This window comes from Flavobacterium ustbae (genome assembly GCF_003946915.1).
Lineage (GTDB): Bacteria > Bacteroidota > Bacteroidia > Flavobacteriales > Flavobacteriaceae > Flavobacterium > Flavobacterium ustbae.
The window spans coordinates 173,015-230,685 of sequence record NZ_RPOC01000007.1 but is presented as its reverse complement, the minus strand read 5'-3'; the positions used below and the strand labels follow the sequence as shown (position 1 = coordinate 230,685).

Below are 57,671 nucleotides of genomic sequence, written 5' to 3'. Positions count from 1 at the left end.
CGAAAAAGGAAGATCAATGTTATTTTCAGGTTCACGCTGACGTTTATCAAAAGTGGTTAAATATTCACGAAGTTCCGCCAAAACTTCAGAATCTTTAAGATACATCATCGGTCTTGGACAGTAAATTTCGGTTCCGTTTTCAGCAGAACCAGCACCGCGAAGTACAAAATTACTTCTTTCGATATAGAGAATTTCGCTTAGAATAATTCGTCCTGCAGGCAATTGTAGGATAACATTTCCATCAACAGCATTTGCTGTTTTAAAAGCTTTTAAAAGCGCTTTCGAATCGTCTAATTCGTCATTGGCTTTTACGCCAAAATCTGTTGCATAGATAATTTTTCCATCTGATTCAGGAATGGGTTTTTCACCAAAATGATAACCCGCATAACTGAAATCGGGTAAATAGTTTGTTTTTTGAGATAGGATTTTAGGGATTTCCTGCGCTACTAAAGTATTCATGAAAAGACCGCAGGAGACAAGAATGGTTTGGCGAATCATGGTTTTGTGGTTTTTGTGGTTAGTAAGTTTTTTTGTTTTTTGCCGCTAAGACACGAAGGCTCTAAGATTTTTTGGTTCGCGCAATCCCGATAGTTATCGGGAGCAGAGACGCAAAGATTTTAAGTCTAGTTTGTCTTCCTGAGCGAAGTCGAAGGACGCATAAGTAGCTCCGCAAACAAAATCGACAATCTTTGTCGAGCTTCTAGCGTGTCCTTCGACTTCGCTCAGGAAGACAATAATGAGAATAAAAAATCTCCTTAATCTGCCAAATCTGCGAGAGAAAAAATCCTTTTAATCACTTTAATCAGTGGTAAAAAAAAACTTTGCGTCTCTGCTCCCGATAACTATCGGGATTGCGAGATTAGAAAAAAAACTTTGTGCCTTCGTGCCTTAGTGGCAAAACAAATTATAAAGATCGCTTTATTCCCAGTTCCAATCCACGCAATTCAGCAAGTCCTCTTAAACGCCCAATTGCAGAATAACCTGGATTGGTCTTTTTCTTCAAATCATCCAGCATTTGGTGTCCGTGATCGGGACGCATTGGCAATTGACTGTTGTTTCTTTTTTCTACTTCTAAAATCGCTTTTACCACTTCGTACATATCAACATCACCTTCTAGATGATTGGCTTCGTAAAAACTTCCTTCTTCGTCGCGTTGCGTGCTTCTCAAGTGAATGAAATTCATTTTATCGCCGTGACGTCTTACAATTCCCGGTAAATCATTATCAGCACGAACGCCGTAAGAACCTGTACACATTGTAAATCCGTTGGATGGAGAAGGAGCAGCATTCATTAATTCAACCAAATCCTCTTCTGTGCTTACCACTCTAGGCAAACCTAAAATTGGGTAAGGCGGATCGTCTGGGTGAATCGCCATCAGAACCCCTTTACTTTCTGCAACTGGAATAATTTCTTTCAAAAAGTGGAAAAGATTATTCTTTAAAGCCTGTCTGTCAATATGATTGTAAGCGCTTAATGTCACTAAGAAATCTTCAACCGTATACGCTTCTTCAGCACCCGGAAGTCCAGCCAAAATATTTCGTTGCAATTTTACTTTATCTTCTTCGTTCATTGCATCAAAATAGTCTCTCGCTTTCTGAATTTGTTCCAATGAATATTCTTTTTCTGCGCCAGGTCTTTTTAAAATAAACAGCTCAAAAGCAGCAAAAGCATTAATATCAAAACGTAACGCTTTTGAACCATCTTCAACCGTATACGATAAATCTGTTCTTGACCAGTCTAAAACCGGCATAAAGTTGTAGCAAACGCATGTTATGCCACACAGAGCCAAATTGCGAATACTTTCTTTGTAATTTTCAATATATTCCAGATAATTCCCAGTCTGTTTTTTAATGTCTTCGTGAACGGGAATACTTTCTACAACTGACCAAATCAAACCAGAAGCGCCTTTTTTAGGATCGCCATCTTCGTGTTCGATTTCTACTTTTCGTTTAATGATTTCTTCAATTGTCCAAACCTGTCCGTTCGGAATATGGTGTAAAGCCGTTACAATTCCGGTTGCTCCGGTTTGTTTAATATCTTGTAAAGAAACAGGATCATTTGGTCCGAACCATCTTAATGTTTGTTCCATTTTTTATATTTTTTTTGTCCTGCAAGGTTTTCGAAATCTTGTAGGTATAATTATTTATAAAGCTTTTTTGAGGAGCTATTTCCCGCTATCCGTTTCAATCTTTTTTATTTTTAAAGAAAAAATAAAAAAGGATTTCCACTTCTATCGGGGCTAGGGCACTCGTTTTCATAAGAATCATTTATTATTTTTCGAATCTTAGAACGTATATTTCATACCTACAAGGTTTCGAATATCTCGCAATATTGCAAAATGATTACTAGTGTTAATTAGTGAAATTCGTGTTTAAATCTAAACCTACAAGGTTTCGAAAACCTTGCAGGAGAGCACGCTAATTAAATACTCGTTGCAGCAAAACCGCCGTCTACTTTTAATATAGTTCCCGTTACGAATTTTGACATGTCGCTGCATAAAAATAAAAGTGCACCGTCAATATCTTCTGGAGTTCCAAAACGTCCCATTGGTGTGTGATCGATAATTTTTTCTCCTCTTGGCGTTAATTTCCCTTCTGGAGTCAGTAATAAAGCACGGTTTTGTTCTCCGATAAAAAATCCTGGAGAAATAGCGTTTACACGAATTCCTTCGCCGTATTTCTGAGCAAGTTCAACCGCCATCCATTGTGTGAAATTATCAATCGCCGCTTTTGAAGCTGAATAACCCACAACTCTTGTTAAAGGTCTTTGTGCAGATGCCGATGAAATGTTGATGATATTTCCTGATTTCTGTTTTGCAAAAAGATCCGCAAAAACCTGAGTCGGAAGCATAGTTCCAATAATATTCAAATCAATCACTTTTTGCAAATCATCGCTTTTCATATCGTAAACCGCTTGATCGGGCTGAATCGTAGCTCCAGGCATATTTCCGCCCGCAGCATTAATTAAGATATCAAGACGCCCGTATTTTTCAACGATAAAATCTTTTGCTTTTTCTACTTCTTCTTTGTTTAAAACATTCGCCTGAATAGCAAAACCTTTTCCGCCATTTGCTTCAATGTCTTTTACGGTATTTTCTGCTTTTTCAAGTGACTGCGAAACGATTCCCACAATTACGCCTTGTTGTGCCAAAACGTTAGCGAAACGGCTTCCTAAAACTCCTGCACCACCTGTAATTAAAGCTATTTTTTCTTTTAAATTAAATATTGAATCCATTAAATTTTTAATATTTCAATACTTTAAATTCCAAATTCCAAAGTTTTTTGGAAAATAAAGTATGTTTATGTGTTGTTAATTTATTATTTAAGTTTTGTTGGAATTTGGAATTTAAAAATTGGAATTTAAAATTAACCTTTCCTAAGATTCTCAATTATCTCCAAAACGTTTTTAGTTTCCTTTTCGATGGTATCGTATTCTTCATATTCCATTACTTTTTTGCTGATAAGTTTGCTTCCCATTCCAACTGCCGAAACTCCAGCGTTAAACCAGCTTTGAATACTCGTTTTTGTTGTGTCAACTCCGCCCGTTGGCATAAAAGTTAGATTTGGAAAAACATCTTTAATCCCACTCATGAAATCTGGGCCTAAAATATTTCCTGGGAAAAGCTTAATGAATTGTACTCCGGCGTTTTCTGCCGCAATAATTTCTGTCGGTGTCATGCATCCAGGAGCGTATAGAACTTCTTTAGAAATTAAAAAAGAAGCCACTTCAGGAACAAATCCCGGACTAATGAAAAAGTCAGCTCCAGCTAAATAGTACGTTTCTGCCTGCGCTAAATTTTTAATCGTTCCAATTCCCAAAAGCATATCTGGCATTTCGGCATTTCGAACTTCAATCATTTTTTTGAAATTGGACAATGCTTCAGGACCACGGCTTGTATATTCAACCGCTTTGATTCCGACCTTATAAAGTGATCTTAAAATTGCAATGGTTTTATTTTCGTCACTGTTAAAATAAAGTGGAAGTGTTCCTTGATTAACAATCGCGTCAATGGTATTTTGAATTTTGCTCATGATTTATATTTTTACCTTAATAACAACTTTTCGCAATAAACCTTCGCCAATCATAGCCGTATGAACGTCCTCTGGAAATAAAATCGCAAATTGTTTTTCCTGCAATTCAAAGAAAGTATCTGGAGCATCGTGAAAGAAACGAACATCTCTTTCATCACTATATTCTCCATTTGGGTTCACACATTTTTCTCTAGGTTTCCATGCAAAAGCTTCAGGGCCTTTTAGCGAAATCTGAATGTCGATGTTTTGGTCATGACATTCAAAACCTTTTACCGCTTCTTCGCGCGTGTTTCCCTGACCAGAAATGGTGATTAATTTTAAGCCTTCTCCAATTTCTATCGCGCCGTCTGGTAAATTGCTGATGTCGTTTTGATTTACATAATCGAATGCTTTTTTAAAATTGGGATGGAGTCCGTAATATTTTGCAGCATTTTGTAATGAATCTATTATCATTTTATTTTGGTTTTTTAATGTAATGTGTATATTTGCGTGTGCGTACACGGTGGTTTTACAAATGTATATAAAATGACATTTAAAACAAGCTGTTTTTTATAAAATAAATTAATTTCACCAAACTGCTTTTAATTTTTTAACTTAAAAAAAATCAATATCATAACAATTAAGAAAATCGCCGAATTAGCGAATACCTCTCCTGGAACAGTAGATAGGATTTTGCACAATCGTGGACAAGTGGCACAGGAAACTGTCGATAAGGTCAATGCGATAATTGAGCAGTTTGGCTATAAGCGAAATATTCTGGCGAGTAATCTGGCTTTGAATAAGAAGTTTCGTTTTGCCGTTTTTCTACCAAAATCTGAAACATTGGAATACTGGAAAAGTCAGGTTGACGGAATTGAAAAAGCGGCTTTGGAATTTAGTAAATTCGGAATTGTATTGGATTATTTTTTCTATGATTACAATCTAATTTCTTTTAGAGAAACTGTAAAAAAAGTGATGCAGTTTGAATGCGATGGTTTACTATTTGCACCAATTTTTTACGAAGATTCTGTTTTGTTTTTAAAAGAATATCAACAGAAAAAAATTCCCGTTGTGATGATCGATTCGAATGTTTCTGATAGTAACGAACATGCTTATGTTGGACAGGATGCTTTTCAGAGCGGTTATTTGGCTGGAAGATTAATCAGTTTTGCTGTTAAAAATGAAAGGCATGTTTTGATTTTTAAAATTACCCGCGAAATCGAAAGCACTTCTGTTTACTTACAGCGTATCAACGGATTTTATTCTTATTTTAAAGATCACGATGAATTGACCAATTTTAAATTTTCGGAAGTTACAATCAAAGATTCAGGAATTGACCAATTGAATGTGGAAATGTTTTCAGATGTAAACAGCGTTTTTGTACCCAATTCCCGAGCGTATATCGTTGCTCGATTTTTAGACGAAAACAATATAAAAGGTGTTCGAATTATCGGCTACGATTTATTAAATGAAAATATAGAATATCTCAACAAAGGCGTAATTGATTTCTTAATCAATCAAAGACCAGAACAACAAGGTTATATGGGAATCAATTATTTATACAAAAAACTGGTTCTTCAGGAATCGGTTGAGAAGACGCAATATATTCCGTTGGAGATTATTTTAAAAGAGAATTATTTTCCTGTTAAGCGACTGAGTTGAATTTGCCACGAAGACTCTAAGGCTCAAAGTTTTTATTCTCACTTTTTTCTCAATCAATATAAACATAGCCCAAGGTTTCAACCTTGGGAAACGTATTGTAATTACAATTGCTATTAACAACTATTGCGGATATTCGTAGCGTACCCACGGTTGAAACCGTGGGCTATGTTATGAGCTGTGTGTAGCATTTTTTTTAAAACTTCGTGCCTTAGTGGCAAAAAATCACTTTTTAACTTTCACAATCAGAGAATTATTAATCTTTGTAGCAAAATCACTCAAATATTTTTCCCATTCTTGTTTTGTTTGAAATGGACTTCCTTTTTTCCATCCAAAACCTACATAATAAATCGCTTTATTATTTTTAACAACAATATTTCCGTAAAGATTGCTAAGATCTTTTTCATCCGTAACATGATTATCAAAACTAGTTAAAGAACCTTTTGGAGCAACAAGTCCAGTTCCAATTTCCGAATCGTCGATCGGTTCCCAATAGCTTAACCAGCCTTCTTTTAAATTCGTTCCAATAGTTCCTTTTTTCTCGTGAAGCGTTAATCCAGCGGCGATTTCTTTTGTTCCTGTGATATTGATTTCAAAACGAGAAAGCTGACTTCCATAATCTAAACTGATTAATTTAGATTCGGTTATTTTGTTTCCCTTTGCATCCCAATCGGCGTAGGTTAAAATAAAACTCGTTCTGATTGGTCCGATTGTAATGGTTTTCCAACTGACGAAATTTTTAGAAAAATAATATTTTCCATCCACTTTTACGGCAATTCCGCCCACGCCACGGCTGTCACCTACGTGAAAATTATCCAAACCTTCGCCAGTATCTTTATGATAGGTTCCCGTTCCGTTTGTGGCTTTTTCGTACCATTTATTGATGATGGGATAATCAACTCTTTTTAGCCAGGCGTCAATTCCACTGGTTAAAGTGCCGCCCGGGATTTTATCTTCGACCATTTTTTGAGCAACAGGCCCGTAAGTTCTAAAAGCAACTTTGTTATTTTCCCAAGCATAATCGTCGGTACGTTCTGGAACAAAGCGGGAATAACAACTTATAACTTTTGAAGCCGACGGATTTGTTCCAACAAAAATCTCAAAATTTTGTTTTGATGAAGCTTTCATTTTAGGCTGAAAAAGAAGCACATCTGCAATTCCGTCGCCGTCATTGTCTACGGTTTGGGTTTCAAGAAAGGTATTATTTTCTTTAATAGCATAATCTTCAAGTTTTGCCGAAGCAGGCAAACCCAAAGATTTTTTCGTCAATTCGATGGTTTCAAATTCTCTTTCTACCTTTAAATTGTTGGTTATCGTGATTATTTTGTTTTGAGAAAAAGCAGCAAAATTGGCGGTCAGAAGGATTATGATAAGAAGATGTTTTTTCAAAATTCGCATGTTTAATAGTTTTTCATAAAAGTACAAATCAAATAGAAAATGAAAATACAGAATAGGAGTAATTCTGTACAAAACTCTTTTAATTAGATAATTTGTCAATTTGGATAATTAGATAATGATGTATACTCGTGAAAATGTTTTTTTTGCTATTCTATTAAATTATCGCATTACCCAATTATCTAATTATCTCAATTACCAAATTTTCTAATTTACTTTTTGTAAATTGAAATCTATTAAAAAACAACAGAAATGGTTAAATGTATAATTTTCGATTGTGACGGAGTTTTGGTCGATACAGAAAAAATTGGAAACGGAATATTGCTTGAAATGGCACAACAACACGGATTCGAAATGGAACTGGAAGATGCTTACCGCTATTTTAATGGCAGAAGTTTAAAAGATTGTTTTTGCCATATTGAAGAAGCGATTGGACAAAATCTTCCAGAAACATTTGAAAATGAATATCGTGCGAAAAGTTTTGAAGCCTTTAAAACTCAGGTAAAACCAATGGGAGGTATTGAAGATTTCATCAATAAACTTAAAATTCCGTATTGCGTCGCATCAAGCGGTCCGGTGGAGAAAATTCGTTTAAATCTCGAAGTTTCCGGTTTGCTGGATAAATTTGAAGGTAAAATTTTCAGTTCATATCAGATAGGCAGTTGGAAACCAGAGCCCGGAATATTTCTGCATGCGGCTAAAGAAATGGGTTTTGAGGTAAATGATTGTGTTGTTATTGAAGATAGTAAATCTGGTGTAAAAGCCGGAATTAGCGGAGGATTTAAAGTGTACGGTTTAGTAAATGGTTTTAATAACGAAGATTTAGACGAAGAAGGAGCCACGCTTTTTAGTTCTTATGATGAATTGGGTAGATTGTTGAAAATGTTTTGAACCATATAAGTGATATAAGTTTATTTAAAGAAGTACGCATTAAAAACGGCTTAGACTCCGCTCAGCCTGATATTAGGTTGTCTTCCTGAGCGGAGTCGAAGGATATGCGCAAAACTTTGACTAAGTTTACTAAATTGAATTTAGAGTTTTTAAATCTGGAAAAGGCTTTGACTCTGCTCAGCCTGACAACATCATGTTTTGGAATTTGGATTTTTAAAAATTGGAATTTAATAAGCTAATTGTCATTTTGACTAATTCTTAAATTATAATGTAATTTGTTGCGTTAAAATTAAATTTAATATATTTGAATTTAAACATTCGTTTTTTTAGTCTGTTTTTATGATGAAAATTATAATTGCTTATTAATAAAAACGTTTGGATTTTATTAAAGAATAACTTTCCCAAAGAGTTATTTTTTTAAGGTTGTGATTCCCAAAATCGCAGCACTAACCTACAGATAGAAAGAAAATGACGAAATTTAAAATTAGAATTTCAATTCTAGCCTTATTATTCATTTCCCCACTTGTAATTTCTCAAGTTAAAAAAATTGGAGTTCCGTTTATAACCAATTACAGTCCAAAAGCGTATAAGGCGGCAGCAGAAAATTGGGATGTTTTACAGGATTCTAACGGAATGATGTTTTTTGCCAATCATTTTGGAATCATGCGTTTTGACGGCGTGCGCTGGGGAATTGTCACGCAACCCGAAAACCGAAGCATGGTTCGCTCTATGGCAATTGATAAAAGCGATAAAATTTATGTTGGAGCTCAAGGTGATTTTGGCTACACGATTCAGCTTCCAAACGGGCAATATCAATATAATTCTTTGGTAAAACTACTTCCTAAATCGGCTCGAAATTTTGGAGATGTACTGCATACTGTAATCCGAAATAATGAAGTGATTTTTTTCTCTTACGAAAGGATTTTTATTTATAAAAAGAATAAAATCAAAGTCTTAGATGCTAAATCAAGTTTTGATGATTTTTTTGAAGTTGGACAGAAAATCTATATTTCAGACAATGACGAAGGTTTGTTACAGTTAGAAGGCGATAAATTAATTCCTGTTGAAAATGGCAAGAAGTTCACCGGAATGCAGATTAGAAAGATTTTTCAAGCGCAAAAAGGCCTTCTTTTATTCACTCAAAAAAATGGAATTTTTATTTATGCAGCAAATCAAATTAAGCCTTTTGTAACAGAAGTTGATCATTTATTGAAACAAAATCAGATTTCAGCAGGAATTCAGCTTTCAGACGGTTATTTCGGAATCGGAACTCGCCAATCGGGATTGATAGTTATAGATAGTGCGGGAAGATTGATTCAGCATATTGATAAACAAATTGGACTTCAAAACGAATATGTGACTAATTTTAAAATGGATAGAGAGGGCAATTTGTGGGTGACGCTGAAGGGCGGCATTTCACAGATTCAGATTTCATCTCCTCTTTCAAAAATTATAGACAGTTCCAATTCAGAAACCAAAATTTATTGCAGTCAGATTTACCAAAATAAATTATATATCGGTACCGACAACGGTTTGTTTTGGATAAATTGGGAAGCGTATAAAAGCGGAAAAAGAGAAAATGTAGTCTTTCAGCATATTTCAGGAATGTCTGAAAATGTCTGGAACGTTGGTGTTTTTGGGACCTCATTATTGGCTTTTGAAAAAAACGGAATTTTTGAAATTAGTGGAAATTCCGCGAAAGCGATAGCCAAAATTGATGGTGTATGGAAAGGAATTTCTATACCCAATCATCCAGATTTATTACTTGCAGGCGGTTATACAGGTTTGTATCTTTTAAAGAAAATAAATGGTTCTTGGGTTTTTCAGCATAAAATAAGAGGTTTTGAAGAAAGCAGCAGAATCATAGAAACCGACAAAGCAGGCAATATCTGGATCGCACACGGATACAAAGGAATTTACAAACTTAAATTTAATTCGAACTTTGATACTGTGACTGACCTTCAGTTTTATAATGATAAAAATGGTTTTCCGTCAAGTTTATTTTTGAATACATTTAAAATTAATAATCAAATTGTATTTGGAACAACTAAGGGAGTTTACAAGCAAGATGCGGTTTCAAAAAAAATGATTCCAGATCTGGATTTTAAAAAATATCTCGGCTTTGAAAATCATATTCGGCTATTAAAGCCAGATAATCAGCATAACATTTGGTACGTTTCTGGCGAAAATACCGGAAAAATGAGCAAACAAAAAAACGGAAATTTTAAAGTTGAGGAACTTCCTTTTAGAAAACTCCGCTATTTGTATGTTCCTGGTTTTGAAAATATTAAAACCACGCAAACAGGCGATGTTTTCTTTGGCACACAAGAAGGGTTGATTCATTACAGTCCTATTAAAAACAAAAAATATCAAACAAAATACAAAGCGGTTATTTCTGAAGTGAAATGTATTTTTCCTAAAGACAGTCTCTTGTTTTCCAGCCGATATGATGTGCTTCCGAATAAAAATGGATCGCACGAAAAATTGCCAACTACATTATCTTATTCTAATAATGCATTGCATTTTTCTTTTGCGTCGCTTTGTTTTGATGATGCAGAGGCTACTCAATACGAATATTGGCTGGAAGGTTTTGAACCTACTTGGTCAGATTACGGCCTTCAGACCGAAAAAGAATACACGAATCTGCCAGAGAATGAATACGTTTTTCATGTAAGGGCAAAAAATATTTATGATGTCGTAAGCGATGAAGCCGTTTTTCGTTTTGAAGTTTTACCGCCTTGGTATAGAACCGTTTGGGCTTATGTTTTGTATTTTGCACTTTATATTGTGGTTATTTATTTGATTATTAAATATCAGAAATCTGTTGCTAGACAGCAGCGTGAGCAATTGATTGAGAAGCAGGATAAAGAATTGCTTCGAAGCCGTGCCGAACTTAACGAACAAAGGTTGACATTTGAAAAGGAAAACATGGAGATCATGAAGGAGAATCTTCAAACGACGATTAATTTAAAAAATGCCAAAGTGGCTTCTAATACCGTCAACTTGATTCATTTAAATGAAATCCTGCTTTCTATAAAAGAACTGATCTCACAGATTGATAAAAAGAATGATCCAAACGTAAACTTTGCCATTTTGACCAAAATCAATAAACTGATTGATCACGAATTGCAAGGTGACAAACACTGGAACGAATTTGAAGAAATTTTCAATCAGCTGCACGATAATTTTATGCAAAGATTAAAAGCAACTTATCCCGAACTTACTCCGCGTGATATGCGTTTGTGTGCGTATCTGCGAATGAACTTTAATACAAAAGAAATTGCACCACTTTTAGGAATTTCTGTTCGCGGTGTGGAAGATACCAGATACCGTATCCGTAAAAAACTGCAGCTTCCGTCTGATACTAACATCACCGAATTTATTCTTAATTTTTAATAACGCGAGTTATTGCACGCGGATGACACAGATTCGCTATCGCGATCCCAATAGCTATCGGGAGCAGATTACACGGATTTTTTTATAAATCATAAATCCGATTTTTTCCGCGTCTTCGCGATAGCGAATCCGTGTCATCCGCGTCCTATCTTTTACGTTTTTTTAAGAGTACCGTAGTCAAACCGTACTCTTAAATGTAAGTCTAGCCTGATTTTTTAGTTAATATTGTGCTGTTATTGTCGGAAAATACAAACTCTTTCGTAAAGAAGTCTGTTTGGAAGAAATAACAATTACTAACTAAAACCTATTTAAAAAATGAATCAAAATGACTCTTTTTTCGGCCGACCACCGAAAAGCAATTCTTATTTATTTAAACAATTTTGTGTTGCCGTTTTATTCTTACTGCTGCCCATTTTTAAAACTCATGCCCAATGTAATACGCTCGTTTGGTCTGATGAATTTAATGGCACTACGGTAGATTTAACCAAATGGCAGAGCATTTCAGGAAACGGTTGTCCTTCGCTTTGCGGATTCGGAAATGCCGAAGCTCAACGTTACGATCCCGATCAGGCAACAATTGTAAAAGAGGGAACAAATAGTTATTTAAACATTGAGGCCAAATATGCGCCAAATGCGCAATTTCCGGACCAACCTTATGCTTCTTCAAAATTGACTACTGAAGGAAAGTATTCTCTAAAATACGGGAGAGTTGAAGCCCGTATGAAATTGTCTAACGGACAGGGAGCGTGGCCGGCATTCTGGATGCTCCCAATGAATGGAAACTGGCCGTACACGGGAGAAATTGACATTATGGAAGCCAAACACAGAAACCCGCAGTCGGTAGATGGGACGATTCATTATGATGGAGGTGGTTATCATTTTACAGGAAGAAGTTATTCTTCTCCGGTAGATCTATCGTCAGGTTTTCACGTTTATGCTGTAGAATGGGGACCAAATATCATTAAATGGTTTGTAGACGATGTCTTATTTCATACGGCAACGCCAAATACAACGGTAAACGGAGGCTGGCCTTTTAATGATAGTAATTTTTATATCATTTTGAATCTTGCTGTTGGAAGTGCAGGAACGCCTTACACAAGCGTAAATGGAGCGGGCGTACCACCAATTCCTGGGGATTTTCCTGCTAAAATGCAAGTAGATTATGTGCGTGTTTACGACGGAAGTTTTAAATATGCCGTAACGGGAGACAATAAAGTATATCAAAACGAAACTGCTAAAACGTATTCTGTAAATGCGATTACTGGGGCAACGTACAACTGGACAGTTCCGGCAGGCGCAACAATTGCTTCCGGACAAGGAACAAATACTATTACGGTAAACTGGGGAACAGCAGGCGGAGACGTTTCTGTAGTCGCCTCAGTTTCGGGATGTCCTGTAAATACGTATAAACTGGCGGTTACAACCGAACCAGCTTTACCAGTTGAAAAAATCCACGAAGATTTTCAGACCAATAGAAATGTATTGTATCCGATAAAAACAGGTGTTTTGACAGAAGCGGTTGCCAATCCTTCGGCAACAGGAATTAATACCTCGACTTTGGTTGGACGATACGTTCGTAATTCTTCTGAATTGTATGATGTTCTGAATATTAGAAACGTTACGATTACAAATGCCAATGATTATGTTTACGGAAGAAAAAGACTTTCGTTTGATATTTATACGTCGGCTCCGGTTGGAACCAAAATTTCGATGCAGTTAGAAAACAGTAATGTGACTACGGCAACCAATTATCCGTCGGGAAGACATAGCGGCTTTAAAGCGACAACAACTGTTCAAAATAAATGGGAAACGATTGAATTTGAATTCGAAAAAATCATCGATCCAAATACAAGTGCTTTGACAATCAATAATGTGGTGGTTCTTTTTGAATCGAATTCGAATTCGGGAGCGACTTATTATTTTGATAATCTGTTGACAAAAGCGGCACCGGAAAAACCAATTATTGCGACTGATGTTTTGCAAAACTACGACGGAATCAATAAAATTATAAAAGGAACAACAACGGGAACATATTCTGTTGTGGCAAATCCTGGAAGTAATTCGGTTAACGCTTCCGCGAATGTGGCGAGGTACGTTAGAAACGTGACCGAACAATATGACGTTTTATTTTTCAATACGCAAAGCACTATCGAAGATGCTGGTTTATTAAAAAATCAGACTAATAAAATTATGATCGATGTATATACTTCGGCACCAATTGGAACGGTTGTAAGTATGAATTTAGAAAACAGTGCAACATCGCTTCCTGCCAATTTTCCTACAGGAAGAAACAGTAATTATGTAGCGATTACAACCAAACAAAATCAATGGGAAACTCTAACTTTCTATTATAATTCAAGTCCAGATCCTGGAACTTCCAATCTTGCAATTAACCAAATGGTTTTATTGTTCAATTCGGGTTCTTACACAAGCGATACTTATTATTTTGATAATATTAGAATTGGTTCGACTAAACTTCCGGATACTTTTACGCCTGGAGTTGTTTACGAAGATTACCAAAACACGCATAATATCACGTTTAGAGATGCAATTGGAACCTATACGCCTAACACCGCAAATCCAAATGCAAGCGGAATCAATACCTCTAACAATGTTGGAAGATACGTTCGCAAGTCAACAGAATTGTATGATAATTTCTCTTTCAATACGACTTTGACCAATATCGGAGATTTCAAAGGAGGAACGAAAAAATTCGCGATGGATGTTTATACTTCTGCGCCGGTTGGATCGATTATTTCTTGGCAGGCAGAAAGCAGTGCTTCTATACCTTCTAATTACCCTGCGGGTAGACACAGTATTTATCAGGGAGTTGTAAAACAATCAAATGCTTGGCACACCGTAACTTTTACGTATGCAAGTTCTCCAGATGCCTCAACTTTAGACAGCGAAGTAAACCGTTTTGTTTTCTTGTTTGAACCAGGAACAAACTCTGGAAATACGTACTATTTTGATAATCTGAGAGCTTTAAATTTAGTTTCAACAGAAAATCCAGCGGGATTGCCTGCACCTTGGATCAGTACTGATTTAGGAGCGGTTACCCCGGCCGGATCAGCTTCGCATGCTAACGGAACTTTCACCATTAAAGGTTCAGGAACAGATATTTGGGAAACTAGCGATCAGTTTCAATATGTGTATAAGCCAATTACTGGCGATGCTGAAATTATTGCTAAGCTAAATTCGTTAACAAATACCAATACGTATGCAAAAGCAGGAGTAATGTTCCGTGAGACTTTGACAGCAACTTCTAGACACGCTATGACTACTTTGACTGCGGCGGCTGGAGCAGAGTTCTTGTCAAGAGATGCTGTTGGAGTTGCAACAATTCAGCAGGGAACAGCAGGAACAACTCCAAAATGGATTCGTACAGTAAGATCAGGAAATACTTTTACTTCTTTCATTTCAGATAATGGTACAACCTGGACTCAAGTGGGTACGGCCAGAACTATTGCTATGGCTAGTACAATTTATGTTGGAATGGCGGTTACGTCTCACAACAATGGAACTTTAACAACAGGAGTTTTCAGCGATGTGATCGTTAGAAATATTACGCCAAATCCGAATGTGAATCTGGCTTTAGGAAAAACGGCCACATCTTCAACAGACGAAAATCCGACACTTTCTGCATCAAAAGCAACAGACGGAGACAGCACAGTGACAAGATGGGCAAGTTCTTTTGCCAATGCAACCGAATGGATTTATGTTGATTTAGGAGCCAATTACAATCTTAACCGAGTGGTTTTGAAATGGGAAGCCGCTTACGCAACGCAATATAAGATTCAGCTTTCGGCAGATAATGTTTTCACAGAAAATGAAACCATCAATACACAAACAGCTTCTGACGGAGGAACAGACGATTTAGCAGTAAGCGGATCAGGAAGATACCTTAGAATTTTATGTACCGCAAAAGCTTTGGCTCCATATGGATATTCATTGTTTGAAATTGAAGCATACGGATCGTCGTCAACGGCTAGAATGGCTTTGAATGTTGCAGAAGAACCTCAGACAGAAGAAGTTGTTTTTGCGGTTTATCCAAATCCGACAACAAATTATGTTCAGGTTTCATCTCCTGAAAATTTAAACAATAAAGTCATTACAATTTATGACAATACAGGAAATTTGATTTTAGAAAATAAACCTCAAGGAAACGAAAGCGTAATTGACGTTAGTAAACTTAACAGAGGAATCTACATTCTAAACTTCAAATCAGATCAAAAAAGCTGGACAAAAAAGCTGATCAAAAAATAATTTAAAAATCCGTCGGGTGTCATTTGTTTTAAATAAATCCCCCAAAATATAAGCTGGAATTAAATTTAAAGGATAGCACCAAAATTTCACCTGACGGATTATTAAGTCATTACTGCGAAAATGACTTTGGTTTAAAATCTATTTACGTAACCCCAAAATTATTTAGATATGAAAAAAATTAGACTTCAAAGATTTTCCTTTTTGACGACACTGTTTTTAGTGTTTTCAAATTTAATGTACAGTCAGGGCGCCATACCGTTCACCGTAAGCAATAATTCACCGTTTGCCGACAGCGAATTATACGTTGCCATTGTCGGGATCGACTATACAACAGGAAACCATGTTTGGGTAAATGCCAAAACGAGTCAGGTTTTACCAATGAATGCTTCGTACAATACAGTTACCGGACCAACGTACGGCGGAAATACCGGACCGGGACAAAATTCTAAATACGCGGCTTGTTTTACCAAGCTGAGCGAAATTCCGAACAAAACCTTCACTTTGCCATTAATTGCAGGCTGTCGAGTTTTTATTTCCAAAGGATCACAATTGTATTTTTATTTCTTCGGAGCCAACGGCGCACCTTCGGGATATGCATCGCCTAATCCGCAGAATGCAACCGATCCAAATCAGGGAATTTTGTATGAAATGATTGAATTGACAAACAATCAGCACGGATTCTTCGGAAATCCGACTCGTGTAGATTCCTATAAATATCCAATGGGATTGGAATTATTTGGAGCAAACGGTTATCAGAAAAAAGTAGGAGATTTGAAAAAGCATGCCGATATTGTGGCCGCTTTTAAAGCGAATGTTCCGGCAGAATTTCAAGGCTGTGTAAACGATGCAACAGGAGAAATTACAGCGCCATCTAAAACGCCACCTTATTTAGGTTCAGGACCCTATGTAAACTATTTAAAATCGTATATCGATGCGATCTGGAACAAATATAAAAATGAAGATTTAATTTTTTATGCCGGAGACGCCGGAGTTTTTAAAGGAAGAGTTATCGGTGAGCAACTGGAAATGGTTGGGCAATCTGGTGCTTTTGTTGGAAGAACAGGACGCGTGCAGAATCGCCCAAGCACACAGGAAGCTTTGGAAGGAAAAGGTGTTTTGGATAGAAGATTGGTTGATGGAGATTTGGATCTTGTGATTCAGGCACAATTAACGGCTGCCATAAACCGTCATGTGGTCAATACGACAACCGCAAATCCGGGTCAGCAAAACTGGTACGATGCTTCAAAATATTATCAGGTAAATCCAACGAATCATTATTCAAAATTCTGGCATTTACCAGGAATCAATATTGATAATTTGGCTTATGGATTTGCTTATGATGACGTTGCCGATCAATCACCGTCGCTTCATTCGCCACAGCCAACAAAAGCTATCGCTACTTTTGGAGGATATTTTGGAATAGTTACACCTTCAGTTCCGTCAACAACAGATGTCATTACAGTTTACAAAGATTGCAACTACGCAGGTTTCTCTGGCGGATTAACAATAGGTGATTATAATCTGTCACGTTTAAATTCGCTTGGCGTTTTAAATGATGATATTTCTTCGCTAAAAGTTGCCCAAGGTTACAAAGCAATTTTATACATGGATGATAACTTTACAGGAACATCGACCACAATTACTTCTGATACTTCTTGTTTGAATACGACTTGGAATGATAAAGTAAGTTCTATCCGAATTCTTCCTAACGGAGTTACTACTTTAGGAAATCAGACTTTCTTCCTTCAAAACAGAAACAGTAATTTGTATATGGATGTTTGGACGGCAAGTATGGCAAACGGAGCAGGAATTAATCAAGGCGCATTGACTTCTGGAAACAACCAGAAATTTACGTTTACACATTTAGGAGACGGAATGTATAAAATTATTGCCAACCACAGCGGTATGTCTATGGATATTAATAATTTTAACAAAGCAAATGGCGCACGTGTAGAGCAATATCCATACAATGCGACTACCAATCAGCAGTTTATTTTGGTAGATGCAGGAAGCGGATTTTATAAAATTGTTGCCCGTCACAGCGGAAGAATTGTTGAGGTTGCCGGAGCAAGTACAGCTTCGGGAGCCATTGTACAGCAATGGGATAATAACAACCAAACTTGCGGACAATGGAAATTGGTTCCGGCAACAAGTTCTCAAACTTCGGTTTTAATTCAGGCAGAAGATTTTTCAGCAATGAACGGCATTCAGGTTGAAGCCACAACAGATACTGGAGGAGGTTCAAATGTTGGTTATACAGAAACAGGCGATTGGCTAGCGTATAACAGTATTAATTTCCCGACAACGGGTTCGTATTTAATTGAATATAGAGTAGCAAGTGCTTCTGGCGGTGTGCTTTCTTCAGATTTAAATGCTGGCGCTATTGTTTTAGGAAATGTTACGGTTCCAAATACTGGTGGATGGCAAAACTGGCAGACGGTTTCGCAAACGGTAAACGTAAATGCTGGAACGTATAATTTCGGTATCTATATTCAGACTACGGGAATGAACATCAACTGGATTAAAATTACTAAAGTTGGAGCTGGAGCGACAGCAAGAACAGCATCAGTTGAAACTTTAGATGAAGAACCTGCAACAGCTGAACTTACGGTATATCCAAGTCCGGCAGAAAGTACTCTTTTTGTTACAACGGCTGTATCCGGACAAAATGTAAACATTCTAGATCAGACAGGAACCGTAGTGTCACATCAGAAAATAAATAATAATAGTATTGATGTATCACGATTAAGAACCGGAATTTATTTTGTGGTTTTTCAAAAAGATGGCAAACAAATCGTTAAACGTTTTATTAAAAAATAATTTTAGATTGATTTGCTGTTAGTTGTAAAAAGCTTGAATTGGATTTAGTCCAATTCAAGCGAATCTAAAATAAATTTTAAACACATATAAACATAGTTCCGAAGCGTCGGAAGAAAGTCTATAAAGGCATTTCACTTGTTTAAATAAACATAGCGCTGTGTGCAGAAGCTTTATCTAAGTTTTAAAACTTTGACATAGTCTCTCTCAGCTATGTATTAGAAACGAGTTTCTTTCTAAAATTCTTTTCACAAAAAAAGGAAAATCTATGTTTCTATGTGTTTAAAATTTAAAAGTTTTACCCCAAAACTATTAATCCTTAAAACAAATTATTATGAAAAACAATTACAGAAGAATGTCGGCAAAATGGCTTCTCATTCTGGCATTAGGTGTTTTTAATTTGACAATAGCGCAGAAAAAGGTAATCGCTTACATTCCAAACTGGATCGATTTGAATTCATTTTCCAATACAATTCAATACAATAAATTAACACATATTAATATTGCTTTTGAAAATCCCGATGCCAATGGTTATCTATCTTTTAATTCGGGAAGCAATGCAATAATAAACGCAGCTCATGCTCAAAATGTGAAAGTTTTTGTTTCGCTTGGAGGTGGTTCTGTTTCAGAAGGCGGTGCGATTCGAGATAATTATTTCAATTTAATTACACCAGCCAACAGAACAGCTTTCGTACAAAAAATATACGATTATGTGGTAGCGCATAATTTTGACGGAGTCGATGTAGATTTGGAAGGTCCTGCCATTAACGGCGATTACGGCGGATTTGTGATTGCTCTGGCGAATAAACTTCATGCCAACGGAAAGTTGATTTCGGCAGCACTTTCAGAAGGATATGGTGGTGCCAATGTACCTTCGTCTGTTTTTTCGGCTTATGACTGGATCAATATCATGGCATACGATGCAACAGGACCTTGGGCACCAAACAATCCGGGACAGCATTCTCCGTACAGTATGGCGGTAAATCAGTTTAATTACTGGACAGGACGCGGATTACCGGCAAGTAAAGCCGTAATCGGACTTCCGTTTTATGGTTACGGATTTGGAGCTTCTGCTAATCAGGGAATTTCTTTTGCGAATATTGTAGCCCAATATCCGGGATCAGAAAATCAGGATCAGGTAGGAAATACGATTTATTATAACGGAATTCCGACTATTAAACAAAAAACAACTTTTGCCATTCAGAATGCGGCAGGAGTTATGATTTGGGAATTATCGCAGGATGCAACAGGTTCAAAATCACTGCTTACGGCTATTGATCAGGTGGTAAAAGGAAGCAATCCTCCAGGAACAGGAACTTTAATTCAGGCAGAAAATTATAATACCATGAGCGGCGTTCAGACAGAACCAACAACCGATACCGGCGGCGGATTAAACGTAGGTTATTGTGATACTGGAGATTGGATGGCGTATTATAACATCAACTTTCCAACTTCGGGTAATTATGTAATAGAATATCGTGTGGCAAGTGCTGTAAACGGAGCCAGAATTTCATCAGACTTAAATGCGGGAACGATTCAGCTTGGAACCGTAAATGTACCCAATACTGGTGGGTGGCAGAACTGGCAGACGGTGACACAAACAGTAAACGTAAATGCAGGAACATATAATTTCGGAATCTATATTCAGGCTTCTGGAGCGAATATTAACTGGTTTAGAATTACAAAATCGGCTTCTGGTTTGGCGGCAAAATCAGCTCCAGCAGATTCTATTGAAAATTTAAGCATTTACCCGAATCCGACAGAAACGCAACTTTTCTTTTCGGCTGAGGTTTCTGATGGAAATGTCAATATTATCAATACAGAAGACGGAGCAACGGTTTCTTCTCAAACGGTGAATAATAACAGTATTGATGTTTCAACTTTAAAAACAGGAATTTATCTAATTTCAGTAGAAAAAAACGGAATCAAAACGGTGAGACGTTTTGTTAAGAAATAATTTTTTTTCCGCAAATAGTATAGCCACAGATTAAAGGATTTTTTGGATTAAAATAGTAGCCACGACCCGAGCGATAGCGAATAGGCGAAGCAATTTCACGAATCTCCACGAATTTTTATTTAGGTGATTGTTGGAAATTTATTAATTGGAGATAAAAAAATCTATTTAATCTTTTAATCTGTGGCAAAAAAAATGTAAAAATTTGCACGCAAAAAATTAGAGAAATTAGTGGCAAACAAACAACAAACAGTTTACCTCATTAACCCCAAATTATATGAAAAACAACTACAAATTCCATTTTAGTATTTTACTGTTTCTCGTTTTCGGAAGCTTTGCTATAGCGCAGACTTCTCTAGGATCGAGTAAAACATTTATGAATAATTTAAAGAATAGACTTGCAACTTCGGCAACAGGAAAAAGTATCGAAAAAACCGTTTTACTTCAGGCAGAAAAAGCAACCTTTAACGGAAAAATAAACTACAAAGAATCCAATGAATCAAGCGAGTTTCTAATAGGAGAAATTAAAAACATAGCCGAATCTTCCTTTTATATCAAAGTAAAAGACAAATCGCTAGAAGGACATATTCTTCTAAAGAAAACTAGAGAAGCCTACAAATACTTTTCTGATGCAAAGGGAAACGCTTTTGTCGAAAAAGTGGACATCAACACTTTGGTTTGTATCGATTATAAAAATGTTCCAACAAAAGACAATACCACAAGTAAAACTGCTGCTGCGCCAGAAATTGCTCAAGCTTTATTAAACCTACAAAGTTTACCAGGAGCGGCAGGCTGTATAATGCTGGATTTTGACGGTTATTATATGCCGGCAGGAAATCTTTGGAACAACGGAAATGCCATCAATGCAGCGCCATCAGGCATGAACGACGCGGCGGTACAACAGCATTGGGAAGTAGTTTCAGAAGATTATCGTCCGTTTAACGTAAACGTTACTACAAACGAAGCCGTTTTTAATTCCTATCCGAGAAACCGAAGAATGCGTGTCGTAGTGACACCGACCAATACCGCAGCGCCAGGAGCGGGTGGAGTAGCGTATATAGGTTCTTTTAACTGGGATAATGATGTTCCTTGCTGGGTATTTATCACTTCTGGAAAATCGGGTGGAGACGCTTCTTCTCATGAAGTAGGGCATACTTTTGATTTAGGTCATGACGGACGCACCAATCCTGCTGAAGACTATTTCTTAGGTCTTGACGGAACTTCTTGGGCTCCGATTATGGGGGCAGGTTATTACAGACCTGTTGTACAATGGAGTAAAGGGCAGTACAATTATGCTAATAACTTGCAAGATGACGTTGCTATAATTGCCAGTGCCAAATTTGGCGTTGGATATCGTGGTGACGATTACGGAAATACTACGGCTTCTGCAGCTACTTTAGATTATAACACAAGTGGACAGATTAATCAGAAAAATGGAATTATTTCGAGTGAAGCCGATTATGATTTCTTTACGTTTACAACTGGAGGCGGAAATGTTTCTATTAACGTCAATACGGTTTCGAGAGACGGGAATCTTCATCTTTTAATTCGATTGTACAATTCGGCGGGAGCAGAAATGGGAACGTATTGGAATTCTGATCCGTTTGCTTTAAATGCTTCTATGAATGTCAATCTTCCGGCAGGAAAATATTTTATAGGAGTTGACGGAAACGGTGCAGGAAATGTTGGCGCAGGTGGTTATTCGGCTTATGGTTCTATCGGAAGTTATTCGATTACAGGAACTATTCCGCCGGGAGGAAATATAGCGTCTTCTACCGATGTAATTACCGTTTATAAAGATTGTAACTACACAGGATTTTCAGGAGGTTTAACAATTGGTGATTATAATCTGGCACGATTAAATTCTTTAGGAGTTTTAAATGATGATATTTCGTCGCTTCGAATTACTCAAGGATATCAGGCTATTTTATATCAAGACGATAATTTTGCAGGAGCTTCAACGGTTATAAATTCTGATAATTCTTGTTTAAATACCACTTGGAATGACAAAGTAAGTTCCATTAGAATTATTGCAAACGGAATTGCGACTTTAGGAAACCAGACCTTCTTTCTTCAAAACAGAAACAGCGGTTTGTATCTAGATGTATGGTCGGCAAGTATGGCAAACGGAGCAGGAATTAATCAAGGTGGTTTGACTTCTGGGAACAATCAGAAATTTACATTTACACATTTAGGAGACGGAATGTATAAAATCATTGCCAATCACAGCGGTCAGTCAATGGACGTAAATGGTTTTAATAAAGCAAATGGTACACGTGTTGAACAATATCCGTATAACGGAACTACAAATCAGCAGTTTATTCTGGTTTCTACAGGAGACGGTTTTTATAAAATTGTTGCCCGTCATAGCGGAAGAATTGTTGAGGTTGCTGGTGCAAGTACTGCTTCTGGCGCCATTGTACAGCAATGGGACAACAACAACCAAACTTGCGGACAGTGGAAACTGATTCCTACGACAACTTCTCAAACTTCAACTTTAATTCAGGCCGAAGATTACTCAGCAATGAGCGGTATCCAGGTCGAAGCTACGACAGACACCGGTGGAGGCTCTAATGTGGGTTATACCGAAACCGGTGACTGGCTGGCTTACAACAACATTAATTTTCCAACATCGGGTTCTTATTTAATTGAATATCGTGTTGCAAGTGGTGTTACTGGCGGAAGACTTTCTTCTGATTTGAATGGGGGAACTATTATTTTAGGTAACGTCGATATTCCGAACACGGGAGGCTGGCAAAATTGGCAGACCGTAACGCAAACGGTAAACATAAATGCAGGAACATACAATTTTGGAATTTACATTCAAAATACCGGAATGAATATCAACTGGATTAGAATTACAAAAGTGGGTAACGCAGCGCCAATCGCAGCGACTTCTGAAATGGCACAACAAGAAAATAATATACTAATTGTATATCCAAATCCTGTTGTAGATTTATTATCCTTCACAACAGATGTAATTGGTGGTAAAACGACAGTTGTCGATGCACTGGGAACAGTTGTTGCTTCTCAAAATATAAATGAAAATAGTTTGAATGTGAGTCAGTTAAGTCGAGGGATTTATTTCTTAATTCTCGAAAAAGACGGCAAAAAAACAATTAAACGTTTTATAAAGAAATAAAAAGAAACCCATTTGCCATAATGGTTTTAAACACGTTACATTTTTTGGTTTTAATGTAATGAAAGGCTGTCAGAGATGATGGCCTTTTTTTGCTTCTTACGTAATTTTTTAAACGTAGAGAGCGCAGAGGTTTTTTTGTAAACTTTGTGGTGAATTTTAACGCAGAGGGCGCAAAGGTTTTTCGCAGAGAGCGCAGAGTCTTTAGTAGATTTGATAAAATCAACTTAAATTAACTTTGCGAAAAACCTCCGCGTCCTTTGCGTTAAAAAAATCACCACAAGCTTTGCGCACTTAGATTTATAAAATCCGCTTAAAAAGCTATCTGCGCTCTCTGCGAAAAACCTTTGCGTGCTTTGCGTTAAAAATTATGCGGTTAAAAAACATTATAATAACAGTAACATAAACTCCTTTCATCATTAAATCAATAAAATTGCTGTGCATTAAAAGTCCCCAATTTATGAGCCTAAAATTTACTTTTCGATTATTTCTACTTTACCTGCTATTTATTAATTATACACTTTCTGCTCAAAAAACAAAAAATCTCAACGGAACACAAATCGCCTTTTTATCCGATGTGCATTTGCAAGATTTATTTGGAGGATTCTCAGATTCAGATTATAAAGGTGTGCTGAACCCAAAAACGAACCAATATGCTTTGGTAAGAACCATGTCGTCGCAATTGCATTCTACACGAATTTTCAATGAAAACTATTTTGCTTTTTTAGCTGCTTTAGAAGATATCGCAAAGCGAAAAATAAAGTATGTTGCATTGCCAGGCGATTATACAGACGACGGACAGCCGATTCATGTTCGCGGTTTAGCTAAAATTTTAGAGCAATATACTCAGAAATACGGAATAGAATTTTTTATTACCACAGGAAATCACGATCCAGTTGGACCTTTTGCACAAGAATCTGGTAAAGAAGATTTTTTAGGAAAAGAAGGGAAAAGCCAACCCATTTATAGCAAAGACGGTTTATATAAGCCCAATTTAAACATCGAACAGCCTGTTGTAGTCACAGCCGATATTGCTAAAATGGGTTATTTAGGAATTACGGATAATCTCAAAGATTTTGGTTTTCATCCAAATAAGATAAATAAATTTTGGGCAACTCCATTTTCGAATTATTCAAGTGAAAATTATTCGTTTGATAAAGCTTTAGAAAGTGCAAAATTAGCCAATCGTGTCTATGAAGTCGCACCAGGTTACGAAGTGCCAGATGTTAGTTATGTTGTAGAACCAATTGACGGACTTTGGTTAATGGCAATTGACGGAAACGTATATATTCCGAAGAAAACGGATGGTGATCCGAAAGATTCTAAAAGTTATTCAGAAGCAAGTACGGGATATAATAATGTGCTTTCAAACAAAAAACATTTGATTAAATGGGTTGAAACTATTTCGGCGGAAGCCAAAAAACGAGGAAAAACGCTGGTTGCTTTTAGCCATTTCCCGATGATTGACTTTAATGATGACGCTTCTGCAGAAATAAAAGAACTTCTTGGCCCAAATAAATGGCAGTTAAACCGAGTTCCGGTCGAAGAAGTGGCGCAGGTTTTTGCCGATGCAGGATTGAAGATTCATTTTGGAGGACACATGCATATTAACGATACTGGAGTTAGAACTTCACCAAAAGGAAATACTTTGGTAAATGTGCAAACACCATCGCTAGCGGCTTATATTCCAGCTTATAAATTACTGACTTTAAAGAAAGACAATGTTATAGATATTCAAACCATTACGATTGATAATGTTACGAGATACGACGAGCTTTTTGATTTGTATAAAATGGAATATCAATTTTTGGAAAGCCAGAACAATAAAGATATCTGGAACATTGCTATTTTAAAAACTAAAAATTACCACGATTTTACCGATTTTCATTTGAAGGAACTAGTTCGTCTTCGTTTCTTAAAAGACGATTGGCCTTCAGATTTTGCCAATTTCTTATTGAATGTTTCGGCGAAAGATTTATTGGTTTTAGCAAACATACAAGCAGATAAAGATTTTGATTTTATTTTGAAAAATAAAGAGCAGTTTCATAAAGAATGGAAAGAAGCGGAAACGAAATCTGAGCAGGTTTTAGTAAAAAACAAGATCAGAAAAACAGATTTTAATTGGTCAGGAAATGATCTTTTAATTGATTTTTACCGTTTTAGAAGTGCTGATGAATTGGCTCTTGCAGATGTTGGAATCGAAAGAGCAAAACAATATAGAGTTTTATCAGATTTGTTTTTAGAAGGTTCTAAAAGTGATCTTTCAAAAGACAATCTGATTCAAAAGAAAATGAAGTTGTTTTTAATAATCTTCAATAAATTTATGCGTGAAGTTCCCGCAGATTATTTTTCTGTTGATTTGAAAAATGGTGAGGTTAAGAGTTTGAAGTAGTTTTCCAATGCTTATTTTAACGCAGAGGGCGCAAAGTTTTTTACGCAAAGCTCGCAAAGAATTTTAATTTGAGGTATGCTCTAGAGCAAAGTTCGCAAAGCTTTATAATTTAGCTTTGCGAACTTATTTATTTATTTATTTATTAAATTTAGCTTAAAAACTTAGCGAGCTTTGCGTAAAAAACTTCGCGCCCTCTGCGTTAAAAAAATATGATAATAGCAGATGCACTGCAATGTTTCTCTACAAAAAAATCTTTATGGGTAATTTTTTCACAATAATATACAATCACAAACGATATCCGTAATCAAAAAAAACTTTGTTCCTCTGAACCTCTGTCCCTTTGTCCCTCTAAAAAAAACTTTAAAAAATATAATAAACGATTAGTTAAATGTAAGTAGTATCAAGTTGATAATGAGTATATTTGAGTAGATATTGACATATTAAAATGTTTAATATGAAATTTAAGTAAATAACTCAAAATATAAAAAATCATGATACATCAAATCGATACGACAGACAATATTGTTGCCTTTAGAGCATTGGCAGAAGTAACAAAAGAAGATTTTTTGACCACAGTGATTCCAGCCGTTGAGCATTTGGTAAAGCAGACCAACGAAATTAATTTTTTACTGGTTTTAGATACTGATATTAAGAATTTTACAGCAGGAGCGTGGCTAGAAGATGGACTATTGGGCCTTAAACATTTAGGAAAATGGAACAGAGCCGCAATTGTTACCGATACAGATGAAATTATCTCTTTCACAAACGGATTTAGCTATATTGTTCCAGGCGAATTTCGTGGTTATAAAAAAATAGATTTTAATAAAGCACTAAATTGGGTAGAAGGGAATATTAACTAAATCTCAGTAGATACAAAAAAGAGCGCTTATTAATGACATAAGCGCTCTTTTTTTATGGTAGGTATTTTAACCAATTAATGATTGTATTCGATACCGCTGCTTGAGATCGCATCGGTTTTTTCTTTTTTAATTTCGCAGTATTTTTTATAACCCGCTGATGCTAATATTGGTAATGCTAAACCGCCTACTACAGCTCCAATTTTTGGATTCCCGGTTTTCTTTAAAATAGCTGCAGCCAAAAGAGCACCAACTCCTGCGCATGCTAATTGCTTTACCGATAGATTTTTATTATTTAATGTCTCAGGTGTAATTCCGTGTAATAATGGGTCTATAAAATTCATATTCTCCATGATGTCAATTTATTTTAATTATACTTATTTTATTTTTTTAATTTATATTATTGTCGCTGTCAGTTTCGCTTTCAATTTTCTGAATCTCAACTTTTTCTTTCTTGATAGCTTGACGCAATAAAGCAAAAAGGCTCATGTATACGTTTGCTATAAAAACTAGAGAAAACCCTGCCAAAATATAGCCTCTCCAGTCATTTAACAAAAGTTTATAATCGCAAAGAATAAGAAAGGCAATTGTAACGTAATGACTAAAGCAGTATTCGCAAGTGAGCAGATAAAAGAACTTTCTAGATAATAGGTATCTGTCATTTTTAGAATGTCTGACACACCATTCGTGAGGTTCTCTAAAAATCTCTTCATGTGTTACCGTCCAGCTAATGCAGGCAATTGGAATTGCTAATACAAAGAGCCAGAAAAGTTGAACTCCTAAAGCCATAAACATATCTTTTACAATTTACAAATTTTATTATTCTCTAGGATGATTTTCTGGATAATGCTCAGCATCAAAATCGTCTAAATTTTCAGGTGTGTCCCTATCCTCGTCGATGTCGCTGTCTCTTCTGTTTTCTTGATCTAGATCAGGATCATAATCATCATTTAGATCGCGCTCTGTATCATCATTTGTGATGGCATCATCTTCATTTACAACTCTTTCTTCGTTCGGAATATTTTCTGATCTTACATTAGAATTTTTCTCAAAATCCTGTTCTGGATGAGATAGATCTTCAACAAATTCTTCTTGATATTGATAAGGATCTTCGTCTCTAGCATAATTATCATTATCTACCAATGTGTTTTGTTCGTAATGATCTGGATCGCTTTCACCAAATTCTTTATCATTTCTAGTTAATTCTTCTTTGTACTGGTCTTCATTTGCATAAGTTCCGTCTACAAGTGTATTTTGTTCGATATAATCAGGATCAAATTGACCATAATCATGGTTGTTTTGCTTTTCCATAATATTGTTTTTTGATTTGTTATTTTTAATTGACTTTTTAGTTTTTATAATCTTCTTTTGGCTTTTATTATTTAGAAGGCATATAGTTGATAAGCTTTGTTAAAAAGCTGCTTTTTACAAATTTACCATCTAAAGCGAAGGAATTCTTTATAAAAAAACTCATTATAATTGTATAATTAACAGTTACTTATAATGTAAATTTTGTAAGAAATTATGTAAATGTAATTTAAGTTAAGAATCTACATTTGAGATTAAAGTAAATGTGTAATTTAATCTAAATATATATGGCATCTGAGAAGGTCACGGCTTGCTGTCAGGCTTTAATTGAAAAAAACATGACTGTAGCATTTGCAGAAAGTGCTTCTGCAGGAAAAATGTGTTATGAATTTTCTACCGTTGTAAATTCTGGGAGAATTCTCATAGGAGGAATGGTCTGTTACCATTCTTCTATGAAAGAAGATTTATTACTCATTCCGTGGGGGACAATTGAACAATATAGTGCCGAATCTGCAGAAGTGACGAAGTTAATGGCACAAAATTTTTATCGGTATATTAATTCAGATATTTGTGTTGGTTTAACCGGATTAACGACTCCAGGCGGAAGCGAAAGTGAATCAAAACCAGTTGGGACAATTTTCATACATATTATTCTTGCCGAAAAACAAATCGCCAAACGTTACGAATTTAAAGGAACTCCAGAAAGTATTATCGACCAAGCCATAGATGTAGTAGCCGATTTGATTTTGAAAGAGATTTAGACAAAAAAAATAAATGCAAAAGCCGTAAAATTAAACTTTACGGCTTTTGCATTTTAGATTTATGCTTAAAGGGATTTTGTATTTTACTTTTTACTATAAAGAGAACCATTTTTAATTGTCTTTTTATCTAATAAACCTTCTTGATGCCATTGCTCTAAAATAGTTTTAGCCTCAGAAATTGATTTTTCTAAAATGACAGCATATTCTTTTGGCGTTAATGTTGGATAAATCTCGAATAAATCCAAAGGATTCTCGTTTTTAATATTTTTCTTCTTTGCTTCAGGGAACATTGCCAATAAAGCATTTTCATACGAAGTGTAAGGTTTAGAACCATAAACCGTCAGCTGATTGTTTGTCGCATCTGCAAAAAACAGCGTTGGAAAACCTCGTACTCCAAGACTTTTGCCTAAGTTTAAATCTTCTTGAAAAAGTTCTTCGGCATCATCATAATCGGCTTTTAGCTTTTCTACGTCCAAACCAGCAATTTTTGCAGCTTCTGCTATATTTTCCCATTTTGCTATATTCTTTTTATAGAGGTACAATTTTTCACGAAGAATACGCATAAAATAAACCGCTTTTTCTTTGCTCTGCATTTGAGCCGCTTTCATAGCAATACAAGAAGGATAAGAAGAATCCAGCGGATCCTCAATCCAAACATTACCATCAATTGGCATTTCGTAATATAAACTCGCTTCATCCCAATGATGGGCTACGTCAGAAGGTTTGCTAATTCCGCCACTGTTATAGCTCCAATCGGGCAATAAACCGCCCATTCTGTAATCAATTTCAAAATAGTCACCATATTCCAGTTTTAATTTTCTAAGCTGAGGTTCAATTCCCCAGCAAGAAGAGCAGATAGGATCAGTGTAATAAATTATTTTAACTGGTTTATTTTCTGTTGGAATTGCTACTTTTCCATTCGATTTATCGCCAACAGGCATCTCGCACATTCCACTTACAGGATCGCACAATAGCGGATTTGTTTTGTCTTGACTCATTTTTGAATTTGTTTGAGATTGGCAGCCTAAACTGCAAATCATGATTAGTAGTAGCGACAGTATTTTCATCATTTTTGTGTACTCTCGAAATTTATGTATCGCTCACAAAGTTGAGATGAATATCCTTGCGAGTCAATTAGTCAAAAAAAGATGACTATAAAAATTGTGTAGCTCTAAATCAATCGTTATTTTTATTAGGAAAGCAAAACCTTGATGAAAAAGTAATGATAAGCTTATATAAAAGCTGTATTTTAACATTTGATAATTAAAACAGAAGAAAATGATTAAAGAATTAGGACACGGTTATAAAATCATTGATAATAAATTTGTTCTTTATTATGAAAGCGAAGTCTTTAAAAAACTGTATAAAACTATTGATTTTGATAGCTTTCAAATCATTGCGACAAATGCAGAAACAGAAGATGATTATGCTTCTACGATTTATTTTGCAGATAAAAATCACATCTATTTGCAAAGTGCATTTTGCAGTTTTTGTATTGTAGAAAATGCTCTTCCCGAAGATTTTAAAGTTCTAGATATCAAAAAAGGATATACTTTCTCTAATGGAAATTATTATCGACATAGCGATAAAATGCCTTTTGATTATAGTAAAGCAAAGTATCTTAATGATTATTATGCAATTGCAGATGGAAAACTATATTTTGGAGATACCGTACTTGTCGAAAATGTAGAGCTGGAATCTTTCACAATTCCACATTCCGAATTAATTGGAAATCTTGCAAAAGATAAAAATCATGTGTTTTTTAAAGGCAAAATAATTCCCGACGCAAATCCAGAGACGTTTAAAATTCTGGAAACCTGTCTTGACGGAACGTATTATCTGGAATGCGATAATGCTTTTTATGCGAAAGATAATCAATACGCCTATTTTATCAGAACAATCAGTGATGAGGTAAAAGTCATAAAAACAAAAAGTTTAAACGATTTTCATTTCAAAGTAATCGAAGAAAGAGGTTACGCCTTCGATAAAGAATACAGTTATTATATGGGCAAACGAACTAAATTATAAAGAAATCACCATTTTAATATACACGAGAAGCCGAAATAGGTGATTTCAAAAATTATTAATATAAGCCAAAATATTTTTTTATGTCAAACAATACGAACCATCAAAAATTTGAAACCGAAACATTCTCTCTTTTAATTCCTTCTGTTTACACCGATATGCAAGTGGTTTGGGAAAGTATTCGCGCGGCTCACCAACAGTCTGACGATGATTATTTATCGTATGCTACTACAACACTTATTCCCGCAGCATTTTTTAATGAATTTCCTGGAGAAAATATTGTTTCGCGTTTTTGGGAATCTTGTAAACCAAAAGATCAAAATATAGAATTGCTAACAGAAAAAAATGTTTCCGTAGCTGGTCAAGACGTGCCGGTACAGCTGATGAAATCTGAAGATGATATTTTCTATTATTGTAGTATTATTCAGATCAATGATCAATTTTGTTATATTTTTAAAGGGGATTGTAAAATAGAACAGCGAAGTTTTTATGAGCCGCTGTTTGATGAAATTTGGCAAAGTTTGGAATACTTTGGAAATCCTCAGGAATCAATAGACAAACTTCCGTCATTTTTACTTGATTTTTATTATCATAGAAAATCAGAAAATAATTTAAGTTTTAGTGATGAGGAAGAGCAATCAGAAGAAAACAATATTCCTCTGGTTATAGAAGAATTTTCTATTCCAGAAGACGGCAAAGAATATTGGATAATTGATGATCTTGAATTACAATTTTTGCCCGAATGCAGTACATCGGTAAATGGAACTTTGTACGTTAATTTAGAAGGTAAAATTCCTGAATTTGATGAGAAAAAGCACGGTTACGTAATAGATTCCTATAATGGGGCAGTAGCATTAAATTTTTCTCTTGGTCAGATCTACAATCAAGGAATACCTACTGGTGTAATTCCGTTTGAAAAAGGCCGTGACGAAAGTCATAAACATTATTTATGGGATCGAGGCTTTAAGTATTCACTTGGTTTTACCGGAAATGTTACTTTAAAAGACGGATGGGTAGGATTGAATGGTTATTTGGAAGATAAATGGGAACCGAAAAGATATAAAGTCAGTTTAGCCAAAAAAATAGCTGTAGAAGAATTAGAATGGGAAAAATATGATTTTACGATGTTCCAAGAACTGGAAAGGACTTCACTCAAAATCGTACGTCATTTAAAGTTAAATAATCCTGATGCTTTCGAATTTAGAGAATCGGTACGCGATTTGGTTTATTTGGAAACGCTCACTATAGATTTTACAAAAGATGCTGCAGAAGCTGCCGACTTTATTGAGATTCCGTCTTTTGTAAAGCATTTTAAAGAGTTAAAGAAATTGTGGATCTCAGGCGCGACTTCTTTAACTAGATTACCGCAATGGATTGGAGATCTTCGAGAGTTAGAATCTATTTTGCTGACCAATAGTAAAGTAGAAGCAATTCATCCTTACACATTTAATTATCTTTCAAAATTAAAATACTGTTTCCTTCATAACAATGAGTTGTCAAGCACCCCTGATAGTCTGCCAGATAGCTTAGAGACATTAGATTTGCAAGGTAATAAAATCACAAGTGTTTCAGAATCAATTACTCGACTAAAAGGATTAAATCGACTGAATATTACCGACAACCCAATTTCGTGGCTTCCGCCTGGTTTAGAAAGTATTCCGAATCTTATTTTAGAATTGGAAAAGAAAATGACTTTACTGGATTATACTTATAAAGGTGCAGATAATAAGGGAATAATACCATATGACGATGAACTATTTTATGCCCGTAATGATTCGGATTTGAAATCCAATCTTGAAAAAGCCATTAACGAAATAAGTTTGCAGGAATATGAAAAGGGACTTTCTAAAATTGCGCATCATTCTGTAAATTTTGTGACTACCGATCCAGATTTGTACGATGAATTAGGAAACAATCGCTTTGGCGGTCTTCCTGATCTTCCTGTAGCAATAGAGTATCCTACAATTGCAATCGAAGAAGAAACAAAAGGATATCAGTTTATTGCTCAGATCAATTGCGAGTCTATTGCCGTTTTACAGGATTATTTGCCGCGCACTGGAATGCTTTATTTTTTTATTAGAGATCAGGAAGATTTGGATCCGAAAGTCATTTATTATGACGGGGAAATTGCCAATCTAAAATCAGCAAAAGAATTGAATATTGACGAAGAGTTTATTTATGATGAATCAGGTATTTACCCTCCATTTAAGACCAATTCGGCAAAATGTGTAAGCCTTCCTTCGTTTTATAGTGATGAGCATTATTATAAAGATATTGCGCCTGAGCTAAAGGAATTAGAAGAGAAATATGAGGAAGCAGAGGCACTCCAGGAATCTCTTCTGCCTTTTGGCACAAAATCTTCTCACGGAATTAATAGTTATGTTTTTAAACAGCATGATTCACCAGAAATAGAAGCAGTTAATGCAATGAAAGGAAAACCAGAAGAATGGATGGTTTTATTGCGAGTAAGCAGTGACAATAATCCAGGCTTTAATTTTTGGGATGCGGGAGAAATTTATTTTGTAATCCACAAAAGTGATCTTGCCAAAAAAGATTTTTCAAATCTATATTGCGGATTAGAATCAAGTTAGTATGCTGCATTAATCTTTCATTAACAAAAACTAATTTGACATTGGTTTATATTTGTAAGAAACAAATTAATTTTAAGATCAAAAAGTCTATGAAAAATAAACTTTTAAAAATCTCTTTTCTTCTGTTTTTATTTTTTTCTATAAAAGGATACAATCAGAATGTGAAGCTTTTAACTATTAATGAGCTCAACGAAAGAATTAGGAACGGAAAAGACAGCACTTATGTGGTTAACTTTTGGGCAACGTGGTGCGCGCCATGCATTAAAGAATTGCCACATTTTGAAAAATTAGCAGCAGAAAATAAATCAGAAAAGCTGGCTGTTTTACTGGTAAGTTTAGATTTTAAGTCGAAACTAGCTTCTAATGTAATTCCGTTTGTAAAAAGGAAAAATTTAAAAAATGAAGTTTTTCTTTTAAACGAAAGTAGTCCGCAAGAGTTTATTGACAGAATAGATCCGACTTGGTCAGGAAGTATTCCGGCAACGCTTTTTATAAAAAATGATAAAAGAAAATTTGTAGAAAGCGAGTTTACCTACGAACAATTATTAACTGAATATAAAAAACTTTAAACCATTATGAAAAAAATAATCTTATTACTAGCATTGGCATTTTCTGCTTTTCTATCTCAAGCACAAAATGCAGTAACCCTTAAAGCGGGCGACACGGCTCCAGATTTCAAACTGAAAAATGTAGACAACAAAGACGTTTCTTTTAGCACTTTTAAAGATGCAAAAGGCTATATTGTTGTTTTTACTTGTAATACTTGTCCGTATGCAATTGGATACGAACAGCGAATTATTGATTTGGATAAAAAATTCAAATCGCAAGGATATCCAGTAATTGCTATAAATCCGAACGATCCAGAAGCTTCTACGGCTGACACTTTTGCTAAGATGCAAGATTTGGCAAAAGACAAGAAATATTCTTTCCCTTATTTATTCGATCCAGGACAAAAAATTACAGACGAATATGGCGCAAAACGCACACCGCATATTTTTATCGTTTCTAAAACTGCAAAAGGAAATGTTGTAGAATACGTTGGTGCAATAGACAACGACCCAGAAGGAAACAATCCGCAGAAAATTAAATATGCAGAAGATGTAATTGCTTCTTTAAAAAGTGGCCAAAAACCAGCTGTAACACAAACTAAAGAAATTGGCTGTACAGTAAAAAGAAAAGCTAAAGCTTAAAGTTTTTTTGTTTCAGGTTTCAAGTTTCAAGTTTTAAGTTTTTATCGTTGTGTTAACTTGAAACTTTAAACCTGAAACAAAAAAACATAAAACATTAAACGCCCCATAATGGGGCGTTTTTTGGCATGTATAATGAACAAGTTTGCTTTTCTATTTTTTATCTATTTTATAAAGTCTTCCTTGATCGGTAACGGCGTATAATGCTTCATCTTTTCCTTGTATAATATCTCTAAATCTTTGTCCTTCACTGGCTAATAATCTTTCTTCTCCAGCTACTTTATTATCTTTAATAGCAAGACGTACAATATGCATACCACTTAAAGCACCAATAAAAAGATTATTTTGCCATTCTTTAACTCGATTTCCTGCGTAGAATGTCATTCCGCTTGGCGAAACAACAGGATCCCAATAGTAAACAGGTTGTTCCATTCCGGTTTGTTGTGTAATACCTTCACCAATTTTTGCACCACCATATTCTATTCCATATGTAATGGTAGGCCATCCATAATTGGCTCCAGGTGTAATTCTATTAATTTCATCACCGCCTCTTGGACCATGCTCACCTTGCCATAATTCACCTGTTGTTGGGTGAATGGCTAATCCTTGCGGATTTCTGTGTCCAATAGAATAAAGCTCTGCTAAAGCGCCCGACTGTGTAAATGATGGATTTCCAGAAGCAGCTTGTCCATTTGTTGTAATACGGACAATTTTACCCAAACTGCTAGTAACTGACTGCGCTAAAGGACGTGCATCTATATCAGATCTTTCGCCAATGCTGACCAATAAATTTCCAGTTTTGTCAAACAAAATGCGACTTCCGTAATGTTTTGCACTCTGATGAGGTGTATTTGAACGATAAATAACTGTTGCATTTTCAATTGCAGCATAGTTATCAGAAAGCCTTCCTTTTGCGACAGCGGTAATATTTCCTCCAGCGACAACTTCAGAGAATGTCCAGTAAATCATTCTATTGGTTTCAAAAGCCGGGTCAAGACAAATTCCTAATAAACCACCTTGCTCTGCAGGATTTACGGCAGGAACTCCTGTTATGGCATTACCCACAACTCCTGCTTGGGTAACAATTTTCATGTTACCTCCTTTTTCAGTAATTAAAAGACGTCCGTCAGGAAGATAGGCAATTCCCCATGGAGCGCTTAGACCGTTGGTGATAACTTTAGATTCGATTTCGGTAGTGGTCTGAATACTTCCCGCTCTAGTTTGTCCAGAAAATGCAGGCTGGTAAGAAGTGTTTGGTGTTTCATTTTCTACAGGTGGCCCAGTAGGTCCGACATTAGTGTTGTCATCATTGTCATTGCTAGAGCAGCTTCCTAAAGCCAGCATTCCAACAAGAAGAAAAATACTTTTTTGAATTATCATAATCATTCATTTTAATGGTTAAAAAATAAATTAACATTCCCTAATATCTAGAAAGTGAAAATTATTTTTTAGAAATTCATTAAAAATGAAATGGTCAGCTTCAAATGAAATTCTATACTTTATTTTCAATTAAGATTATCTAAATGCTTGCAACATTTTATGTGAAGTAAAGAATTTCTTTTAACAGAAATTAAACTTCTTTTTGGAAAAGCATTTAGTGGGACATGCTTAATTGAAACGGAATATTGTTTTGAAATATTGCCAGTAAGAATTGGATTATCTTTTTCTTAGCAGAAATTTAACATTCAGCAAAAGAGAGAATATAAACAAGAAGTCTTGTTTTTAAAGGAGTTTTTAAAGACTTTTTAATTTTTTCATAAAGACAGGAAAAACTTCATTTAATTCTTCAAAAAGAGGGTTTTTGCGATTTTTTAATTTGATTTCACTGAACAATTTTAGTCCCAAAGCAAACTGAACCGCTTCAGAATCGTCTGCAAAAATGTTTTTTGATTTGATTTTTTCGATAATTCCAAAAATTTCGTCGTGATTGTCAAATTGAATTCCTAATTCTTTTGCTGGTTCTGTTTCTCCATTTGCATATTCCTTTAGACTTAAAGTAAGGTAATATTTGTTTGATCTTTTTTCCATTTTGTTATTCATTATTTTTCTAACACATAGAAACATAGATTTTTAAATTCTCAAAAGAGCAGTAAAAAGAAATCTATTTCTATCACATAGTTATTCTCTGTGTTTTTTTTAAAGTGAAACGCCTTTTTAAGATTACAACACTATGTTTCTATGTGTTTAAATTTTAAGATTTATTTTATTTAAGCCACTTATCGACCATAGTTTTAAAGGCTTCTTTGTATTGTTCGCCGACTGTGATTTCTATTTTATCGATAAAGATGGAGTTTTTGCTAATAGCACTTATTTTGTCTAGCGAAACAATAAACGAACGATGAACGCGCATGAATTTTGAAGATGGCAGTTTTTCTTCTAATGCTTTAAGCGAAATTAAAGACATTAACGCTTTTTGAGAATCTTCTAGATGAACTTTTACATAATCTTTTAGACTTTCTATATAAGTGATATCTTTCAGAGAAATTCGAACCCATTGATATTCAACTTTCAAAAAAATAAATTCATCATCTGCGGCAATTGCTGTAAAGGTAGAATTGGCCTCTTCTGTTAATTGCAAAACTTTGCTGGAAGCACGAAGGAATTCTTCGTAGCTAAAAGGTTTTAAAAGATAATCTACAGCATTTACACGATAGCCTTCAATGGCATAATGATTATAAGCTGTTGTAAAAACGATTTTTGGCAGCGGCCCGGCTTGATCTTGTAAAAGCCTCGCCAATTCCATTCCGCTTAAATTGGGCATATTAATATCCAAAAAAACGAGATCAGGTTTGGTTTCCCTAATGATTCCCATTGCATCTACAGCATTGTCACAAGACGTTATTAACTCTAAAAATGGAGTCTGATGTATAAACGTTTCTACCAGTTTTAAAGCCAATGGTTCATCATCTACTGCTATACATTTTAATATGGTCATTGCTCTAAAGTTATTTTCAATTTAATTTTATAAGTTCCTTTATCGGTTACCCCAAAAGACATATAATGCTGATTAGGATAAATAAGCTGCAGTCTTCTTTTGGTGTTAGACAAACCAATTCCGCCTTCTTCTGAAACCGATGTTTTTTCAAAAAAAGTATTTTCTACTTCAAATTCTAAATGAGTGTTATTTTGCGAAAGCTTAATCTGAATTTCGCTTTTATCTGTTGCATGAACACCGTGTTTGAAGGCATTTTCTACTAAAGGTAGTAATAACATTGGTACAATGGGATAATCGTGCAGTTTTTCAGGGATTTCTGTCGTTATAGTTAGTTTGCTATTGGCACGAAGTTTCATTAAAGCGATAAAATCTTTTAAGAATTCTACTTCTTTAAGTAAGGTCGTTCGTTCGCCTTCTGTGCTGTAAAGCAGATAGCGCATCATGCGGCTTAAAGTATGAAGAGCGTTTCTAGAATCCTCAATATCAGTATAAGTTAAAGAATAAATGCTATTGAGCGAATTGAAGAAAAAATGCGGATTGATCTGTGCTTTTAGCATAGCCAATTCAGCCATAGTTTTGTCTTGCTCTAATTTTTGTTTATGCTGAGCTGCTTTCTGCCAATGCGTTAACATGGCCCAGCTCGTACTAATTCCTAAAACAAGAAGTGTTAGCGTAAAAACATAATTGTCAAAATAAGGATTTCTGTATTTTGTAAAACCTATCGCTTTGCTAATTTGATGATGAAGATCGGTTTGAGAAGTATAGCAATAAGCTATTATTTGCATGGTAAGAATTGTCAGAAATGCCCAAAGTAAAAATGGAGAAGTATTGTCTTTTATAATCGTTTTTGGAACGACGATTTTTGCTGTCGAATAAAAAATGACAATTAATAAAAAGAGTATAATACTTTGCCAAAGCCAAAATACAGACGGCAGTACAACATTCCAAGTTAATGGTATATAAAACAACATAATATAGCCCAATAAGAACCATCCGAGAATGTGTAATCCGGTGAATAAATAAGGTCTAAAAAAGTTGATTGCCATTGTGTTTTGTGATTTTAAAGGCAATATTACATTTTATTTACATACAAATTTTGAGCAATCGCTAAAACCGAATTCAGAGTCTCTAAAAAGCATTTTAGAGCCGACGGGACAATATTAAACACTTGTTTAATATTTTAAAAAATCCCATCGGTTGTCATCATGCCTTTATCGATTGTCTTTCACTCTTCGTCTATTTGAAAATTTTTGTATGTTATATTTTATTTCTTTTGTTGACATATAATCGATAATTACACATTTTTGACAATGAATAAGCAATCATTTTTAAGCATTCTTGCAGCTTCACTTATTATCGCTTCATGCGGTAAAAATGATAAATCGGCAGCGGCCGGAGGAGCGCCGCAGATCAAAGAATATAAGACTGTAACCTTACAGCCAAAATCGGCTACTTTAAATAGCGATTTTCCAGCTAGTATTCAAGGACAGCAAAACATAGAAATTCGTCCAAGAGTTGAAGGTTACATCGATAAGATTTTTGTTGACGAAGGTGCAGTTGTAAAAGCTGGACAGCCATTATTTAAAATTAGTGCTCCAGAATATGAACAGCAAGTGCGTACAGCTACAGCAAGCATTAAAAGTGCTCAAGCAGAGGTTAGTTCTGCAAAATTGGCTGTCAATAAAGTGAAACCATTGGTAGAAAAAGGAATTATCAGTAAATACGATTTAGAATCGGCTCAATATACGTATGAGTCGGCTTTGGCAACTTTGGCTCAGGCAAACGCTGCTTTGGTCAATGCAAAAGTTAATTTAGGATATACAACAGTTACTAGTCCAGTAAATGGGGTTGTTGGTTCAATTCCGTTTCGTTTAGGAAGTTTAGTAAGTTCGAATACAGCCGATCCGTTAACAACCGTTTCTAGTATTGGAAATGTGTATGCGTACTTCGCTATAAATGAAAAAATGCTATTGAATTTTACTCAAAATAATACGAATGGTGTTTCTTTAAATCAGAAAATTAAAAACATGCCAGCAGTTTCGTTACTACTTTCTGATGGATCAATTTATGATCAAAAAGGGCGTATAGAAACCGTAAACGGATTAATCAATACAGAAACGGGTACTGTAAATGTGAGAGCGCGTTTTCCAAATCCAAAAGGAATTATCAGAAGCGGAAGCAGCACAACAGTTCGAATTCCGAATGAAGTTAAAAATTCAATTATAGTGCCGCAAAGCGCAACATTTGAGCTTCAAGATAAGATTTTTGCAGTTGTGGTTGGTAAAGACGGAAAAACTAAAAATGCTAATATCACAGTGCTAGACAATTCTGCAGGAAACTATTATGTAGTTAAAAGCGGATTAAATCCAGGAGATCAGATTGTATTAGAAGGAGTTGCTTCCTTAAAAGAAGGCACTGAAATCAAAGCCCAAAATCAAAGCCCAGAAACAGTTTACGCCGATTTAAAATAAAAAAAATGTTTAAAAAATTTATACAAAGACCCGTACTCTCGACGGTAATATCTGTTATTATCGTTATTTTAGGTGTTTTAGGCCTAATTGAGTTACCTATATCGCAATATCCAGATATTGCGCCACCAACTGTAAATGTGGCGGCAAGTTATACTGGTGCCAATGCAGACGTGGTACTGAAAAGTATCGTAATTCCGTTGGAAGAGCAGATTAATGGTGTAGAAAACATGACGTACATGACTTCTACAGCAACCAACGACGGAAATGCCTCTATTAAAATCTTCTTTAAAGTAGGAACAAATCCAGATCTAGCTGCAGTAAACGTGCAGAACAGGGTTTCTAGAGCAACAAGTTTGCTGCCAGTAGAGGTAACTCAGGCGGGGGTAACCGTAACCAAAAGTCAGAGTAGTAACTTATTGATTTTCTCTTTATACAGTGATGACAAAGCTTACGACCAAACGTTTCTTCAGAATTATGCAAAGATCAATCTTGTACCACAAATCCAGCGTGTAGTTGGGGTGGGAGATGTAACGGTTTTTGGTGCCAAAGATTACTCTATGAGAATCTGGCTGAAACCAGACGTAATGCAGCAATACAAACTGATTCCGAGCGATATTTCGGCTGCTTTAGCAGAACAAAATATCGAAGCTGCGCCAGGTAAATTTGGTGAAAACGGAGATCAGGCCTTTCAATATGTAATTAAATACAAAGGGCGTCTAACAACGTCTCAAGAATTTGAAGATATTGTGATCAAATCTGTTGGAAATGGTCAAATGCTTCGTCTTAGAGATGTTGCCAAAGTAGAATTGGGATCTTTAAGTTATGCATCGACAATTAAAACAAATGGTGTAGAATCGGCAGCGATGGCAATTAGCCAGACTCCAGGGTCTAATGCGCGTGACGTAATCAACAATTCTAAAAAACTGATTGAAGAAGCCGCAAAAAACTTTCCAAAAGGGGTTAAATACACTACAATGGTTGACGTTAACGACAACCTTGATGCTTCAATTGAAAAGGTAATTCATACTTTGATCGAAGCTTTTATTCTGGTTTTTATAGTAGTATTTATTTTCCTTCAGGATTTTAGATCGACATTAATTCCAGCCATTGCGGTTCCGGTTGCGATTGTAGGTACCTTTTTCTTCCTGAATTTATTCGGATTTACCATTAACTTATTGACGCTTTTTGCAATGGTTCTTGCCATTGGTATTGTGGTCGATGATGCAATTGTGGTCGTAGAGGCCGTTCACGCCAAACTCGATCATGGTTATAAATCGGCTAAAAAAGCAACAATTCATGCTATGGACGAAATTTCGGGAGCGATTATTTCGATTACACTGGTAATGGCTGCGGTATTTATTCCAGTAACTTTTATTGGAGGATCTACAGGGGTTTTCTACAAACAGTTTGGTATTACACTTGCTGTTGCGATTATTCTTTCGGCAGTAAATGCCTTGACTTTAAGTCCAGCTTTATGTGCGCTTTTATTGAAACCGCATGCAGACGATCATAAACATAAAAGTTATTTACAGCGTTTTTACACTTCATTTAACGTGGCATTTGATAATGTTACGGCAAGATACAAACGCTCGGTAAGTTTTCTTTCTGTTAAAAAATGGATTGCATTAGCTTCTATTGTAATTGCAGGTGCAGCATTAGTTTATATGATGAAAACAACGCCTTCAGCTTTCGTACCTTCAGAAGATCAAGGAACAGTTTTCGCTAATATTAGTTTGCCACCATCAGCTTCTATGGAACGTTCTGATGTTATTGCAAAAAGAGTTGATAGTATTGCGAAGACTATTCCAGGAGTTAAAAATACCCTTCGTATTGTAGGGCAAAACTTTACAGCGGGTGCTGGTAGTGCCTACAGTATGGTTATTGTAAAATTGAAACCGTGGGACGAACGTGATTTAAGTGTTGACGATGTTATCGGACAGCTTTTTGCCAAAACAAGCGGTATTCGTGAAGCGAGTATTTTCTTTATTTCGCCACCAACTATTCAAGGTTTTGGACAGAGTGGTGGATTCGAATTCCAATTACAGGATAAAGGAGGCCATACAACGGCTGAGTTTTATAAAGTAAATAATGAATTCTTAGCTAAATTGGCAGAACGTCCAGAAATTCAGTACGCAACAACGCCATTTAACCCTGGTTTCCCGCAGTATATGATGGATATTAATTTAGCGAAAGCGAAAGATGCAGGAGTTTCGGTAAACTCGATTTTGTCGACTATGCAAGGGTATTATGGTGGATTGTACGCTTCGAACTTCAATAAATTTGGTAAGCAATATCGTGTAATGATTCAGGCTTCTCCAGAGTTTAGAACCAATACGCAAGGATTAAATAAAATCTTCGTACGTAACAGTGCCGGAAATATGGCGCCAATTACCGAGTTTGTAAAAATGACGAGAGTGTTTGGTCCAGAATCGATTTCGAGATTTAACTTGTTTACGTCTATTTCGATTACAGGAGCGCCAAAACCTGGATATAGTTCGGGAGATGCTATTAAAGCGATTCAAGAAGTGGCGGCAGAAAATCTTCCTGCAGGTTACGGTTACGAATTCTCAGGATTAACTCGTGAGGAATTAGCATCTGGAAGTGAGACGATTTTCATTTTCATTCTATGTCTTGTATTTGTCTACTTCTTGTTGAGTGCGCAGTACGAAAGTTATATTTTACCATTCGCAGTATTACTTTCAATTCCGTTTGGATTGGCTGGAGCGTATCTATTTTCAATTATTTTCAAATTGAATAGTAATATCTATCTGCAGATTTCCTTAATCATGCTTATTGGACTTCTTGCCAAGAACGGTATTTTGATTGTCGAATTTGCTTTGGACAGAAGAAGAAAAGGTCTTCCTATTGTACAGGCAGCATTAGATGGAGCTGTGGCGCGTTTAAGACCAATTTTGATGACTTCATTCGCTTTTATTTTAGGATTAGTGCCGCTTATGTTTGCTACGGGCGCAGGTGCGGTTGGTAACAGATCGATTGGTACGGGAGCCGTAGGAGGAATGTTAATCGGAACAATTTTAGGGGTTTTTGTAATTCCAGTATTGTTTATCATTTTCCAGAATTTACAGGAAAAAGTTAGCGGACCAGCAAAAGACGGTTACGACGATGACGATGATGATGAAGACGAAATTCATTTAATAGAAGCTCACAAAGAGTAAAATTTAATTACAACAACAATGACGAATAGTTCAAATAAATATATTTTACTGGTACTGACAGCCGCACTAATTAGTGCGTGCTCTGTTACCAAGAAATACGAACGTCCCACTACTTTAAAAACCGATCAATTGTATCGTGATCAGTCTGCAGCCGATTCTACAACAATTGCAGATATGCCTTGGAACACAGTTTTTAAAGATGCAAAACTGAATGCCTTAATTCAAAAAGGATTAGATCAAAATCTGAATCTGAAAAATGCGATTGAAAATATTGTTCAGTCGAGAGCTTCTTTGCGTCAGAGTAAATTAGCATATTATCCATCATTGCAATTGGACGCCAATGTTACACGCAATAAGCAATCTCAGGCAGGATTAAACTTTCCGCCAGGAATCAATATCAATACCTTAACAACGACTTATAAATTAGGTGTAAGTACTTCTTGGGAAATTGATGTTTGGGGAAAATTAAGCAGTTCTAAAAGAGCCGCTTTAGCCACATACCTAGCAACAGACGCGGCAAAGCAAGCGGTTCAGACACAATTGATTGCTGATATAGCCAATAATTATTTTCTGCTTTTGTCGTATGATAAACAATTAGAAATTACAGAACAAACTTTAAAAACTCGTATTGAAAACGTTGAAACAATTAAAGCCTTAAAAGAAGGTGCAATTGTAACAGGTGCTGCGGTAGTGCAAAGTGAGGCCAACCAGCATGCCGCTGAAGTGTTGATTCCAGATTTAAAACAAAATATACGCGAAACAGAAAACGCTTTAAACATTTTGTTAGGACAAGCTCCAGGACCTATTGATAGAGGCGTTTTAGGAGACCAGATTATTCCAGAAAAAATTGCGATCGGTATGCCGGCTCAATTGTTAAATAATCGTCCAGATGTCCGTCAAGCGGAATTTAACTTTAGAGTTGCTTTCGAATCGACCAATTTAGCTAAAACTTATTTCTATCCAAGTTTGACACTTACAGCAAGTACAGGATTTTCAAATTTAGAAATAAACGATTTCTTTAGCCACTCTATTTTTTATTCGATTATTGGTGGATTGACACAGCCTTTATTCAATAACGGACTAAATAAAATGAGATTGACAACAGCGCAATCACAACAATTGCAGGCCTATAATAATTTCCAGCAAAGTCTTTTAGTGGCGGGTCAGGAAGTTTCAAATGCTTTGTATTCGTACCAAATGGCTGTTGAAAAAGAAGATTCGAGAGCTAAACAAATTGCAGCTTTAGAAAAAGCGGTAGATTTTACAGAAGAACTTTTAGAATATAGTTCGGCGACTAATTATACAGATGTACTAACATCGCAGCAAAATCTTTTAGCAGCGCAGTTAAGCGGAGTAGCAGATAATCTGCAAAAACTGCAAGCTGTCATTAATTTGTACAGAGCATTAGGTGGCGGTTGGAAATAATATTTTTTTAGCCACGAATTCACGAATTTTTATTTTTTTGAAGATATAATTTATGCTAATTCTTGGCTGAAAAAATGTAGATGAATTGCCCACAGCTTTAAATGGGGTAAAAGATTTAGAATGTATTGGGCTTTAGCCAAACTACGCAAAGTTTGGTTAAAGCCTTTTCTATATGCTTAAAAAAAAGCCTCCAGATAAAGCTGAAGGCGATTGGTATTTATGAAGTATTATTAAAAAACTTTGCGACTTTGCGTCTTTGCGAGATTTATTTTTTAAGTTGCTTTTTTAACTTAATTACTGCAAGTGATATTTCTCGCAAAGACGCTAAGTCGCAAAGTTCATTTGTAAGTTATGCTGCAATGTTTTTCACTTTATGGCCAATAGCACCAAACGAAAGAATAATCAAGAAACAAACAAGTGGAATAATATATCCAGATTGAATATCATCATGATTCATATCGATTAAAGTTCCCATTCCGTACGGAATAATAGCACCTCCAACAATAGACATTACTAACCAAGAAGAACCCGTTTCTGTATTCGATTTTAAACCTTTAATTCCCAAAGAGAAAATAGTTGGGAACATAATAGACATAAAAAATCCGATGCCGCCAAGAGCGTAAATCACTACGATTCCAGATCCATAAATGGCTACTAAGCAAAGTAATGCGCACATTACACAATAAATGGAAAGCAATACATAATCCTTTACGAACCGTAAAAAGAAAGTACCAATAAAACGCCCTGCCATAAATAAGAAACCATAAACGCCCAAATAATATCCAGCAGTCTTTTCATCCAATCCTGCGCCTTGTTGTGCAATACGGATAAAGAAACTCGTAATACAAACCTGTGCGCCCACATAGAAAAATTGAGCTACAACGCCCCAGCTTAAATGTCTAAATTTTAAAACAGAGAAAAATCCAGGTTTAATTTCAGCTTCTGTGTGAGTCGCTTTCATAGAAGGCAATTGTACGAAGTAAAATATAATTGCTACTAAAACTAAAATACTTCCTAAAACAATATATGGCATTTTTACAGAAGCCGCTTCACCTAATAAATACGCTGCTTTTTCAGCCTCAGGCATTGCTGCCATTTGTTCTGTCGTATGATTAGTTCCAGAAAGGATAAATAACGAACCTACAATAGGAGCAACCATTGCTGCTAAACCGTTGAAAGAAGCCGCTAAATTCAATCTCTTAGAAGAAGATTCAGGTGGTCCAAGAATCGCCGCATACGGATTGGCACTAGTTTCTAAAATCGTTAATCCGCATCCGATTACGAATAAAGCAAATAAGAATAATTCGTAAGTTCTGGTATTCGCAGCTGGAACGAATAAAAAAGCTCCAATTGCAAAAACTAATAATCCAGTAATAATACTGTTTTTATAACCAAATCTTTTAATCAGCATTCCGGCTGGAATCGCCATAATAAAATAAGCAAAGAAAACCGAAGTATCAATAAGAGTAGATTGGCGGTTATTTAATTCGCACGCTTTTTTCAAGTGCGGAATCAATACAGAGTCAAGATTGTGGGCCATTCCCCACAGAAAAAATAGGCATGTAACTAAAATAAAAGGCAGTAGATATTGTTTTCCGCTTCCACCTTCCGTTGGCACTTCGTGTTGATCGCCAGTTTGGTTTGTAATTTGCATTCGTTTGATAGTTTTTAAGTTGTTTTTGAGTTTTTTGCCACAAAGGCACTAAGACACAAAGTTTTTTAATTTCTTTGCGACTCTGCGCCTTTGCGAGATTATTTTAAAGAAGCTAAAAAAAAAACTTAGCATCTCAGAAGCTTAGCATCTTAGCCCCTTCTATTCACAAACAGAAGATGATCACATACAAGCACAACCTCGCCACGCTGATTGATAATTTCAACATGTTCGGTTACAGCGCCCATTTCAGGTTTTTTAGCATCTCCTTTTTCAGAGATTGTAATTTCAGAATGAATAGTGTCACCAATATGAACAGGCTTTACGAAACGCATTTTGTCATAACCTCTTGAAAATGCTTCTGGATTAATTTCAGAAGCAGTAAGACCAATTCCAATGCTAAAAACCATTGTTCCGTGTGCAATTCTTTGTCCGAATGGCTGTGTTTTGCACCATTCTTCGTCCATGTGGTGCGGAAAGAAATCTCCAGTGTGTCCGGCATGAACCACAAAATCAGTTTCTGTTATGGTTCTTCCGATTGTTATTCGTTTATCGTCGATAGTATAATCTTCGAAAAAAATTGATTTAAAAAACATAATATTATTTTTTTGTGTTTTTCACCATATAAGTTATATAAGTTCATTTAATCTCAGATTGCCCAAAGCATTCGAAAGCTAAATATAAGGCTGCAAAACTTTAATTGCCTTGCATAACTTATATGGTTTAAATTTTTGTTTTTACCATATAAGTTCATTTAATCTGCTTTGTCTAAAACTTTTATGAGCTTAAAAAAGCATCCAGCTTAAATTATCTTATATAACTTATATGGTTTAATTTTTGTTTTCACTATATAAGTTCATTTAATCTGCTTTGTCTAAAACTTTTATGAGCTTAAAAAAGCATCCAGCTTAAATTATCTTATATAACTTATATGGTTTCGAAATATAGTGTTTTAATTACACTTCATCAAAAGAAATCCCGCCGTTTTTACTGCTGATATAACAAGCTTCGACAACCTTCATTGTACCTAAAACATCCTGAACGCTAGCAGATAGTTTTTCATCAGAACCTTCCTTATAGCGCATTAGATTGGACATTGCACCTATGAAAGCTTCAGGGAACCACGAACCTTCCAGTTTAACTTCAGTCCATTCGTATTCATTTTCGTTATCTTTTTTCGGAAGCGCGTATTCAAAAACGTCAGGCAAACCATCAGGATAGTTCATCAATAAGCCCATTTTGGCTTTAATGGCACCTTTTGTTCCTTCCCATTTAATGTAACTTTCTTCGTGTTTCGGACCAAAATGATGATCATGATTGGTATTGATTACAACATGTTTGTCTTCGCCATAATCCAAGATTATAGTTGATCGGCTTGAGGATAATTTTTTCAGCGGATGTTTAGCCGTTTTGGCGTAAACACCTTTCGGATTTCCTAAGAAAGAACGAATACAGTCGATATAATGCACAGAGTGAAAAAGGATTTCCAATCTTGGATGTTCTTTTATTAAAGGGAATAATTCCCAAGGTGTGTTTACCGTAACTTTAAATTCGAAATCATAAAGTTCGCCAATAATTCCTTCGTTAATTAAATATCTTGCAGCGCTTACGAATGACGAAAAACGAAGCTGAAAGTTAATCGCAGCAACTAGATTTTTTCTTTCGCATACTTCCACAATTTCGCGTGCCTGCGCTAAGTCATTTCCCATTGGCTTCTGAATCAGAACCGCGGCTCCATCAGGCAATTGTTCCAGAATTTCGATATATTGATCGGGTAAAACTGTAATATCGTAAACAGCGTTTGAAGGCGCGTTTTTAACCGCTTCGGCAACATTTTCAAAAACATGATCAATTTTGAATTGTTTCTGCAAATCGTAAGCTTTAGAAATTGTTCTGTTGGTAATACCAAAAACTTTAAAACCAGCCATTTCATAAGCCGGAAGATGCGCATCTTTTACAATACCACTCGCTCCTATAATGATAATAGGCTGTTCTGTTTCAGGCAATAAAGGTTTATAGGGAATATTCATATTATTCTATTTTTTGAATATTGATTTGTGTTTCTTCTAATAATTGTGCCGACGGAATATCGCTTTTAATTGCCTTTAAAACCATGTGATCTATAAATTCACACACTTTTGGCCAAATAGGTGTTTGTGGCAATGTTAGAGCATTTTCGTGTAGCATCTCTAGTTTATGATAAAAAGGAATTAAAGCATTAATTTCTTCATCTTTCCAAGTTGATTTTCTACAGCCAATTCCGCCTTCGGTAGTCAATAATTTATCACTTTCAGCGGTTGTGGCAAATCGTAAAAAATTGTAAGCTAGTTTTTTGTGCTTGCTTCCTGTACCAATAGTATATAACCAATATACATTTAGGGAAGCTGTTTTATGATCAGGATCTGATGGAAGAGAAGTTATATCGATTTTTCCTTTTACTTTCGATTCTTCGATCACTTCGGCCATAGAAGCAAATCCAAACCAGTTAATTGCCATTGCTGCTTGTCCTTCGGCGAAAGCCAAACCTGCTTCAACCGAACCAAATTCTTTTGATTTCGGGTGGACAGCGTTTTTATTATTAACTATTTCTCGGTAAAAATCTAAAGCTTCTATTGCCGCTTGACTATTAATAGAAATCTGGTTTTTATTATTAATTAAAGAGCCTCCGCGTGTCCATAATTGCAGGCAGAAATCGAAAACCATGTTATGTCCGTCTGGATAATTGGCAAAAATGCAGCCGTAAAGATTTTCTTCTGGTCGATTAAAGAAAGTTGCAATTTCTTGAAATTCCTGCCAAGTTTTTGGCGTTGAAAGTTCGTAGCCAAATTGCTTTTTGAAATTCGCTTTTTCGGTTTCGTTTTCAAACAAATCCTTTCTGTAAATCAAACATTCTGGACCATCATGAAATGGAAGTCCGTACGTTCCATTATCGATTTTCTGCAAATGCAAAAGCGATTTGTGCCAGCCGTACGGATAATTTTCAGGCGGATTTTGGGAAATAAACGAATATAAATCTAGAACCGCTTTTTCGTGTACGGCATCAAAAATCCAATCGGTATTAAGATGTGCAATATCCCATTTTCCTTCTTTTAAACCTTTTTTTGAAATGGTTGTTTCGTATAATTCATGCAATTCCATCGGAATCATTTCGGCTTCAATTTGAATATTATTTTGAAGACAAAACGCATCCCAAAGCTTTTGAAGTGTACTTTCGAAAGGATCGAATTTTCGAACGGCGATTCTAATTTTTTCCATCAGCAGTCTATAAATTCTTTAATAATTCGTTCGTTGTCCTGACCTAGTTTCGGCGAACCTTTTCCTGAAGTCAGATATTCGCCGTCAATTTTTATCGGACAGCGTGTAGTTTTGTAACTGTAGCCATCCAGCATTTCTACGTTTTGCGTGAAATTCAAAACTTTAAATCCGTCTTCGGCAAAAAGCTGTTGATAGTTTAAAACTCCAGCACACCAAATATCCGCAGGTTCTAAAATATCCAGCCAGAATTGCGTTTCCTGGATTTGTAAATGATCGGCTAAAATATTTTTGATTTCGTCTCTCAGCGTAAATTTATTTTCAGGAAAAGCCAGTAAAGCATCACATTTTAGCAATGAAGCTAAAACTGGAATGGATCCCATTGCAAGAGCTAAATAACCATTTTTAGTTTTGTAAATCCCGTACGGAGCACCTAAATACGCATGCGCATTATTGGTTTTGGTACGAACAGGCAATTCGCCGCCATCATTAAAAAACGTCGTAATCGTTTCAAACTGAAAATCAAAAGCCGATTCCAGCATACTTACCTGAACTTGTGCTCCAATATTATGAGTTGCTTTTCTGTACAAAGCGGACAAAATTCCTTGTGCTAAATGCGCTCCAGCCAGCATGTCAACAATCGACAATCCCATCGGAACTGGACCGTCTTCCTGATTACCGCTCAGCCATGTTAAAGCCGTTAATGACTGCAAAAGCAAGTCCTGTCCCGGTAAATCTTTCAGATCTGGATGTTCTCCAAAACCAGAAATTGATCCGTAAATCACATTCGGATTTAGGGCTTTCACTTCTTCATAACTTAAACCAATGCGTTCCATCACTCCAGGTCTGAAATTATGCATCACAACATCAGCTTTAGCCAATAATTTTTTTAATTTTTGAAGTGCTGAAGGCTGTTTAAAATCAATAGCAAATGATTCTTTATTTCTGTTGATAGTATGAAAAACAGACGATTCGCCATTCATAATCAAGTCTGAAGTATATAAGGTTCGGCAGATATCTCCCGTTCCCGGTTTTTCAATTTTTATCACGCGGGCACCCAAATCTGCCAAACGCAAACTCGCTGACGGCCCCGAAAGAAACTGACTGAAATCTACAATTAAATAATCTTCTAATGGTTTCATTTTTTTTGTTTAACCGTTTTTATGGTTTATTTGTTTAAATGTTAATTTGTTTAATCGTTTTCCATCAGCAATAAAATCTAATTTGATCTGCTAAAATCTTTTGAAATCTGCGTGAAATAACTTTTATGTGCAAAGATTTTTTCACGCAGATTTGCACAGATTGAAGCAGATTTTATACAGATTTAATCTAAGCTGATGAAGTAGATTTAAAATAATTTCAACCAAATTATCGAATAAACTCTTTGTGTATTTTCAAATTATCCTGACCCACTTTTGGCGCAGCTTTTTCGCTAAGCAAAATTTCCCCATCCAACTGAATCGGACTTCTAGTGGTAACCAAAGTTTCGCCTTCTGCATTTTTTACGGTTTGTTTCAGCTGTAATTCCTCAACAAAAGACTGATTATCTAATTCTTCGTAATTGAAAACTTTCCCGCACCAAATACCTTCTTTCTGCAAAATTTCAATCCAGTAATCAGACGTTTGGGTTTGAATTCTTTCGCTCAAAATCGTTCTGATTTCATCGCGTTTTTCAAACCATAAATGTTTATCTGCAAATGCACTTAAATCTAAACCAAGCGATTTTCCAATAAAAAGTAAATCACCCATAGCAAGAGACAAAAAGCCATCCTGCGTTTGGTAAACACCGTAAGGTGCGCTTAGAAAAGCGTGTGCACTTCCTTTAATGTCGCCTCTTTCTGGTAATTGTCCGCCGTCGTTTAAGAAAGAAGTAATTGCTTCAAACTGAACGTCGAGAATAGATTCTAACAAACTCACTTCGACCAAAACACCTTTTTTGGTTTTGGCTCTTTTTAAAAGTGCTGCTAAAATTCCCTGTACAAAATGATTCCCGCACATTAAATCGGCAACTGCCAATCCGAACGGAACTGGGCCTTGACTTTTGCGTCCGCTTAGCCAGCTTAAACCCGAAAGTGATTGTAATAATAAATCCTGTCCCGGCTTTTTCGCCCACGGACCTTCATTGCCGTAACCTGTAATCGTTCCGTAAATAATCTGTGGATTAATGGCTAATGTATTTTCGAAATCTAAACCGATTTTTTCCATTACGCCCGGTCTGAAATTATGCGTCATAATATCAGCCTTTCCGATTAGTTTTTTAATCAAAACCAAATCGTCGGGATTTTTTAAATCGGCAGCAAAAGATTCTTTATTTCTGTTAATAGTATGAAAAAGCAGACTGCTGTCGTCTACAAACAAATCTTTAATACTCAATTGTCTGCAAGCTTCACCTTTTACTGGACGCTCGATTTTGATAACGCGTGCGCCCAAATCAGCCAATTTTAATCCGGCTGAAGGTCCTGCCAAAAACTGACAGAATTCGAGAACAATTAATCCTTCTAAAGGTCTCATACCGTCTGAATTTTTAGAGATTCCGCGTAAAGCCCATTCATTTCTTCTAGAACTTTATCTTCATCTCCGCCGTACATTAAATAGTTACGAACTACGTCTCCGGCATGATCCTGAAAATACATATGCCCATAATATCTCGGACGTAAAAATGCACGTTGCAAAGCAGGTAAAGTATTTTTGAAATAATCGTGCGTTAGTTCATTCAATCTATCGCTTTTCCAAGCTTCCAAATGCCCGGGCTGGCCGCCATTGTCGGTATATAAATTCTGTTGAACTTCAGAAGAACCCGTAAAATCAGCATAACGAATCGCTTCACCAATATGCTGGCTGAAAGAAGAAACCGCTAAACCAGTTCCGCCAAGCGAAGAGATCATTGGTTTGTCATTTAAACTTACCAAATCAAAAAAGTGCAATAGATTTTTGCTGTAACCGACTCTAGAATAATTAGAATATCCGTAGGCGAAAGGGCAGTAGGCAATTTCGTTTGAATTGACCATAGCCTCATAAACCTGAATTGGATTTCTGTTAAAGTTTTTAGGATCAATTAACTGAGCCAATTCTCTAAACATCTGAAGTGCTTTTTTTCCAGTAGTTTCAGAAATTACTTTTTCTTCAGAAAGAAAAGGAGCTTCGCCCAAACTGCAACAAAACATATAAAAACTCATCAAAACATCAACAGGAATTCCAGCAAAGGCAACTAAACCTTTTTTTGCCAAAGCCAATAAATCTTCATAAGTTTTTGGCACTTCCAGATTGTTTTTTTCTAGAATATCCAATCTTGCAGATGCCACAGGAGTTGCCGCATCAATAGGCAATGCCCATAATTTATTGTGAAAAACGTAGCTTCCGTAAGACTTTCCAACGGTATTGCGTTCTTGATCTTTAATATAACCTGCTGATAAATAATCGGATAATGGAAGAATTGCTTTTGTCTGTGCTCCAAATCCAGTCCAAGGATGGTCGATAACCAATAAATCAAATCTCTTGGCTAAATCTTCAATCGAAGCATCGGCAAATTCTTGTAAACTTCTTTTCTCCCAAGAAATTTCAATTTCTGGATGTAACTCTGTAAAACGTTGCGATGTGGCAACCATTGGAAGCAAACCTCTTGTGTGGTTCCAAGTTATGCCTTTTAATTTTATCATTTTATAGGGATTTTGGGTAGTGAATGTTAGTTGGAAATAATAAATGTAAAAAATACAATTACAAAAGTAGAAATAAGATTGAAATGAGCAAGAAATCCCGTGTTTATTAACTATTCTTTTTTGCTGAAATAGATATTTAGCCTGTTAATTTTTACAAACCATCTAAAAAATGTTATAAAATTTTGAACGATGATTATTTTAAGAACAGAAAAAGAAAATAGATCGCTGATATTAATTTAGAAAAAGTATTTTTGTAATTGTAAATTTTACATTTATTATTTTAGACTAATTTATTACGAGAAAACTAATTAACTGATGAAATATATTGTTTGCGAAAAACCGCAGGAATTTCTACTAAAAGAAACAGCTATTCCAGAACCGAAACAAGGCGAGGTTTTATTGAAAATTAAAAGAATCGGAATCTGCGGAACTGATATTCATGCTTTTGGAGGAACACAGCCGTATTTTGAATACCCTAGAATTTTAGGGCACGAATTGGCTGCTGAATATGTGAAAGGAAATGCAGCAGGTTTTAAACCTGGAGATAAAGTAACTTTTATTCCGTATTTTAACTGTGGAAAATGTGTGGCTTGCCGTAACGGATTGACAAATTGTTGTGTAAACATCAAAGTTTTTGGAGTACATATTGATGGCGGAATGGCCGAATATGTTGCGATTCCAGAACAATATTTATTGCACGGACAAGGTTTGGATTATGATGAATTGGCTTTGGTAGAACCGTTGGCAATTGCTGCGCATGGAGTGAGAAGAGCGGCTGTAAAATCTACTGATACCGTTTTGGTTATGGGTGCAGGACCAATCGGAATTGGTTTGATTCAGTTTGCTAAAATCGCAGGAGCAAAAGTGATCGTAATGGACATTAACGATTATCGTTTAAATTTCTGTAAAACAGAATTAAATGCAGATGAAACAATTAATCCTTTAAATGATGATGTTGCGGCTAAATTGGCTGAATTGACAAACGGAGATATGGCAAATGTTGTAATTGATGCAACTGGAAACCAAAAGGTTATGAACAGCGCTTTCAATTATATTTCGCACGGCGGAAGATTTGTTTTGGTTGGACTTCAAAAAGGAGAATTGAGTTTCAGTCATCCTGATTTCCACAAAAGAGAATCTACTTTAATGAGCAGCCGTAACGCAACAATCGAAGATTTCGAATATGTAATGAAATGCCTAAAAGAAGGAAAAATCGACCCGAAGAAATATATTACGCACAGAACGAGTTTTGACGAAATGATTGCTGATTTTAAGAATCTTACGGACCCTAAAAACAATGTAATAAAGGCGTTGATTGAAATTGAGTAAAAGAATCTAAAGCTAATTTTGTCATTCTGAGGAACGAGGAATCTCCGCAAGTAGCTCGACAAGCTAAATCGACAATCTGTGTGGAATTTCTCGCGGAGATCCTTCCTTCGTCAGGATAACAAAATGAGAAAAAAACAGCCACAGATTAAAGGATTTATGGGATTAATCATTTTAATCAATTTAATTTGTGGTTAAAATTAAATTGTTTAGTAACCTAAATAACTAACAAAATGAATTTAAACTTAAAAGATAAAATAGTAGTCGTTTCTGGTTCGGCTGGAAAAGAAGGCAGTATTGGAGAAACAATCATTAATAGACTGGCAGACGAAGGTGCGATTCCAGTTTTAGTAGATCGAAATGCAAGAGGTTTCGCTTACGCAGAAAAACTTCAAAATAGAGGCGTTAATTCTTTATTTGTTCAGACCGATGTGACTGATCCTGTTGCAATGGAAAATGCGGTGAAAGTAATAGCTGCAAAATACGGCAGAATCGATGCTATCATCAATAACGTTGGTGTAAATGACGGCGCGGGATTAGATTCAAGCTACGAAGATTTCATGAATTCTTTGAAACTAAATGTGGTAAGTTATTTTCTTTTAGCAAAATATGCGTTGCCATACTTAAAAGAATCAAAAGGAAATATTTTAAATATTGGTTCTAAAGTAGCTTTAACAGGGCAGGGCGGAACTTCTGGTTACGCTGCTGCGAAAGGTGGTGTTTTGGGCTTAACGAGAGAATGGGCGGTAGATTTGATTCAGTTTGGAATCCGTTCGAATGCCATTATTATTGCTGAAAGTTATACGCCAGCCTACGAAGATTGGATTAAAACATTGGAAGACGGAGAAAACGTTTTGAAGAAAATCAATAAAAGTATTCCGTTTGAAGGAAGAATGACGAAAACAGAAGAAATTGCGGATACGGCGCTTTTCATCATTTCAGAAAAATCATCGCATACAACGGGACAATTTGTTTTTGTGGATGGAGGTTACGTACATTTAGACCGCGCTTTAATCAGCGATGTTAACTAAAAAATTATGAGTAAAAGAATAGATTCCCATCAGCATTTTTGGAAGTTTGATCCCGTTCGCGACAGCTGGATTGATGAAACCATGCAGAATATTCAGAGAGATTTTCTTCCTGAAGATTTAGAGCCGTTATTAAAACAAAATCAGTTTGAAGGTTGTGTTGCTGTACAGGCAAGTCAGTCAGAAGAAGAAACGCATTTTTTATTGGATTTAGCGTCAAAAAATGATTTTATAAAAGGCGTTGTCGGCTGGGTAGATTTGCGAGCTGAAAATATCGAAGAACGTTTACAGTTCTTTTCAAATCAAAAAAATCTGAAAGGTTTTAGACATGTTGTTCAAGGCGAACCAGATGATTTTATGAATGGAGAAGCTTTCCGTAATGGAATAGCAGCTTTAAAAGCTTTCGATTATACTTACGATATACTAATTTTCCACCGACAATTGCCAGAGGCGATAAGTCTTGTAAAAGATTTCCCGAATCACAGATTTGTGATTGATCATATCGCAAAACCAGATATCAAATCGGGAATTATTGAGTCATGGAAAAAAGGCATAGAAGAAATTGCAAAATACGACAACGTTTGGTGCAAAATCTCGGGAATGGTCACAGAAGCTGACTGGAAAAACTGGAAGCGAGAAGATTTAAAGCCATATCTGGATGTTATTTTCGATAATTTCTCGATAGATAAATTGATGTACGGCTCAGACTGGCCTGTTCTCAATGTTGCTTCGGATTATAACGAAGTCGTAAAAACATTAGAAAATTATATTTCAAAATATTCAGTTGAAGACCAGAATAAAATTTGGTTTGAAAATGCTAATGCGTTTTATAAGCTTTAATTTTTTAAACCATATAAGTTATATAAGTTCAATTTAGCTCTTTGGCAATTAGTTCTCGCGCAAAGACGCCAAGTCGCCAAGTTTTAATATTTTTGGCCGTAACATCTGTAATTCGCTTCCTAATATTAATAGGATCCTCTTTCAGCAAAAATGACAGAATTGCGGAAATTCTATCCTATATTTTAAACATAGCCCACGGTTTCAACCGTGGGAATGCATGATGATTATGTTACGTACCCAAGGTTGAAACCTTGGGCTATGTTTGATAAAGAATTTCGCAAAAAAAGACGCCAAGGCGCTAAGAAAATAAAACTTTGCGACTTGGCTCCCGATAGCCATCGGGATTGCGATATTTTCATTCACCTTAATTAAATAAACTTATATAACTTATATGGTTCAAGAAAAATTAAAACTTAACAGCTTTCTTATGAACATCTTTTCCAATAGTAGTAGTTTTAGATAAACCACTCAAATCGATATTTTTAGTTGTTGAACCATCAATAGTAATAGTATTCGATGAACCAGGATTAAATTCTGCTTTCTTTAAAGAAAGATTTTGAACATTGTACATCTCAAAAGCATTCTTAGCTTCAATATCCAATTGCACATTGTTGATTTTGATTCCGTTAGCATCAATAATTGAAAAGCCTTTTTTAGATTTTGCAATCAGATTAGAAATCTCGATATTTTCTAAATTCATTTCAGGAAGACCTTGTAAAAATACCGCTTGCTGCGCGCCTTTAATCGTAATATTTTTGATTGAAATGTTTTTAAACTGAGGCGTTTCTTCATTCACAGGAACTAATTTTGTTGTAACCGTATTTCCGCCTTCAGCAAGTGTTTCAGCAATTGATTTTCCTCCGTAATACAAATCAAACGAAATTGCCTGAGACGGAATATCCGTCATAAAAACATCCGAAATAAAAATGTCTTCCACGACACCGCCACGTCCGCGCGTGCTTTTGAAACGAAGACCAACATCAGTTCCCATAAAAGTACAGTTGGAAACGTGCAGGTTTTTTACACCGCCCGACATTTCGCTTCCCACAGTTACACCGCCATGACCATGATACACGATATTATTTTTCACAATGATATTTTCGCAGGCAACACCGCGATCACGTCCGTCCTTATCTTTTCCAGATTTAATACAGATCGCATCGTCACCGACATCAAAACTAGAATTTTCGATAATTACATTTTTGCATGATTCCACATCCAATCCGTCGCCATTTTGAGAAAACCACGGATTACGAACGGTAA

42 protein-coding genes (2 of these 42 running past the window's edge) are annotated in these 57,671 nt (G+C 35.7%); 20 read left to right on the top strand and 22 right to left on the bottom strand.

The window, feature by feature from the left end; genetic code table 11:
• From EG814_RS11570 to EG814_RS11550, 5 genes are all read right to left on the bottom strand, one after another.
• Window positions 1-498 carry the 5' end (the start) of a hypothetical protein gene (locus EG814_RS11570; protein ID WP_125722044.1) on the bottom strand. Its footprint begins 1,131 nt before the window's first position, so 498 of the gene's 1,629 nt are visible here — the first part of the coding sequence; it begins with the start codon at window positions 496-498; its stop codon lies beyond the left edge, outside the window.
• 406 nt (window positions 499-904) lie between these two features.
• Entirely contained in the window at window positions 905-2,089 is a 1,185-nt protein-coding gene (gene uxuA, locus EG814_RS11565) for a mannonate dehydratase (RefSeq protein ID WP_125722042.1), read from the bottom strand.
• A gap of 332 nt (window positions 2,090-2,421) precedes the next feature.
• Window positions 2,422-3,234, bottom strand: a complete 813-nt coding sequence (locus tag EG814_RS11560; RefSeq protein ID WP_125722040.1) for an SDR family oxidoreductase — start codon at window positions 3,232-3,234, stop codon at window positions 2,422-2,424.
• Window positions 3,235-3,365: 131 nt separating this feature from the next.
• A complete protein-coding gene (locus EG814_RS11555) occupies window positions 3,366-4,031 on the bottom strand; it encodes a bifunctional 4-hydroxy-2-oxoglutarate aldolase/2-dehydro-3-deoxy-phosphogluconate aldolase (protein WP_125722038.1) in 666 nt (221 codons plus the stop codon).
• A 3-nt stretch (window positions 4,032-4,034) separates the two neighbouring features.
• Window positions 4,035-4,484, bottom strand: a complete 450-nt coding sequence (locus EG814_RS11550) for a YhcH/YjgK/YiaL family protein (protein ID WP_125722036.1) — start codon at window positions 4,482-4,484, stop codon at window positions 4,035-4,037.
• A gap of 150 nt (window positions 4,485-4,634) precedes the next feature.
• Between EG814_RS11550 and EG814_RS11545 the strand changes: the two genes are divergently transcribed.
• Window positions 4,635-5,672: a LacI family DNA-binding transcriptional regulator gene (locus EG814_RS11545; protein ID WP_317133047.1), complete on the top strand. Its 1,038-nt coding sequence runs from the start codon at window positions 4,635-4,637 to the stop codon at window positions 5,670-5,672.
• A gap of 222 nt (window positions 5,673-5,894) precedes the next feature.
• On the opposite strand, the gene EG814_RS11540 is transcribed toward EG814_RS11545, so the two are convergent.
• A complete protein-coding gene (locus tag EG814_RS11540) occupies window positions 5,895-7,067 on the bottom strand; it encodes a DUF4861 family protein (protein WP_235830964.1) in 1,173 nt (390 codons plus the stop codon).
• A gap of 249 nt (window positions 7,068-7,316) precedes the next feature.
• On the opposite strand from EG814_RS11540, the gene EG814_RS11535 reads away from it, so the two are divergent.
• From EG814_RS11535 to EG814_RS11500, 8 genes are all read left to right on the top strand, one after another.
• The gene (locus EG814_RS11535) at window positions 7,317-7,955 is read left to right on the top strand and encodes an HAD family hydrolase (protein WP_125722031.1); all 639 of its coding nucleotides are present in this window, start codon (window positions 7,317-7,319) and stop codon (window positions 7,953-7,955) included.
• A 468-nt stretch (window positions 7,956-8,423) separates the two neighbouring features.
• Window positions 8,424-11,351 carry a triple tyrosine motif-containing protein gene (locus EG814_RS11530; protein ID WP_125722028.1) on the top strand — a complete coding sequence of 976 codons (2,928 nt, stop codon included), beginning with the start codon at window positions 8,424-8,426 and terminating at the stop codon, window positions 11,349-11,351.
• 315 nt (window positions 11,352-11,666) lie between these two features.
• Entirely contained in the window at window positions 11,667-15,617 is a 3,951-nt protein-coding gene (locus tag EG814_RS11525; RefSeq protein ID WP_125722026.1) for a family 16 glycosylhydrolase, read from the top strand.
• A gap of 168 nt (window positions 15,618-15,785) precedes the next feature.
• Window positions 15,786-18,437, top strand: a complete 2,652-nt coding sequence (locus tag EG814_RS11520) for a beta-1,3-glucanase family protein (RefSeq protein ID WP_125722024.1) — start codon at window positions 15,786-15,788, stop codon at window positions 18,435-18,437.
• A gap of 331 nt (window positions 18,438-18,768) precedes the next feature.
• On the top strand, window positions 18,769-20,391 hold the full coding sequence (locus EG814_RS11515; RefSeq protein ID WP_125722022.1) for a glycosyl hydrolase family 18 protein: 1,623 nt from the start codon (window positions 18,769-18,771) through the stop codon (window positions 20,389-20,391).
• 274 nt (window positions 20,392-20,665) lie between these two features.
• Entirely contained in the window at window positions 20,666-23,530 is a 2,865-nt protein-coding gene (locus EG814_RS21200; RefSeq protein WP_235830963.1) for an RICIN domain-containing protein, read from the top strand.
• A 457-nt stretch (window positions 23,531-23,987) separates the two neighbouring features.
• Window positions 23,988-25,919 (top strand): metallophosphoesterase family protein, encoded by a 1,932-nt coding sequence (locus tag EG814_RS11505; protein WP_125722020.1) that lies wholly within the window; start codon window positions 23,988-23,990, stop codon window positions 25,917-25,919.
• A 491-nt stretch (window positions 25,920-26,410) separates the two neighbouring features.
• Window positions 26,411-26,779, top strand: a complete 369-nt coding sequence (locus EG814_RS11500; RefSeq protein WP_125722018.1) for a SpoIIAA family protein — start codon at window positions 26,411-26,413, stop codon at window positions 26,777-26,779.
• A gap of 74 nt (window positions 26,780-26,853) precedes the next feature.
• Here the strand turns inward: EG814_RS11500 and EG814_RS11495 are convergent, their stop codons facing one another.
• Genes EG814_RS11495 through EG814_RS11485 form a run of 3 tightly spaced genes read right to left on the bottom strand, consistent with a single transcriptional unit; the run spans window position 26,854 to window position 28,087 of the window.
• Window positions 26,854-27,129, bottom strand: a complete 276-nt coding sequence (locus tag EG814_RS11495) for a PrgI family protein (RefSeq protein ID WP_125722016.1) — start codon at window positions 27,127-27,129, stop codon at window positions 26,854-26,856.
• A gap of 37 nt (window positions 27,130-27,166) precedes the next feature.
• A complete protein-coding gene (locus EG814_RS11490) occupies window positions 27,167-27,565 on the bottom strand; it encodes a hypothetical protein (RefSeq protein WP_125722014.1) in 399 nt (132 codons plus the stop codon).
• Window positions 27,566-27,595: 30 nt separating this feature from the next.
• Window positions 27,596-28,087 carry a hypothetical protein gene (locus EG814_RS11485; protein ID WP_125722012.1) on the bottom strand — a complete coding sequence of 164 codons (492 nt, stop codon included), beginning with the start codon at window positions 28,085-28,087 and terminating at the stop codon, window positions 27,596-27,598.
• Between the two features lie 284 nt (window positions 28,088-28,371).
• Here EG814_RS11485 and EG814_RS11480 point away from each other — a divergent pair, with 284 nt between their 5' ends.
• Window positions 28,372-28,845 (top strand): CinA family protein, encoded by a 474-nt coding sequence (locus EG814_RS11480; protein ID WP_125722010.1) that lies wholly within the window; start codon window positions 28,372-28,374, stop codon window positions 28,843-28,845.
• A gap of 83 nt (window positions 28,846-28,928) precedes the next feature.
• Here EG814_RS11480 and EG814_RS11475 read toward each other — a convergent pair whose 3' ends face one another.
• Complete coding sequence (locus tag EG814_RS11475) at window positions 28,929-29,843, bottom strand: DsbA family protein (protein WP_125722008.1); 915 nt, start codon at window positions 29,841-29,843, stop codon at window positions 28,929-28,931.
• Window positions 29,844-30,123: 280 nt separating this feature from the next.
• Here EG814_RS11475 and EG814_RS11470 point away from each other — a divergent pair, with 280 nt between their 5' ends.
• The 4 genes from EG814_RS11470 to EG814_RS11455 all read left to right on the top strand — a co-directional run bounded on the left by EG814_RS11470 (window position 30,124) and on the right by EG814_RS11455 (window position 34,651).
• Entirely contained in the window at window positions 30,124-30,873 is a 750-nt protein-coding gene (locus tag EG814_RS11470; RefSeq protein WP_125722006.1) for a DKNYY domain-containing protein, read from the top strand.
• A gap of 80 nt (window positions 30,874-30,953) precedes the next feature.
• Window positions 30,954-33,461, top strand: a complete 2,508-nt coding sequence (locus EG814_RS11465; RefSeq protein ID WP_206430304.1) for a DUF1963 domain-containing protein — start codon at window positions 30,954-30,956, stop codon at window positions 33,459-33,461.
• An 89-nt stretch (window positions 33,462-33,550) separates the two neighbouring features.
• Window positions 33,551-34,030: a TlpA family protein disulfide reductase gene (locus EG814_RS11460; protein WP_125722005.1), complete on the top strand. Its 480-nt coding sequence runs from the start codon at window positions 33,551-33,553 to the stop codon at window positions 34,028-34,030.
• 6 nt (window positions 34,031-34,036) lie between these two features.
• On the top strand, window positions 34,037-34,651 hold the full coding sequence (locus EG814_RS11455; RefSeq protein WP_125722003.1) for a thioredoxin family protein: 615 nt from the start codon (window positions 34,037-34,039) through the stop codon (window positions 34,649-34,651).
• A gap of 150 nt (window positions 34,652-34,801) precedes the next feature.
• On the opposite strand, the gene EG814_RS11450 is transcribed toward EG814_RS11455, so the two are convergent.
• The 4 genes from EG814_RS11450 to EG814_RS11435 all read right to left on the bottom strand — a co-directional run bounded on the left by EG814_RS11450 (window position 34,802) and on the right by EG814_RS11435 (window position 38,629).
• Entirely contained in the window at window positions 34,802-36,028 is a 1,227-nt protein-coding gene (locus tag EG814_RS11450) for a PQQ-dependent sugar dehydrogenase (RefSeq protein WP_125722001.1), read from the bottom strand.
• Window positions 36,029-36,382: 354 nt separating this feature from the next.
• Window positions 36,383-36,676 carry a DUF3861 domain-containing protein gene (locus tag EG814_RS11445; RefSeq protein WP_125721999.1) on the bottom strand — a complete coding sequence of 98 codons (294 nt, stop codon included), beginning with the start codon at window positions 36,674-36,676 and terminating at the stop codon, window positions 36,383-36,385.
• Window positions 36,677-36,851: 175 nt separating this feature from the next.
• On the bottom strand, window positions 36,852-37,583 hold the full coding sequence (locus EG814_RS11440) for a LytR/AlgR family response regulator transcription factor (protein ID WP_125721996.1): 732 nt from the start codon (window positions 37,581-37,583) through the stop codon (window positions 36,852-36,854).
• Complete coding sequence (locus tag EG814_RS11435) at window positions 37,580-38,629, bottom strand: sensor histidine kinase (protein WP_125721994.1); 1,050 nt, start codon at window positions 38,627-38,629, stop codon at window positions 37,580-37,582. Before EG814_RS11435 ends, EG814_RS11440 begins: the two co-directional genes overlap by 4 nt.
• 264 nt (window positions 38,630-38,893) lie before the next feature.
• Between EG814_RS11435 and EG814_RS11430 the strand changes: the two genes are divergently transcribed.
• Genes EG814_RS11430 through EG814_RS11420 form a run of 3 tightly spaced genes read left to right on the top strand, consistent with a single transcriptional unit; the run spans window position 38,894 to window position 44,655 of the window.
• Entirely contained in the window at window positions 38,894-40,054 is a 1,161-nt protein-coding gene (locus tag EG814_RS11430) for an efflux RND transporter periplasmic adaptor subunit (protein ID WP_125721992.1), read from the top strand.
• Between the two features lie 5 nt (window positions 40,055-40,059).
• Window positions 40,060-43,230, top strand: a complete 3,171-nt coding sequence (locus EG814_RS11425; protein WP_125721990.1) for an efflux RND transporter permease subunit — start codon at window positions 40,060-40,062, stop codon at window positions 43,228-43,230.
• A gap of 18 nt (window positions 43,231-43,248) precedes the next feature.
• The gene (locus EG814_RS11420; RefSeq protein WP_125721988.1) at window positions 43,249-44,655 is read left to right on the top strand and encodes an efflux transporter outer membrane subunit; all 1,407 of its coding nucleotides are present in this window, start codon (window positions 43,249-43,251) and stop codon (window positions 44,653-44,655) included.
• Between the two features lie 349 nt (window positions 44,656-45,004).
• Here the strand turns inward: EG814_RS11420 and fucP are convergent, their stop codons facing one another.
• The 7 genes from fucP to EG814_RS11385 form a co-directional block, all read right to left on the bottom strand.
• On the bottom strand, window positions 45,005-46,309 hold the full coding sequence (gene fucP, locus EG814_RS11415) for an L-fucose:H+ symporter permease (protein ID WP_125721986.1): 1,305 nt from the start codon (window positions 46,307-46,309) through the stop codon (window positions 45,005-45,007).
• A gap of 149 nt (window positions 46,310-46,458) precedes the next feature.
• Window positions 46,459-46,902 (bottom strand): MaoC/PaaZ C-terminal domain-containing protein, encoded by a 444-nt coding sequence (locus EG814_RS11410; protein ID WP_125721984.1) that lies wholly within the window; start codon window positions 46,900-46,902, stop codon window positions 46,459-46,461.
• Window positions 46,903-47,262: 360 nt separating this feature from the next.
• Window positions 47,263-48,336 carry a Gfo/Idh/MocA family protein gene (locus EG814_RS11405; protein ID WP_125721982.1) on the bottom strand — a complete coding sequence of 358 codons (1,074 nt, stop codon included), beginning with the start codon at window positions 48,334-48,336 and terminating at the stop codon, window positions 47,263-47,265.
• A 1-nt stretch (window position 48,337) separates the two neighbouring features.
• Complete coding sequence (locus tag EG814_RS11400; RefSeq protein ID WP_125721980.1) at window positions 48,338-49,561, bottom strand: extracellular solute-binding protein; 1,224 nt, start codon at window positions 49,559-49,561, stop codon at window positions 48,338-48,340.
• A complete protein-coding gene (locus EG814_RS11395) occupies window positions 49,561-50,700 on the bottom strand; it encodes a CaiB/BaiF CoA transferase family protein (RefSeq protein WP_125721978.1) in 1,140 nt (379 codons plus the stop codon). Before EG814_RS11395 ends, EG814_RS11400 begins: the two co-directional genes overlap by 1 nt.
• Window positions 50,701-50,926: 226 nt before the next feature.
• Entirely contained in the window at window positions 50,927-52,069 is a 1,143-nt protein-coding gene (locus tag EG814_RS11390; protein WP_125721976.1) for a CaiB/BaiF CoA transferase family protein, read from the bottom strand.
• The gene (locus EG814_RS11385) at window positions 52,066-53,214 is read right to left on the bottom strand and encodes an ABC transporter substrate-binding protein (RefSeq protein WP_125721974.1); all 1,149 of its coding nucleotides are present in this window, start codon (window positions 53,212-53,214) and stop codon (window positions 52,066-52,068) included. Before EG814_RS11385 ends, EG814_RS11390 begins: the two co-directional genes overlap by 4 nt.
• A gap of 315 nt (window positions 53,215-53,529) precedes the next feature.
• Between EG814_RS11385 and EG814_RS11380 the strand changes: the two genes are divergently transcribed.
• The 3 genes from EG814_RS11380 (at window position 53,530) to EG814_RS11370 (ending at window position 56,408) form a co-directional block, all read left to right on the top strand.
• Window positions 53,530-54,543: a zinc-binding alcohol dehydrogenase family protein gene (locus EG814_RS11380; protein WP_125721972.1), complete on the top strand. Its 1,014-nt coding sequence runs from the start codon at window positions 53,530-53,532 to the stop codon at window positions 54,541-54,543.
• A 230-nt stretch (window positions 54,544-54,773) separates the two neighbouring features.
• Window positions 54,774-55,571, top strand: coding sequence for an SDR family oxidoreductase (locus EG814_RS11375; protein WP_125721970.1), 798 nt, complete (start codon window positions 54,774-54,776; stop codon window positions 55,569-55,571).
• A 6-nt stretch (window positions 55,572-55,577) separates the two neighbouring features.
• Complete coding sequence (locus tag EG814_RS11370) at window positions 55,578-56,408, top strand: amidohydrolase family protein (RefSeq protein ID WP_125721968.1); 831 nt, start codon at window positions 55,578-55,580, stop codon at window positions 56,406-56,408.
• A 406-nt stretch (window positions 56,409-56,814) separates the two neighbouring features.
• Here EG814_RS11370 and EG814_RS11365 read toward each other — a convergent pair whose 3' ends face one another.
• A protein-coding gene (locus tag EG814_RS11365) for a glycoside hydrolase family 28 protein (protein ID WP_125721966.1) crosses the window boundary here: on the bottom strand, window positions 56,815-57,671 show its 3' portion. It continues 814 nt past the right edge of the window; the window shows 857 of its 1,671 coding nt (coding positions 815-1,671); its start codon lies beyond the right edge, outside the window; it ends in the stop codon at window positions 56,815-56,817.

Coding starts and splice junctions, on each gene's coding strand:
- uxuA (WP_125722042.1), bottom strand. CDS start 2,089: ATGGAACAAACATTAAGATGGTTCGGACCAAATGATCCTGTTTCTTTA.
- EG814_RS11560 (WP_125722040.1), bottom strand. CDS start 3,234: ATGGATTCAATATTTAATTTAAAAGAAAAAATAGCTTTAATTACAGGT.
- EG814_RS11555 (WP_125722038.1), bottom strand. CDS start 4,031: ATGAGCAAAATTCAAAATACCATTGACGCGATTGTTAATCAAGGAACA.
- EG814_RS11550 (WP_125722036.1), bottom strand. CDS start 4,484: ATGATAATAGATTCATTACAAAATGCTGCAAAATATTACGGACTCCAT.
- EG814_RS11540 (WP_235830964.1), bottom strand. CDS start 7,067: ATGCGAATTTTGAAAAAACATCTTCTTATCATAATCCTTCTGACCGCC.
- EG814_RS11535 (WP_125722031.1), top strand. CDS start 7,317: ATGGTTAAATGTATAATTTTCGATTGTGACGGAGTTTTGGTCGATACA.
- EG814_RS11530 (WP_125722028.1), top strand. CDS start 8,424: ATGACGAAATTTAAAATTAGAATTTCAATTCTAGCCTTATTATTCATT.
- EG814_RS11525 (WP_125722026.1), top strand. CDS start 11,667: ATGAATCAAAATGACTCTTTTTTCGGCCGACCACCGAAAAGCAATTCT.
- EG814_RS11520 (WP_125722024.1), top strand. CDS start 15,786: ATGAAAAAAATTAGACTTCAAAGATTTTCCTTTTTGACGACACTGTTT.
- EG814_RS11515 (WP_125722022.1), top strand. CDS start 18,769: ATGAAAAACAATTACAGAAGAATGTCGGCAAAATGGCTTCTCATTCTG.
- EG814_RS21200 (WP_235830963.1), top strand. CDS start 20,666: ATGAAAAACAACTACAAATTCCATTTTAGTATTTTACTGTTTCTCGTT.
- EG814_RS11505 (WP_125722020.1), top strand. CDS start 23,988: ATGAGCCTAAAATTTACTTTTCGATTATTTCTACTTTACCTGCTATTT.
- EG814_RS11500 (WP_125722018.1), top strand. CDS start 26,411: ATGATACATCAAATCGATACGACAGACAATATTGTTGCCTTTAGAGCA.
- EG814_RS11495 (WP_125722016.1), bottom strand. CDS start 27,129: ATGGAGAATATGAATTTTATAGACCCATTATTACACGGAATTACACCT.
- EG814_RS11490 (WP_125722014.1), bottom strand. CDS start 27,565: ATGGCTTTAGGAGTTCAACTTTTCTGGCTCTTTGTATTAGCAATTCCA.
- EG814_RS11485 (WP_125722012.1), bottom strand. CDS start 28,087: ATGGAAAAGCAAAACAACCATGATTATGGTCAATTTGATCCTGATTAT.
- EG814_RS11480 (WP_125722010.1), top strand. CDS start 28,372: ATGGCATCTGAGAAGGTCACGGCTTGCTGTCAGGCTTTAATTGAAAAA.
- EG814_RS11475 (WP_125722008.1), bottom strand. CDS start 29,843: ATGAGTCAAGACAAAACAAATCCGCTATTGTGCGATCCTGTAAGTGGA.
- EG814_RS11470 (WP_125722006.1), top strand. CDS start 30,124: ATGATTAAAGAATTAGGACACGGTTATAAAATCATTGATAATAAATTT.
- EG814_RS11465 (WP_206430304.1), top strand. CDS start 30,954: ATGTCAAACAATACGAACCATCAAAAATTTGAAACCGAAACATTCTCT.
- EG814_RS11460 (WP_125722005.1), top strand. CDS start 33,551: ATGAAAAATAAACTTTTAAAAATCTCTTTTCTTCTGTTTTTATTTTTT.
- EG814_RS11455 (WP_125722003.1), top strand. CDS start 34,037: ATGAAAAAAATAATCTTATTACTAGCATTGGCATTTTCTGCTTTTCTA.
- EG814_RS11450 (WP_125722001.1), bottom strand. CDS start 36,028: ATGATAATTCAAAAAAGTATTTTTCTTCTTGTTGGAATGCTGGCTTTA.
- EG814_RS11445 (WP_125721999.1), bottom strand. CDS start 36,676: ATGGAAAAAAGATCAAACAAATATTACCTTACTTTAAGTCTAAAGGAA.
- EG814_RS11440 (WP_125721996.1), bottom strand. CDS start 37,583: ATGACCATATTAAAATGTATAGCAGTAGATGATGAACCATTGGCTTTA.
- EG814_RS11435 (WP_125721994.1), bottom strand. CDS start 38,629: ATGGCAATCAACTTTTTTAGACCTTATTTATTCACCGGATTACACATT.
- EG814_RS11430 (WP_125721992.1), top strand. CDS start 38,894: ATGAATAAGCAATCATTTTTAAGCATTCTTGCAGCTTCACTTATTATC.
- EG814_RS11425 (WP_125721990.1), top strand. CDS start 40,060: ATGTTTAAAAAATTTATACAAAGACCCGTACTCTCGACGGTAATATCT.
- EG814_RS11420 (WP_125721988.1), top strand. CDS start 43,249: ATGACGAATAGTTCAAATAAATATATTTTACTGGTACTGACAGCCGCA.
- fucP (WP_125721986.1), bottom strand. CDS start 46,309: ATGCAAATTACAAACCAAACTGGCGATCAACACGAAGTGCCAACGGAA.
- EG814_RS11410 (WP_125721984.1), bottom strand. CDS start 46,902: ATGTTTTTTAAATCAATTTTTTTCGAAGATTATACTATCGACGATAAA.
- EG814_RS11405 (WP_125721982.1), bottom strand. CDS start 48,336: ATGAATATTCCCTATAAACCTTTATTGCCTGAAACAGAACAGCCTATT.
- EG814_RS11400 (WP_125721980.1), bottom strand. CDS start 49,561: ATGGAAAAAATTAGAATCGCCGTTCGAAAATTCGATCCTTTCGAAAGT.
- EG814_RS11395 (WP_125721978.1), bottom strand. CDS start 50,700: ATGAAACCATTAGAAGATTATTTAATTGTAGATTTCAGTCAGTTTCTT.
- EG814_RS11390 (WP_125721976.1), bottom strand. CDS start 52,069: ATGAGACCTTTAGAAGGATTAATTGTTCTCGAATTCTGTCAGTTTTTG.
- EG814_RS11385 (WP_125721974.1), bottom strand. CDS start 53,214: ATGATAAAATTAAAAGGCATAACTTGGAACCACACAAGAGGTTTGCTT.
- EG814_RS11380 (WP_125721972.1), top strand. CDS start 53,530: ATGAAATATATTGTTTGCGAAAAACCGCAGGAATTTCTACTAAAAGAA.
- EG814_RS11375 (WP_125721970.1), top strand. CDS start 54,774: ATGAATTTAAACTTAAAAGATAAAATAGTAGTCGTTTCTGGTTCGGCT.
- EG814_RS11370 (WP_125721968.1), top strand. CDS start 55,578: ATGAGTAAAAGAATAGATTCCCATCAGCATTTTTGGAAGTTTGATCCC.